This is a genomic window from Shinella sp. R2-11, assembly GCF_055330205.1.
This window is the reverse complement of the sequence record NZ_JBVAPC010000003.1, coordinates 677,588-732,919: the sequence shown is the minus strand read 5'-3', so window position 1 is coordinate 732,919 and position 55,332 is coordinate 677,588. Positions and strand designations below refer to the sequence as shown.

At 64.7% G+C, this 55,332-nt stretch carries 53 protein-coding genes (2 of these 53 only partly in view); 31 read left to right on the top strand and 22 right to left on the bottom strand.

The genetic code is table 11. The features are described 5' to 3' along the window. The 6 genes from ACZ1A1_RS11755 to ACZ1A1_RS11730 form a co-directional block, all read right to left on the bottom strand. Window positions 1-19, bottom strand: partial view of a branched-chain amino acid ABC transporter permease gene (locus ACZ1A1_RS11755; protein WP_463620080.1) — the beginning only. 872 nt of this gene lie to the left of the window's left edge; the window shows 19 of its 891 coding nt (coding positions 1-19); it begins with the start codon at window positions 17-19; the stop codon falls past the left edge of the window. Between the two features lie 3 nt (window positions 20-22). Continuing rightward, window positions 23-730, bottom strand: a complete 708-nt coding sequence (locus ACZ1A1_RS11750) for an ABC transporter ATP-binding protein (protein WP_463620079.1) — start codon at window positions 728-730, stop codon at window positions 23-25. Continuing rightward, the gene (locus ACZ1A1_RS11745; protein WP_234188112.1) at window positions 723-1,457 is read right to left on the bottom strand and encodes an ABC transporter ATP-binding protein; all 735 of its coding nucleotides are present in this window, start codon (window positions 1,455-1,457) and stop codon (window positions 723-725) included. The genes ACZ1A1_RS11750 and ACZ1A1_RS11745 overlap by 8 nt, the downstream gene beginning before the upstream one ends. A gap of 52 nt (window positions 1,458-1,509) precedes the next feature. Beyond that, window positions 1,510-2,679, bottom strand: coding sequence for an ABC transporter substrate-binding protein (locus ACZ1A1_RS11740; RefSeq protein ID WP_234188111.1), 1,170 nt, complete (start codon window positions 2,677-2,679; stop codon window positions 1,510-1,512). A 121-nt stretch (window positions 2,680-2,800) separates the two neighbouring features. Next, entirely contained in the window at window positions 2,801-3,451 is a 651-nt protein-coding gene (locus ACZ1A1_RS11735; RefSeq protein WP_463620078.1) for a cysteine hydrolase family protein, read from the bottom strand. Continuing rightward, on the bottom strand, window positions 3,441-4,256 hold the full coding sequence (locus ACZ1A1_RS11730) for an N-formylglutamate amidohydrolase (protein WP_463620077.1): 816 nt from the start codon (window positions 4,254-4,256) through the stop codon (window positions 3,441-3,443). The genes ACZ1A1_RS11735 and ACZ1A1_RS11730 overlap by 11 nt, the downstream gene beginning before the upstream one ends. A gap of 159 nt (window positions 4,257-4,415) precedes the next feature. On the opposite strand from ACZ1A1_RS11730, the gene ACZ1A1_RS11725 reads away from it, so the two are divergent. After that, window positions 4,416-5,318, top strand: coding sequence for a MurR/RpiR family transcriptional regulator (locus ACZ1A1_RS11725; protein WP_234188108.1), 903 nt, complete (start codon window positions 4,416-4,418; stop codon window positions 5,316-5,318). Further along, complete coding sequence (locus ACZ1A1_RS11720; protein ID WP_313192376.1) at window positions 5,308-6,621, top strand: glutamine synthetase family protein; 1,314 nt, start codon at window positions 5,308-5,310, stop codon at window positions 6,619-6,621. The genes ACZ1A1_RS11725 and ACZ1A1_RS11720 overlap by 11 nt, the downstream gene beginning before the upstream one ends. A gap of 158 nt (window positions 6,622-6,779) precedes the next feature. On the opposite strand, the gene ACZ1A1_RS11715 is transcribed toward ACZ1A1_RS11720, so the two are convergent. Beyond that, the gene (locus ACZ1A1_RS11715; RefSeq protein WP_463620076.1) at window positions 6,780-8,243 is read right to left on the bottom strand and encodes an MATE family efflux transporter; all 1,464 of its coding nucleotides are present in this window, start codon (window positions 8,241-8,243) and stop codon (window positions 6,780-6,782) included. A gap of 1,194 nt (window positions 8,244-9,437) precedes the next feature. Here ACZ1A1_RS11715 and ACZ1A1_RS11710 point away from each other — a divergent pair. Both ACZ1A1_RS11710 and ACZ1A1_RS11705 read left to right on the top strand, forming a co-directional pair. Beyond that, window positions 9,438-9,962 (top strand): NUDIX hydrolase, encoded by a 525-nt coding sequence (locus ACZ1A1_RS11710; protein ID WP_463620075.1) that lies wholly within the window; start codon window positions 9,438-9,440, stop codon window positions 9,960-9,962. Between the two features lie 213 nt (window positions 9,963-10,175). Continuing rightward, complete coding sequence (locus tag ACZ1A1_RS11705) at window positions 10,176-10,382, top strand: hypothetical protein (protein WP_313192379.1); 207 nt, start codon at window positions 10,176-10,178, stop codon at window positions 10,380-10,382. A gap of 138 nt (window positions 10,383-10,520) precedes the next feature. On the opposite strand, the gene ACZ1A1_RS11700 is transcribed toward ACZ1A1_RS11705, so the two are convergent. From ACZ1A1_RS11700 to ACZ1A1_RS11690, 3 genes are all read right to left on the bottom strand, one after another. Then, window positions 10,521-13,718 (bottom strand): efflux RND transporter permease subunit, encoded by a 3,198-nt coding sequence (locus tag ACZ1A1_RS11700; RefSeq protein WP_463620074.1) that lies wholly within the window; start codon window positions 13,716-13,718, stop codon window positions 10,521-10,523. A 115-nt stretch (window positions 13,719-13,833) separates the two neighbouring features. Continuing rightward, window positions 13,834-15,024 carry an efflux RND transporter periplasmic adaptor subunit gene (locus ACZ1A1_RS11695; RefSeq protein ID WP_463620073.1) on the bottom strand — a complete coding sequence of 397 codons (1,191 nt, stop codon included), beginning with the start codon at window positions 15,022-15,024 and terminating at the stop codon, window positions 13,834-13,836. A gap of 51 nt (window positions 15,025-15,075) precedes the next feature. Next, window positions 15,076-15,870, bottom strand: coding sequence for an alpha/beta hydrolase (locus ACZ1A1_RS11690; RefSeq protein WP_463620072.1), 795 nt, complete (start codon window positions 15,868-15,870; stop codon window positions 15,076-15,078). 144 nt (window positions 15,871-16,014) lie between these two features. Between ACZ1A1_RS11690 and ACZ1A1_RS11685 the strand changes: the two genes are divergently transcribed. The 3 genes from ACZ1A1_RS11685 (at window position 16,015) to ACZ1A1_RS11675 (ending at window position 18,853) form a co-directional block, all read left to right on the top strand. Next, window positions 16,015-16,938, top strand: a complete 924-nt coding sequence (locus tag ACZ1A1_RS11685; RefSeq protein WP_463620071.1) for a LysR family transcriptional regulator — start codon at window positions 16,015-16,017, stop codon at window positions 16,936-16,938. A gap of 276 nt (window positions 16,939-17,214) precedes the next feature. Then, window positions 17,215-18,183 carry an agmatinase gene (gene speB, locus ACZ1A1_RS11680; protein WP_313192384.1) on the top strand — a complete coding sequence of 323 codons (969 nt, stop codon included), beginning with the start codon at window positions 17,215-17,217 and terminating at the stop codon, window positions 18,181-18,183. 25 nt (window positions 18,184-18,208) lie between these two features. Next, a complete protein-coding gene (locus ACZ1A1_RS11675) occupies window positions 18,209-18,853 on the top strand; it encodes a DUF1989 domain-containing protein (protein ID WP_463620070.1) in 645 nt (214 codons plus the stop codon). A 52-nt stretch (window positions 18,854-18,905) separates the two neighbouring features. Here the strand turns inward: ACZ1A1_RS11675 and ACZ1A1_RS11670 are convergent, their stop codons facing one another. After that, the gene (locus tag ACZ1A1_RS11670) at window positions 18,906-19,847 is read right to left on the bottom strand and encodes a LysR family transcriptional regulator (RefSeq protein ID WP_463620069.1); all 942 of its coding nucleotides are present in this window, start codon (window positions 19,845-19,847) and stop codon (window positions 18,906-18,908) included. A 282-nt stretch (window positions 19,848-20,129) separates the two neighbouring features. Between ACZ1A1_RS11670 and ACZ1A1_RS11665 the strand changes: the two genes are divergently transcribed. The 6 genes from ACZ1A1_RS11665 (at window position 20,130) to speB (ACZ1A1_RS11640) (ending at window position 25,402) form a co-directional block, all read left to right on the top strand. After that, the gene (locus ACZ1A1_RS11665; RefSeq protein WP_463620068.1) at window positions 20,130-20,960 is read left to right on the top strand and encodes a transporter substrate-binding domain-containing protein; all 831 of its coding nucleotides are present in this window, start codon (window positions 20,130-20,132) and stop codon (window positions 20,958-20,960) included. 146 nt (window positions 20,961-21,106) lie between these two features. Further along, window positions 21,107-21,760 carry an amino acid ABC transporter permease gene (locus ACZ1A1_RS11660; protein WP_313192388.1) on the top strand — a complete coding sequence of 218 codons (654 nt, stop codon included), beginning with the start codon at window positions 21,107-21,109 and terminating at the stop codon, window positions 21,758-21,760. Between the two features lie 4 nt (window positions 21,761-21,764). After that, window positions 21,765-22,415, top strand: a complete 651-nt coding sequence (locus ACZ1A1_RS11655) for an amino acid ABC transporter permease (protein ID WP_463620067.1) — start codon at window positions 21,765-21,767, stop codon at window positions 22,413-22,415. Window positions 22,416-22,564: 149 nt separating this feature from the next. Beyond that, complete coding sequence (locus ACZ1A1_RS11650; protein WP_463620066.1) at window positions 22,565-23,404, top strand: amino acid ABC transporter ATP-binding protein; 840 nt, start codon at window positions 22,565-22,567, stop codon at window positions 23,402-23,404. Beyond that, window positions 23,401-24,411: an agmatinase gene (gene speB, locus ACZ1A1_RS11645; protein WP_463620065.1), complete on the top strand. Its 1,011-nt coding sequence runs from the start codon at window positions 23,401-23,403 to the stop codon at window positions 24,409-24,411. Before ACZ1A1_RS11650 ends, speB (ACZ1A1_RS11645) begins: the two co-directional genes overlap by 4 nt. Window positions 24,412-24,472: 61 nt before the next feature. After that, window positions 24,473-25,402 (top strand): agmatinase, encoded by a 930-nt coding sequence (gene speB / locus ACZ1A1_RS11640; protein WP_463620064.1) that lies wholly within the window; start codon window positions 24,473-24,475, stop codon window positions 25,400-25,402. Between the two features lie 142 nt (window positions 25,403-25,544). On the opposite strand, the gene ACZ1A1_RS11635 is transcribed toward speB (ACZ1A1_RS11640), so the two are convergent. The 4 genes from ACZ1A1_RS11635 to ACZ1A1_RS11620 form a co-directional block, all read right to left on the bottom strand. Then, entirely contained in the window at window positions 25,545-26,390 is an 846-nt protein-coding gene (locus ACZ1A1_RS11635; RefSeq protein WP_313192393.1) for a transporter substrate-binding domain-containing protein, read from the bottom strand. 239 nt (window positions 26,391-26,629) lie between these two features. Beyond that, a complete protein-coding gene (locus ACZ1A1_RS11630; RefSeq protein WP_463620114.1) occupies window positions 26,630-27,469 on the bottom strand; it encodes a polysaccharide deacetylase family protein in 840 nt (279 codons plus the stop codon). Between the two features lie 59 nt (window positions 27,470-27,528). Beyond that, on the bottom strand, window positions 27,529-28,296 hold the full coding sequence (locus ACZ1A1_RS11625) for an SDR family NAD(P)-dependent oxidoreductase (RefSeq protein ID WP_463620063.1): 768 nt from the start codon (window positions 28,294-28,296) through the stop codon (window positions 27,529-27,531). Between the two features lies 1 nt (window position 28,297). Beyond that, on the bottom strand, window positions 28,298-29,089 hold the full coding sequence (locus ACZ1A1_RS11620) for an IclR family transcriptional regulator (protein ID WP_313192395.1): 792 nt from the start codon (window positions 29,087-29,089) through the stop codon (window positions 28,298-28,300). Between the two features lie 82 nt (window positions 29,090-29,171). Between ACZ1A1_RS11620 and ACZ1A1_RS11615 the strand changes: the two genes are divergently transcribed. Genes ACZ1A1_RS11615 through ACZ1A1_RS11595 form a run of 5 tightly spaced genes read left to right on the top strand, consistent with a single transcriptional unit; the run spans window position 29,172 to window position 33,350 of the window. Beyond that, window positions 29,172-29,921 (top strand): SDR family NAD(P)-dependent oxidoreductase, encoded by a 750-nt coding sequence (locus ACZ1A1_RS11615; RefSeq protein WP_463620062.1) that lies wholly within the window; start codon window positions 29,172-29,174, stop codon window positions 29,919-29,921. A gap of 37 nt (window positions 29,922-29,958) precedes the next feature. Then, window positions 29,959-30,678, top strand: a complete 720-nt coding sequence (locus tag ACZ1A1_RS11610; RefSeq protein WP_463620061.1) for an ABC transporter permease — start codon at window positions 29,959-29,961, stop codon at window positions 30,676-30,678. Further along, window positions 30,678-31,397 (top strand): ABC transporter permease, encoded by a 720-nt coding sequence (locus tag ACZ1A1_RS11605; protein ID WP_313192398.1) that lies wholly within the window; start codon window positions 30,678-30,680, stop codon window positions 31,395-31,397. Before ACZ1A1_RS11610 ends, ACZ1A1_RS11605 begins: the two co-directional genes overlap by 1 nt. Beyond that, window positions 31,394-32,179, top strand: coding sequence for an ABC transporter ATP-binding protein (locus tag ACZ1A1_RS11600; protein ID WP_463620060.1), 786 nt, complete (start codon window positions 31,394-31,396; stop codon window positions 32,177-32,179). The genes ACZ1A1_RS11605 and ACZ1A1_RS11600 overlap by 4 nt, the downstream gene beginning before the upstream one ends. A gap of 10 nt (window positions 32,180-32,189) precedes the next feature. Beyond that, a complete protein-coding gene (locus ACZ1A1_RS11595; protein ID WP_463620059.1) occupies window positions 32,190-33,350 on the top strand; it encodes a M20 family metallopeptidase in 1,161 nt (386 codons plus the stop codon). 31 nt (window positions 33,351-33,381) lie between these two features. Here ACZ1A1_RS11595 and ACZ1A1_RS11590 read toward each other — a convergent pair whose 3' ends face one another. Next, on the bottom strand, window positions 33,382-34,494 hold the full coding sequence (locus ACZ1A1_RS11590) for an oxidoreductase (RefSeq protein ID WP_463620058.1): 1,113 nt from the start codon (window positions 34,492-34,494) through the stop codon (window positions 33,382-33,384). A gap of 324 nt (window positions 34,495-34,818) precedes the next feature. On the opposite strand from ACZ1A1_RS11590, the gene ACZ1A1_RS11585 reads away from it, so the two are divergent. The 9 genes from ACZ1A1_RS11585 (at window position 34,819) to ACZ1A1_RS11545 (ending at window position 45,547) form a co-directional block, all read left to right on the top strand. Next, a complete protein-coding gene (locus ACZ1A1_RS11585) occupies window positions 34,819-36,132 on the top strand; it encodes a sensor domain-containing diguanylate cyclase (protein ID WP_463620057.1) in 1,314 nt (437 codons plus the stop codon). Between the two features lie 299 nt (window positions 36,133-36,431). Continuing rightward, complete coding sequence (locus tag ACZ1A1_RS11580; RefSeq protein WP_463620056.1) at window positions 36,432-37,838, top strand: LLM class flavin-dependent oxidoreductase; 1,407 nt, start codon at window positions 36,432-36,434, stop codon at window positions 37,836-37,838. Window positions 37,839-37,969: 131 nt separating this feature from the next. Then, entirely contained in the window at window positions 37,970-38,764 is a 795-nt protein-coding gene (locus tag ACZ1A1_RS11575; protein WP_415214907.1) for an ABC transporter ATP-binding protein, read from the top strand. Continuing rightward, on the top strand, window positions 38,761-39,642 hold the full coding sequence (locus tag ACZ1A1_RS11570) for a branched-chain amino acid ABC transporter permease (RefSeq protein WP_313192405.1): 882 nt from the start codon (window positions 38,761-38,763) through the stop codon (window positions 39,640-39,642). Before ACZ1A1_RS11575 ends, ACZ1A1_RS11570 begins: the two co-directional genes overlap by 4 nt. A 2-nt stretch (window positions 39,643-39,644) precedes the next feature. Next, the gene (locus ACZ1A1_RS11565; RefSeq protein ID WP_313192406.1) at window positions 39,645-40,697 is read left to right on the top strand and encodes a branched-chain amino acid ABC transporter permease; all 1,053 of its coding nucleotides are present in this window, start codon (window positions 39,645-39,647) and stop codon (window positions 40,695-40,697) included. A gap of 18 nt (window positions 40,698-40,715) precedes the next feature. Further along, window positions 40,716-42,044: an ABC transporter substrate-binding protein gene (locus tag ACZ1A1_RS11560; protein WP_463620055.1), complete on the top strand. Its 1,329-nt coding sequence runs from the start codon at window positions 40,716-40,718 to the stop codon at window positions 42,042-42,044. Between the two features lie 53 nt (window positions 42,045-42,097). Beyond that, window positions 42,098-43,447, top strand: coding sequence for an ABC transporter substrate-binding protein (locus ACZ1A1_RS11555; protein WP_463620054.1), 1,350 nt, complete (start codon window positions 42,098-42,100; stop codon window positions 43,445-43,447). 49 nt (window positions 43,448-43,496) lie between these two features. Further along, on the top strand, window positions 43,497-44,279 hold the full coding sequence (locus ACZ1A1_RS11550; protein ID WP_415214903.1) for an ABC transporter ATP-binding protein: 783 nt from the start codon (window positions 43,497-43,499) through the stop codon (window positions 44,277-44,279). Between the two features lie 41 nt (window positions 44,280-44,320). Next, a complete protein-coding gene (locus ACZ1A1_RS11545; RefSeq protein ID WP_463620053.1) occupies window positions 44,321-45,547 on the top strand; it encodes an acyl-CoA dehydrogenase family protein in 1,227 nt (408 codons plus the stop codon). 28 nt (window positions 45,548-45,575) lie between these two features. Here the strand turns inward: ACZ1A1_RS11545 and msrA are convergent, their stop codons facing one another. The 6 genes from msrA to ACZ1A1_RS11515 form a co-directional block, all read right to left on the bottom strand. Beyond that, a complete protein-coding gene (gene msrA, locus ACZ1A1_RS11540; RefSeq protein ID WP_463620052.1) occupies window positions 45,576-46,289 on the bottom strand; it encodes a peptide-methionine (S)-S-oxide reductase MsrA in 714 nt (237 codons plus the stop codon). A 10-nt stretch (window positions 46,290-46,299) separates the two neighbouring features. Then, window positions 46,300-48,171 (bottom strand): cytochrome c biogenesis protein DipZ, encoded by a 1,872-nt coding sequence (locus tag ACZ1A1_RS11535; protein WP_463620051.1) that lies wholly within the window; start codon window positions 48,169-48,171, stop codon window positions 46,300-46,302. Between the two features lie 18 nt (window positions 48,172-48,189). Further along, window positions 48,190-48,684, bottom strand: a complete 495-nt coding sequence (gene msrB, locus ACZ1A1_RS11530) for a peptide-methionine (R)-S-oxide reductase MsrB (RefSeq protein ID WP_463620050.1) — start codon at window positions 48,682-48,684, stop codon at window positions 48,190-48,192. Window positions 48,685-48,978: 294 nt separating this feature from the next. After that, entirely contained in the window at window positions 48,979-50,208 is a 1,230-nt protein-coding gene (locus tag ACZ1A1_RS11525; protein WP_463620049.1) for a DUF2325 domain-containing protein, read from the bottom strand. A gap of 36 nt (window positions 50,209-50,244) precedes the next feature. Continuing rightward, window positions 50,245-50,697 carry an NUDIX hydrolase gene (locus ACZ1A1_RS11520; RefSeq protein WP_463620048.1) on the bottom strand — a complete coding sequence of 151 codons (453 nt, stop codon included), beginning with the start codon at window positions 50,695-50,697 and terminating at the stop codon, window positions 50,245-50,247. 289 nt (window positions 50,698-50,986) lie between these two features. Beyond that, the gene (locus ACZ1A1_RS11515) at window positions 50,987-51,400 is read right to left on the bottom strand and encodes a protamine-2 (modular protein) (RefSeq protein WP_463620047.1); all 414 of its coding nucleotides are present in this window, start codon (window positions 51,398-51,400) and stop codon (window positions 50,987-50,989) included. A 392-nt stretch (window positions 51,401-51,792) separates the two neighbouring features. Between ACZ1A1_RS11515 and ACZ1A1_RS11510 the strand changes: the two genes are divergently transcribed. The 4 genes in view from ACZ1A1_RS11510 to ACZ1A1_RS11495 are tightly spaced (at most 39 nt apart) and all read left to right on the top strand, a layout consistent with a single transcriptional unit that may run on beyond the window. Further along, on the top strand, window positions 51,793-52,563 hold the full coding sequence (locus tag ACZ1A1_RS11510) for an aspartate/glutamate racemase family protein (RefSeq protein ID WP_313192416.1): 771 nt from the start codon (window positions 51,793-51,795) through the stop codon (window positions 52,561-52,563). A 26-nt stretch (window positions 52,564-52,589) separates the two neighbouring features. Further along, the gene (locus ACZ1A1_RS11505) at window positions 52,590-53,507 is read left to right on the top strand and encodes an ABC transporter permease (RefSeq protein ID WP_463620046.1); all 918 of its coding nucleotides are present in this window, start codon (window positions 52,590-52,592) and stop codon (window positions 53,505-53,507) included. Beyond that, complete coding sequence (locus tag ACZ1A1_RS11500; protein ID WP_313192418.1) at window positions 53,507-54,313, top strand: ABC transporter permease; 807 nt, start codon at window positions 53,507-53,509, stop codon at window positions 54,311-54,313. The genes ACZ1A1_RS11505 and ACZ1A1_RS11500 overlap by 1 nt, the downstream gene beginning before the upstream one ends. Window positions 54,314-54,352: 39 nt before the next feature. Further along, window positions 54,353-55,332, top strand: partial view of an ABC transporter substrate-binding protein gene (locus ACZ1A1_RS11495; RefSeq protein ID WP_313192419.1) — the 5' portion only. Its footprint extends 124 nt past the window's final position; only the first 980 of its 1,104 coding nucleotides appear in the window; the start codon lies at window positions 54,353-54,355; its stop codon lies off the right edge, out of view.

Sequence of the window (55,332 nt, the reverse complement as noted above, 5' to 3'; positions counted from 1 at the left end):
ACTGGATCGCGAAAGCCATGGATCAGCCTCCCAGGTAATGTGAGCTGAGATCGCTCGTGGAGCGGATCTCCTCGGCCGTGCCGGACGCCACGATGGCGCCGAGCCGCATGACATAGGCGCGGTCGGCGACGGCGAGCGCCTGGTTCACGTTCTGCTCGACGAGCAGGATGGTGAGGCCGGATCTCTTCAGCGTCTCGATCATTTCGAAGATGCGCTCGACGATGGCGGGCGCAAGGCCGAGCGACGGCTCGTCGAGCAGGAGCACGCTGGGGCGGGCCATCAGCGCGCGCGCGATGACCAGCATCTGCTGCTCGCCGCCCGAAAGCGTGCCGGCCGCCTGGGCCGAGCGTTCGGCAAGGCGCGGGAAGAGCGTGTGCAGCCGTTCGAGGTTCTCGCGGTTGCCGGCCTGGTCGCGGCGGTGGATATAGGCCCCGAGCATCAGGTTCTCGGCGACCGTCAGGTCGGGGAAGACGTCGCGGGTTTCCGGCACCGTCGCCAGTCCCGCGCGGATGACCTGCTCGGGGCTGGCGGCGGTGATGTCCTTGCCCTCGAGGGTGATCGAGCCGCCGGAGGCCTTCAGCGCGCCGGCGATGCACTTGATGGTCGAGGATTTCCCGGCACCGTTCGCGCCGAGCAGGCTGACGAGTTCGCCCTTGCCGACGGAAAAACTGATCCCGCGAACCGCGCGGATCGTGCCGTAGCTGACGGAGAGATCGCGCACGTCAAGCATGGGTCGCTCCCTTGCCGAGATAGGCTTCTATGACGGCCGGATGGGTTCGAACATGCGCGGCGTCGCCCTCCGCGATGGTGCGGCCGGACGCCAGCACATGCAGGCGGTGGCAGAGGCGCATGATGAGGCCCATGTCGTGGTCGATGATGAGGAGGCCGAGGCCGCGTTTGGCCGGCAGCTCGGAGAGCGTGTGCAGCAGCGTCTCGGTCTCGGCGTCGTTCATGCCGGCCGCCGGCTCGTCGAGCAGCAGGAAGCGCGGCTCGGCGGCGAGCGCCCGGGCGATCTCGACGCGGCGCTTGTCGCCGTAGCTGAGGCTCTCGCCAAGCTCGTCCGCCTTGTCGGTCAGGCCGAGTTCGTCGAGCAGCTTTTTCGCCCGTTCCGCGCTGGCGGCGCGGGACACGCCCTTGGCGAGCGCCGCCGCCTCGACGTTCTCCAGCACCGTCATGGTGTTGAACAGGCGCACGATCTGGAACGAGCGGCTGACGCCGGCAAGCGCGATGTCGCGCGGCGACAGGCCCGAAAGCGTGACCGGACCGGCGGTGATCGTGCCGGTCGCCAGCTTCACCTGGCCGGTGATGGCGTTGATGAGCGTCGTCTTGCCGGAGCCGTTCGGCCCGATGAGGCCGACGACCTCGCCGGTGGCGACGGAGAGCGACACATGGTCGAGAGCGCGGAGGCCGGTGAATTCCACCGACACGTCGTTTACCGCAAGACGTGTTTCAGACATGGCTTTTCCGAAGGTCATGGGCCGGCCTTGCGGCCGGCCCGAACGGGGGAGATCAGGGCTTCGGCAGGGATTCCGGCTTGCGCCAGCCGACGAAGGTCGGCTTGCCGCCCTTGAGCTCGATCACCGCCGCGGCCTTGTTCGGGACGTGGCCTTCCTCGGCCGTGCCGTAGTCGAGTTCGCCGGTCAGGAGCTTGAACTGGCCGTCCTCAAGCGCCTTGGCGAGCGCGCCGCCCTCGGTGGTGCCGGCCGCCGTGATCGCCTGGGCGATCATCATGATCGTATCCCAGCCGGTCGAGACGAAGGAGGTATCCGGGTCCTTGCCGAACATCTCCTTGTAGAGGCCGATGAACTTCTCCATTTCCGGATCGGCTCCCGCGCCCATCCAGGTATGGGTGACGAAGTAGACATTGTTGCCGAACTTCTCGCCGAGCGCCTCGTGCATGGCCGGGTCGTCATAGGCATCGCCCCCGAGGACCGGCGCATCGTAGCCGACTTCCCGCAGCGCGCGGATGATCACGCCGATATCCGTGCCGTAGGAGGAGACGAAGATCACGTCCGGCTTCTTGCCGAGCGCCTGGAGACGCGCGAGCTGGGCCGAGAAGTTGTTGTCGCCGTTCGTATAGGTGTCTTCCAGCAGGATCTCGCCGCCGTCCGCCTTGAACTGCTCGACGAAATACTTGGAGAGCGACTTGGTGTAGGCGATGAACTGGTCGGTGACGACATAGGCCGTCTTCCAGCCCTTTTCCTTGGCCGCGAAATCGGCCGCCGTCGCGCCCATCGTGGTGTTCCACATGGAGAGCGTGAACTGCTTGTCGCCGAGCGACCACGACGAATAGAGCGGGTCGGAGGCGCAGGTCGAGATGCCGACGATGTCGGCCGACTGCGCTTCGCGGCTTGCCGGCGAACCGAAGTCGAAGTCGCAGGGTGCGACGATGACCTGGGCGCCCTTGTCGATCAGCTCGACCGCCACGTTGCCGACCGTGACCGGATCGGACTTGCCGTCGATGTTGATGAACTCGACCTTCTTGCCGAGCACGCCGCCATTGTCGTTGAGGTATTTCACGGCGACCTGCGCGCCGTTGAAGCCGGGCGTGTCGAGCGGGGCCTGGATGCCCGTCATCGAGAGCGCGCCGCCGATGACGATCTTGTCGTCGTCGGCAAAGGCAGCGGAAGAGGCGAGCACGAGGCCCGCCGCCAGAAGCAGTTTGGAAGTTTTCATCATGGTCGTTCCCCTTGATATTGCCTTGCGGCAGTGAGTTGATGCGGCCCGGTCTTTTGTTTTTCTGTGCGGCCCGCCTGGAAAGCTCCTTGTTGATCCCGTCGCTATGCTGTCTCGGGCGATCTTACTGCCCGATTTCCTTCAGGAGTTCGTCTGTCGAAATCTGCCGGCAGTAGCCCTTGATCGCATTGAGCGAGGTGTCGTGCCGTTCCTGCGAATAGGTGCCGCATGCGTCCGGCACCAGCGTCACGAGGTAGTTGAGGTCGCAGGCGTCCCGCACGGCCGATTCCACGCACTGGTCGGTGAGAAGCCCGCACAGCACGATCTGCCTCACGCCGAGATTGCGCAGGATATAGTCGATATGGGTGGAGACGAAGACGCTCGACGAGCTTTTCGGGAAAACGATCTCGTCCTCCAGCGGCTCCAGCTCGTCGATGACCTTGCCGTCCCAGGACCCCTTCGGCACGTTGAAGCCGGTGATCTTGTAGTCGAGGCTGCGGTCGCGCCCGTCCTTCGTCAGGCTTTCGATCGTGGTATGCAGCACCTCGATGCCCGCCTTGCGGAAGCCCGCCAGCAGGCGCTGCATGTTGGGGATCGCGACCTCGTGGATGCGCTTGAAATAATAGCCGTACTTACCTTCGATTTCAGCGTCGGAGACGTCCTTGAACTCGCCCCCCTCACGGCGCACGGAAAAATTCTGCACGTCGATGAAGAGGATGGCCGAGGCGGCCGGATCGAGCGGCAGGTTGCGGGTGGAGGGATGGTCAGCGGCCATCGGAAGGTCCTTCAAGGCTCTGGGCGGCGAGGCGGAGGGGGCCGGCGAGGCGCTCGGCCCATTCCTCCTGCCCGCGCACGTCGTTGATGAGGTCGTTGCGCACTTCGATCAGCACATGCGGAATGCCGCGCCGTTCGCCATGCACGGGGATCGTGTAGTCCGAGAGGTCGTCGACGTGGTACGGTGCATTGAGCTTCACCGTGACGTCGCCATTCGCCGCCCGGAAGGTCTCCGCAAGCCGCTTGGCGAAACGCGCGTCGCGATTGTAGAGAAGGCCGAGTTCGAAATCCCGCACGGCGCCCGTGGCCCGCATGACCGGCGTGAAGCTGTGCACGGAGACGAGGAAGAGCGGCCTGCCGGCGGCCTGCCGGCGCGCGAGCCCGACGCTGATGGCTTCGTGCAGCGGCTGATGGATTTCCACGTAGCGGCCACGGCGCTCCTCGTCTGACACGTCCGCATTGGCCGGCACGAGCGTGCCGTCGCTCTGCCTGAGGACGCAGTCCTCCGCCTCGAACGGCCGGTTGCAGTCGATGACGAGGCGGCTGTAGCGCTGGAGAACGAGCGGGGCGTCGAGCCGTTCGGCAAGGCCGCGGGCGACGCCCTCGGCGCCGACGTCGTAGGCGATGTGCCGATCCATCTCCTCGGGCGCGACGCCGAGATCGCCGAGCGCGGCGGGAATGGCCCGGCCGGCATGCTCGCAGGTCAGGAAGATGGTCGACGCGCCTTCGGCATTGATCCACTCCACAGGGGCGGGGTCGCCAGCGTTCAGCAATCTGGACATGTCGCGATCTGCGGGGCTGAGCATGGAATGGCATCCGTCGAGCGCCACGGCAACGGCCGGTGCGCAGGGCTTCGATGAGGATCAGTCAAAGAAATTTTTCGATCATAGTCAATATGATTTTTCCGTTTGACTAATTTTTTTCACGGAGCAAATATCCCGCCCCAACAAAGGGAACAAACGGCAATGAGCGATGGGAAATCATCGACCACGGTTCGCACGAGGATACGGGACGCCGCGGCGCAACTGACCGCCAGCGAGCGCAAGATCGCCAATGCGATCCTTGCCGACTATCCCTTCACCGGGCTCGAAAGCATCCAGGAGCTTGCGGCGAAAACCGGCGTCAGCGCCCCTTCGGTCACGCGTTTCGTCAGCAAGATCGGCTGCTCCGGCTTCCAGGACCTGCAGCGCCAGTTGATCGCCGAGCTGAAGGAGGGGCAGCGCTCGCCGCTCGACCTCAAGACGAGCCAGAAGCCGGTAGGCCATTCGGAATTCCTGTCGGAATACGTGACGCGGATCTCGTCCGTCATCCAGGAAATGGCGGCGACGGTCTCCCAGGCCCAGTTCGACATCCTCGCCGATCTGGTCGCCGACCCGTCCCGCAACATCTTCCTGCTCGGCGGTCGCGTCAGCGACAACGTCGCGTCCTTCCTGTCGATCCATCTGCGGCAGATCCGCAGCGGCATCTACCACATGGCGGACAACCCGGAATTCTGGCCCGAGCATGTGCTGCGCATGCGCAGGAAGGACGTCGTGGTGCTGTTCGATTTCCGGCGCTACCAGCTCAGCCTCGCGCGCCTTGCCGAAACGATTGCCGAAGCGCGGGGCGCGACGATCGTCGTCGTCACGGACAAGTGGATGTCGCCGGCCGCCCGCAGCGCCGACCACATCGTCGCGCTGCCGATCGATGCCGGCACGGCATGGGACACGGTGGCCGCCGCGATCGTTCTCGTCGAGGCGCTCATCGTGCGCGTCTCCGAGACCGATTGGGAGGCGACGCAGAAACGCATCAGGGATTGGGACGGCGTCCGGTTTTCCATGCCGGGCTACGATCAGGACACCATCAACGGGGACGACGATGAAACGTGAAGAGATGATGGTCGCCTGTTGCGGCGACCTTTCGGGCAAGGTGCGCGGCAAGGCCTTTCCGCTGGCGCAGATGGAAAAGCGCCTGAAGCGCGGCGTGGGCTGGACGCCGACCAATGTGCAGATCACCTGCTTCGACGCGATCGCCGAAAGCCCCTTCGGCTCGCTCGGCGACCTCGTGCTCATTCCCGATCCCTCGACCAGCGTCAGCATCGAGAGCGAGGAAGGGGCGCCGAACGAGAACTTCGTGCTCGGCAATATCCGCTACACCGACGGCCGTCCGTGGGAATTCTGCACGCGCTCCATTCTCGAAGCGGCTCTCGAACGCCTGCAAAGGGTTGCCGGCGTCACGCTCTACGGCGCCTTCGAGCACGAATTCCAGATCAAGCATCTGGTCTCGGAGATCGGCGGCGCCTTCACGCTGGGTGGCTTCCAGAAGGAACGGCATTTCTGCGAGGCGATCATCGCCGGAATGCGCACCGCCGGCGTCACGCCCGACACGATCCTCAAGGAGTTCGGCGCCGGCCAGTTCGAGGTGACGATGGGCCCGCAGAAGGGCGTCACCATCGCCGACCATTCCGTCATCACGCGCGAGATCGTCGGCCTCGTCGCGCGCGAGCTCGGTTACGATCCGACCTTCACGCCGATCCGCGATCCGGCCGGCGTCGGCAACGGCGTGCATGTCCACATGAGCATGCTGGATGCCTCGGGCAATCCGGTCACCTACGATCCCGCCGGCAAGCACGAACTTTCCGATGTTGCCGGAAAGTTCGTCGCCGGCATCCTGAAATACCTCGATTCGATCATCGCGATCACCGCGCCGAGCGTCGTCTCCTACCTGCGCCTGACCCCGCACCGCTGGAGCGCCGCCTTCAACAATCTCGGTTTCCGCGACCGCGAGGCATCGGTGCGCATTTGCCCCGTCTCCGACATCAGTGACATCGCCCGCGCGGCGCAGTTCAACTTCGAATTCCGCGCCGCCGACGGCGCGGCGAACCCGCATCTGGCGCTCGCCGCGATCGTCCATGCCGGCGTGCAGGGGATCGAGGAGGGGCTGGCGGTGCCGGAGGCGACGCAGGAGGATCTGTCGCTCCTCGGTGCGGAAGCGCTTGCCGCCCGTGGCTATGTCCGCCTGCCGCAGACGCTGGAAGCAGCGCTGCAGCGCTTCCGCGGCAATGCAACGGTCTGCGGCTGGTTCCCGGAGGGCTTCGCCGACGTCTATGTCAAGCATAAGGAGGGCGAGATTGCCTATCTGGCCGGCAAGACTGGGCAGGAAATCTGCGCGGCATATGAGGATGCCTATTGAAATAGGGGGAATTTCAAAGGCGGTCTTCCAAGCGGCCCGCGCTGCACGGAAGGCCGTGGCTGGCCGTCGCGCGCGCCAAACGGCTCGTCCGGCAGGACTGGTTCGTCACGTCCTTGCCGGTGTGTGATGCCACGCAAGTCGGAAATGGCTTGCCCCGGTCATCTTTCGGCAGGCAGTACCTCCCCGGCGAGATTGGCGCGCTCGCGCGGCATGCCGAAACCGGTGTCGGGCGCCAGGCCGGCGGCAGGCCTGTCGATCATGTGCAGGCTGCGCCAGCGGCCGAACCGATAGTAAGCCGCGGCCAGCAACAGCGACGTGATCGAGCCGGCGGGAAAGCTCCACCAGAGCGCGTCCTGGCCGAGCACGCCCTGGAAGGCATAGGCGAAGGTGGTGCGTACCAGGAGCACCGAGATCACAAGGATGATCAGCGGCGGCATAACGGCGCCGGTGGCGCGCACGGTGGCGAAAAGCACGATGGTGATCCCGAACAGGATGAAGGACCACGAGGCGACGTTGTTGATATGGGCGGCGATGTCGATGGCGGCGCTGTCGCCCGTCAGGAACAGGCCGAGCACCGGCCGGTCGAAGACATAGAGCGCTGACACCAGCATGCCCGTCAGCACGAGGTTGAAGCCGACGCCGGACGCGGTGATCCGCCCGATCCGGTCCCATCGGCCCGCCCCGATATTCTGCGCGGCCATGGAGGAAACCGCGGCCCCCACCGCCAGGGCCGGCATCTGGACATAGGTCCAGAGCTGCGCGGCGATGCCGTAGGCGGCCGCGACCCGCGAGCCGTAACTATTGACGAGACCCATCACCGTCAGCGCCGCTGCCGAGATCACGATCATCTGCAGGCCCATGGGAATGCCCTTGACGATGACGAGGCGCAGGAGCGCCGGGTTGGGCCGAAGCAGCGCGAGGTCGGCGCCGGCAAGCCGCAGCGGATGGGCGCGGGCATAGAGAACGATGAGGATCGTGACGGCGCTGATCGTCTGCCCGATAAGCGTGGCGGTGGCCGAACCGGCAATGCCCAGCTCGGGAAACGGGCCGATGCCGGCGATCAGCACCGGATTGAGGACGACGTCGAGGAGCACGGCAAGCGCCATGAAGACGAAGGGCGTGCGCGAATCGCCGGCCCCGCGCAATACGGTCATGACGAAGGCGAGCAGGTTCATCATCGGCACGGCGAGGAAGATGATGCGCAGATAGGATCGGGCGAGCGGCAGGGCATCGGCCGGCGTGCCGAGCAGGTTGAGGATGGCGTCCACCCAGATCCAGCCGCAGACCGCGAAGAGGATCGAGACGCCGAGGAAGAATGTCGCGCTGGTGCCGACGATCCGCCGGGCCTTTTGAAGGTCGTGCGCCCCGACCGACTGTGCCACCAGGATCGTGGCGGCCATGCCGATGCCGAATACGGTGCCGAGGATGAGGAACAGCACGAGGTTGGCGTTCGACGTGGCCGTCAGGGCCGATTCGCCGAGAAAGCGTCCCACCCAGATGGCATTGATCGATCCGTTGAGCGATTGCAGCACATTCGCGCCGAGCACGGGCAGGGCGAAGGCAAGAAGGGTGCGCGCGATCGGGCCGGTCGTGAGATCGCGGGTTCGACTGGGCTTTGACAAGAGGTTCTCCGTGGCAGGCGGGAATTCTGCAAACACCCTATTTATCGCGCGCGCAATCCATTTCCACCGGCCGCCGCGCATCGGCGGGGCTAATCCAGGACGTGGCTCTCGCGCCAATAGGCGGCGGCGAAGTGCTGCTGCTTGCTGAGGCGGGCCAAGACCGCTGGTGATCCGCCGTCCGAATGCATCATGAAATCGATGTCGATCTTTCCGGCCGGAGCACCAATCCGGTGTATTTGCGGATCAGCGCGCGCTCTTCCGCCGCGCCTCGGTCGGCGATGCCGTGCGGGGGTAAGCTGCGGCAGGACGAACGGACATGCTTCTGAAGACATCCTGGATCGCCGCCGCGATCTGCAAGGTGGCTATGAGGTAAGCCGGCCCGGCAACGCTGCTGATCGCCGTCTTCCGGGACTCCGGCCATGGGATGCACAAGCGCCGAGCTCTTCCGAATTGAAGCGATCGCCTCCGGTCCGGGTATAGGTGAAGGCCGCGTTGACATGGGTATCGCGGTAGATTCGCAGGTCGTAGTGGCTACGTCTGCGTCAGGCCAGTCGCTGGGATCGAGACGGGAGCGCTCGTCAGCCCCTCGATCTCGGCCAGAATCTAGATCCCGATCACGGCGCTGAGCCGCAGCAACTGGTCCTTCGTGAGTTCACCGGTGAAGCCTGGCTTGCGCGCCCGCTTCCAGTTCCTTTCCGACATATCGGCAAGACCTGCAGCGTGTGAACTAGTGGTCTCGCAAACAAGGTTGCGCGGAACTTGGCTCGGGTCAGAGGATGCCGGTGTGTGGCATGCCGCGGCGCCCGTTCCCGCGGCAGGGGCGACAATTTGGCCCTTGAAATCGCCGCAATGAAAGGTCATGTCCGGGTCATGCATATGGATACGTTTGTCAGGATATCGCGGCTTACCGATCAGGCACGCTCCGTTCCCCGGAGCCGGCAGCCCTGATCCTGTAACGTCGCCGCAGACCCCGCCGCTCCGGGAACCACACGACCAAACAGTGCGGTTCATTCGCGCCCATGGCCGGCGCAGCGATGGAGCGTATCCATGTCCTTGTCCCAGCTTTCCCGCATCTGCCTTTCCTGCGATCGGCCCCAGCCGCGGGCCGCGGTTCGTTGCCCCTGGTGCCGGACGCCCATCGCCATCGTCCCGCGCCGTGCGTCCAGCCTGTTGTGGACGGCGATGATCCCGGCAATGAAAGTGACGGAGCGCGTCCGCGGCACGGATGTGCCGGGCGAAAGGCAGCAGGTCGGCGTCCTTCCCTGGCGCCTCCAGCGTGACGGCGAGATGAGGATATTGCTCATCACCTCGCGCGGGCGTGGGCGATGGATCGTGCCCAAGGGATGGCCGATGAGGGACTATCCGCTCTTCGCCGCGGCCTCGCGCGAGGCTTTCGAGGAGGCCGGTGTCATCGGCGACATTTCGCCTGCGCCGGTGACGGCCTACCGATACACCAAGATCTTGGACGACGGCTCGCAGGCGCCCTGCCGCGTCGCGGTGTTCGGCATGAATGTGCGCGGCACGCTCAGCCACTGGCGGGAGAAGGGGCAAAGGCAGCGGCGGTGGTTCTCGCTCGAGGAGACGGCGGAAAGGCTCGACAATGCCGAGCTTGCCGCCTTCGTGCGGACGCTCGACGACGCGCCGGAGCGCCTCGAACCGTTCCGCCGTGCGGGCGGACGGGATCTGCCGTCCGGCGAGCGGCAGACGATCGGGCGCTGAGGCGATGCCGGTGTTTCCGACAGTCACCGCCCGCCGCGGGAGACGGCTTCCCGTCCGTCCCATCCACAGGGTCAGCGCCGGACGCTGATTGCCTGGCGTCACTACCTGCGAGGGCAAGAGCGACGCCAGGAATTGCCGATCCGAGATTGAAACCTGCGGAGCAACGCCGGCCAGCCTTGCCGCGCTCGTTGCCCTGTCCAGAAAGGCCAGGAAATGACCTTCAGATACAGCCATACCTTCCCCATCAGCGGCCCGAACAAGCTGCCTCGCTTCCGGCAATGGGCGGCGGAGAACGTTCCGGGCATCGCCCTGTCCCTGCCGCCCCAGGTTCCCGTCAGGAGCACGGCCCTGACGGTGCGCCTGAAATCCGCCGAGGACCGTAACGCGTTGATCGCAAAACTCGAAGGCGTGGAGTTCTAGCCAGCCGCCGGCAGCGGCGGACGACCGGCCTCCAATCACCTCATAAGCATTCCGTTACATGTGGATGCTTATGGGAGCGGGCCTGTCGTTCGCCGCTGTTCCCTCTTGGGGCATGTCGGCCCCCGTCGTCTTCTTTCGTCAATGCCGCGGTGCCGGCAAGGCGTCCGGTTCGCCCGCCATCGTCGAGCGGCCGTGCTGGACGAGCGGACGGTTGCCGGCCAGCCAGCGCAGCAGGACGTAGAACACCGGCGTCATGAAGATGCCGAAGAAGGTGACACCGAGCATGCCGGAGAAGACGGCAAGGCCCATGGCGGCGCGCATTTCGGCACCTGCCCCGGTCGACAGCACCAGCGGCACGACACCCATGATGAAGGCCATGGAGGTCATGAGGATCGGGCGCAGGCGAAGGCGGCTTGCCTCGATCGCGGCCTTCACGGGCGTCCTTCCCTCGAATTCCAGCTCGCGCGCGAACTCGACGATGAGGATCGCGTTCTTCGCCGACAGGCCCACCAGCACCACGAGGCCGATCTGGGTGAAGATGTTGTTGTCTCCGCCCGTGTACCAGACCCCGGCCAGCGCCGCGAGCACGCCCATCGGCACGATCATGACGATCGCGATGGGCAGCGTCAGGCTCTCATATTGCGCGGCGAGCACGAGATAGACGAGCAGCAGCGCGAGCGGGAAGACGACGATGCTCGAATTGCCGGCAAGGATCTGCTGGTAGGTGAGGTCCGTCCACTCGAAGTCGATGCCTGCCGGCAGGGTCTCCGCGGCGATCTTCTCGATGGCCTCCTGCGCCTGTCCCGAGGAGAAGCCCGGCGCCGGCCCGCCGTTGATGTCGGCGGCAAGGAAGCCGTTGTAGCGCGTGGTGCGCTCCGGCCCGGTCGTGGCATCCACCTTGAGGAGGGCGGCGAGCGGGATCATCTCGCCGGACTGCGAGCGTACCTTCAGGTGGCCGATATCCTCCGGCTCCGCGCGGAAGGCGGAATCGGCCTGCACGCGCACGCTGTAGGTCCGCCCGAAAGCGTTGAAGTCGTTGACATAGAGCGAGCCGAGATAGATCTGCAACGTCTCGAACACGTCCGTCACCCGAACGCCGAGCTGCTGGGCCTTGGCCCGGTCGAGGTCGGCGTAGAGCTGCGGCACGTTGATCTGGAAGCTGGAGAACAGGCCCGCCAGTTCCGGCGTCTGGTAGGCCTTCGCAAGGAAGGCTTTCGTCGCCTCGTCGAGCGCCTGGTAGCCGAGGCCCGCGCGGTCCTCGATCTGCAGCTTGAAGCCGCCCGTCGAGCCGAGGCCGTTGACCGGCGGCGGCGGGAAGATGGCGATGAAGGCGTCCTGGATGCTCGCGAATTTCTGGTTGAGCTGCATGGCGATCGCCCCGCCGGAAAGCTCCGGCGTCGTGCGCTTGTCGAAATCGTCCAGCGTGGCGAAGACGATGCCCGAATTGGAGCCGATGGTGAAACCGTTGATCGACAGGCCCGGGAAGGCGATGGCGTGGGAGACGCCCGGCTGTTCCAGCGCGATCTTGCTCATCTTCTTGATCACCTCCTCCGTGCGGTCGAGCGTCGCGCCGTCCGGAAGCTGGGCAAAGCCGATGAGGTACTGCTTGTCCTGCGCCGGCACGAAGCCGCCGGGCACGGCGTTGAACACCGCATAGGTCGCCCCGACCAGCACCAGATAGAGCGCCATGACCGCCGACTTGCGCGAGACGAGCCCGCCGACGCTGCGCCCGTAGCCGTTCGAGGCCGCGCCGAAGACCCGGTTGAAGCCGCGGAAGAACCAGCCTAACAGGCGGTCCATGGCGCGGGTCAGCCAGTCCTTCGGGGCGTGGTGGTCCTTCAGGAGAAGGGCGGCCAGCGCCGGTGAGAGGGTCAGCGAGTTGATCGCGGAAATCACCGTCGAGATGGCGATGGTCAGCGCGAACTGCCGGTAGAACTGGCCGGACAGGCCGCTGATGAAGGCGAGCGGCACGAAGACGGCGACGAGCACGAGCGCGATGGCGACGATCGGCCCAGAGACCTCGCGCATCGCCCGGTAGGTCGCCTCGCGCGGGGAAAGACCGTTCTCGATGTTGCGCTCGACATTCTCGACGACGACGATCGCGTCGTCCACAACGATGCCGATGGCGAGCACGAGGCCGAAGAGCGTCAGCGCGTTCACCGAGAAGCCGAAGGCATACATCACCGCGAAGGTGCCGATGATGGAGACCGGGACGGCGAGCAGCGGGATGATCGAGGCGCGCCAGGTCTGCAGGAACAGGATGACGACGAGCACGACGAGCGCCACCGCCTCCAGCAGCGTATCGACGACCTTGTCGATGGAGGCGCGGACGAACTCCGTCGTGTCGTAGACGATCTCGTATTTCACGCCGTCCGGCATGGCGAGCTGGAGCTGGTCCATGGTCGCGCGCACATTGTCGGCGATCTCGATGGCGTTGGAACCGGGGGCCTGGAGCACGGCGATGGCGACGGCCGGCTGGCCGTCGAGGAGGGAGCGCAGCGTATAGTCGGCCGCGCCCATCTCGATGCGGGCGACGTCCCGGAGGCGGGTGATCTGCCCTTCCGCGCCGGCCTTGACGATGATGTTGCCGAATTCCTCCGGCGTGTGCAGGCGGCCCTGCGCGTTGACGTTGAGCTGGAGGTTCACGTCGGAAGGCGTCGGCGAGGCGCCGATGATGCCGGCGGCGGCCTGCACGTTCTGCTCACGGATCGCGTTGGTGATGTCGCTTGCGGCAAGCGCATGCTCGGCCGCCTTCTGCGGGTCGATCCACACGCGCATCGCATAGTCGCCCGCGCCGAAGACCTGCACCTGCCCGACACCTTCGATGCGGGCGAGGCGGTCCTTGACGTTCAGCGTCGCGTAGTTGCGCAGATACGTGACGTCGTAGCGGTCCGTCGTCGAGACGAGGTTGACCACCATGATGAAGTCGGGCGAGCTCTTGACGGTGGTGACGCCGAGCGCGCGCACCTCCGCCGGCAGGCGGGGCTCGGCCTGCGCCACGCGGTTCTGCACGAGCTGCTGCGCCTTGTCCGGATCCGTGCCGAGCTTGAAGGTGACGGTCAGCGTCAGGACGCCGTCGGACGTCGCCTGGCTGTTCATGTAGAGCATGTCCTCCACGCCGTTGATCTGCTCTTCCAGCGGCGTGGCGACGGTTTCGGAAATGACGACGGGGTTTGCGCCGGGATAGACGGCGCGCACCACGATGGATGGCGGAACGACCTCCGGATATTCGGAAATCGGCAGGGCGCGCATGCCGATGAGGCCTGCCACCACGATGAGGACCGACAGCACACCGGCAAAGACCGGGCGATCCACGAAGAAACGGGAAATATTCATGTCATGAACCCCTCTCCAGGGACGAACGGGCCCGTCCGGCGGGCAAGGCTCCGCCGGCAGGCATGGGATTTCTGTGGTTGGAGGCAGGGCGCGGCGTGCGCCCTGCCGGCCCCCGTTACTTCACGGAGGCAACGTTTTCCTGCACCTGCGGGTCGACGACCGCGCCGGGGCGGATGCGCTGCAGGCCGTTGACGACGACCTTGTCGCCGGCCGCAAGGCCGCTTTCGACCACGCGCTCGCCGCCGGAAAGGCTGCCGAGAACGATGGGCCGGTAGGCCACCTTGTTGTCCTTGTCGACGACGAAGACGAACTTCTTGTCCTGGTCGGTGCCGACCGCCTTCTCGCTGACGAGGATCTTGCTCTCGGCCCGCGGCTCGCCCATGCGGATGCGCACGAACTGGCCGGGAATCAGCCTGCCGCCCGGATTGTCGAAGACGGCGCGCACGGCGATGGTGCCGCTTGCCGCATCCACCTCGTTGCCGATGAGCTGGAGCTTGCCGCGGATCGGCGTGCCCTCGTCGGCAAGCGTGCCGACCTCGACCGGGATCTGCTCGATCGGCCGGAGCGCGCCATCGGAAGCGGGTAGGGCGGCGAGCGCCTTCGCGACCGTCTCCTCGCTGACGTTGAAGCTGGCATAGATCGGGTCGATGGAAACGAGCGTCGTCAGGGCCGGCGAGGCCGAACCCGCCGCAACGAGGTTGCCCACGGTGATCTCCACCCTGCCGGCGCGGCCGGAGACGGGGGCGCGGACATTGGTGTAGTCGAGTTCGATCTGGGCGGCGTGCAGGGCCGCCTGCCCGGTCTTCAAGGCGGCGTTGGCCTCGGCCAGCGCGTTCTGGCGCTGGTCGACCTCGCTCTGCGAGATGCTGTTGCTTTGGGCAAGGCGCTCGCTGCGCTCGAGCTGGATCTTCGCCAGCTTCACCCGCGCCTCGGCCGAGGCGAGCTGGCCTTCGGCCTGTGTCACCGCCGTCCTGTAGGGCTCGGGATCGATGGTGAAGAGAAGATCGCCCGCCTTCACGAGCGCGCCTTCGCGGAAGTCGACCGACTGGATGGCGCCGGCAACGCGCGAGCGGACCTGCACGCGGTCGATCGCCTCCAGCCGGCCGGAAAATTCCTGCCATGTCACGACGTCGCGGTTCTCGACCACGGCGATTGTCACCGGCACGGCGGGCACTTCGGCTGCCGCGACGGCTTCGGCCTGGGCGGTCGTGCCCGGCATTTGAAACATCAGGGCCGCGGCAGAAACGGACACGGCCAGACCCAGGCCGGTGCCCGTGAGGGCCCAGCGCTTGCGCTTCGACATCATTGTTTTCTCCTTGTGGCCTCAGGCCACGCTATGCGTTGTTTTCATATAAAATCAGTGAACGCTAATATTTTGAATGAAGCCGCAGAACTGGTCGGAGAGGATATCCGCCCAGGGCCCGGCCCCGTTGAGTGTCCCGCCGTAAATTCCCGGCCAGCCTGTTCCCGCGGGAAGGACATGCTGGCGAACCGCAACGCCCGCTTCCGTGAGGCGGGCGGCATAGCCGAGCGTCTCGTCGAGCAGCGGGTCGTCTGCCGACGAAAGGAGCAGCGCCGGGGCAAGACCGGCGAGGCGTGAGCACAGCGAAGGCGCGGCATAGGGATGGCAGACGCCGGCGCTCAGATAATGGCTCCAGCCGTCCGACCAGCGCTCGCGCATGCCGATGCCGTCGGCCTTGCCGAAGGATTGCGTCGCCATGAACGGGTCGAGCAGCGGCGAGAGCAGCACCTGGCCGTCCAGTTCGTGGGCGAAGTGATCGCGCGCCTTGAGCGCGACGCCGGCCGCGATATTGCCGCCGGCTTCCTCGCCGCCGACGAGCAGCGGCGACTTGCGGTCGCCGAGGCCTGCGCGCTTCTTGGCGAGATAGGAGAAGATCGAGAAGCCGGCTTCGAGCGGCTCGGGGAAGACGCTGCCCGATGCGTTGTAGTCCGGCACGGCGACGATGGCGCCGGTGCCGGCGATGCATTCGGCAAGCGGGCAATGCCGGAGCCCGGTCTCCCGGAAGGCGCCGCCGTGGAAGTAGAGCAGGACGGGCGCGCCCTTGGCATATTCCGCGCCCTGATAGACGCGCACCGACACGGGGCCGGGGGCCACCTTGTCGAATGTCATGTCCTTGATCTCTACGGGCATCGATTTTGTCCTGCGGGCCGTCTGGAAATAGGCGGGGCCCTCACCATTTATATCGTTCGTCATTTTGCCCCCGATAAGTGTGGTAAAACCGATTTCACTATCCAATATTTCGAACAATCATATCTTTCAGGGCGGGAATGTTCCATGGATCAGCTTTCTGCGATGCGCGCCTTCCTCCGCGTGGTGGAGATGGGCAATTTCACGCGGGCTTCCGCCGCGCTCGGCATGCCCAAGGCGACCGTCAGCAACCTCATCCAGAATCTCGAGACCCATCTCCAGACCAAGCTCCTCAACCGCACCACGCGCCGCGTCATGGTGACGACCGACGGGGCACTCTACTACGAAAGGGCAAACCAGATCGTCAGCGAGATCGACGAGCTGGACGGCAGCCTCACCCATTCGCGTACCAGCCCGAGCGGGCGCCTGCGCGTGGAGATGTCGGGCGCCTTCGCCGATCTTCTCGTCATCCCCGAGCTCAACGATTTCCATGCAAGATATCCCGATATCCATATCGACCTCGGCGTGGGCGACCGGACGGTGGACTATCTTGCCGAGAACGTGGACTGCGCGCTGCGCGCCGGCTCGCCGGGCAATGTGTCGCTGATCGCCCGCCGCGTCGGGGAGATGGACATGATCGCCTGCGCCGCGCCGCGCTATCTCGAAACCTTCGGCGCGCCGGACCACCCGTCGGAGCTGGAAGCGGCGCATCATTGCGTGAACTATTTTCTCGCGCAGACCAACCGGGTCATTCCCTTCGAATTCGAGCGGGACGGCGAGAAGGTCGAGATCAACGGCCGCTACATCGTCTCGGTCAACGATGCGCGCAGCTACCTCGCCGCCGCGCTTGCCGGCCTCGGCGTTGCGCCGATGCCGTGCTTCATGGCGCACGATGCCCTCTCCAGGGGCCAGCTCGTTCCCGTCCTGCCGAGCTGGCGCACCGGGCCCGTTCCGCTTTATGTCGTCTATCCGCCGAATCGTCACCTCAGTAACAAGGTGCGCGTCTTCGTCGACTGGCTCGTGCCCCTGCTCGCACGCACGCAACTGGCAGCCCGCACGACGAAAGCCTGAGACTTCAGGCCGGCCGGAGATGGTGGCGGCGACGTCTACCGAATGGAACCGGTGCGCGCGTGTTTCCGCTGCGTCCTTTAATCGAAAAACACGATATGAACGTCAGATACTCGTTATGGAACGATGTTCGATACCGATGCTAGGAATTGTGCCTATCGGCTCAACGCTCGACGAGGTTTCCGTAAAACCTTGGCGAAAACGGTCAGGCACAGTGCCTGCCGGCGCCATGGCGTTCGCCGCATGAATTGCGAGCACATATTCAAAGGGAGGTATTTGATGTCAGGGCACGGATATGAAAGCGGGCGGCTCGATCTTCCCTTCGTCGGGCTCTGCACGTTCGGCAAGCGCCCGATATGTCTCGACTGGGACAAGATCGATGCCGACGTGGCTGTGCTCGGCGTGCCGTTCGACATGGGAACCCAGTATCGCTCCGGCGCCCGTTTCGGGCCTAGGGCGATCCGTGAGGCGTCGACGCTGTTTTCCTTCGGACACAGCGGTGCCTACGACCATGAGGACGACCAGGTTTACCTGCCCCTCGACAAAGTGCGCATCGTCGACATAGGCGATGCCGACATCGTGCATACAGACACCGCGGCCAGCCACGCCAATACCGAGAAGGCGGTTCGCAAGATATTGGAACGGGGAGCCCTTCCCGTCGTGCTTGGCGGCGACCATGCCATCAACATCCCCTGCATCAGGGCCTTCAGCGATCACGGGCCGATCCACATCGTCCAGATCGACGCGCATCTCGATTTCGTCGATGTGCGTCACGGCGTGACGGAGGGCCACGGCAATCCCATGCGCCGTGCCGCCGAGCAATCGCATGTCACGGGCCTCAGCCAGATCGGCATCCGCAACGTTTCCTCCACCGCGCGGGACGGCTACGACGATGCCCGGCAGCGGGGTTCGACCATCCTTTCCGTCCGCCAGGCGCGCAAACTGGGTGCCGAAGGCGTTCTTGCCGCCATTCCAGCCGGCGCCCGCTACTATGTCACGATCGACATCGATGGCTTCGATCCGTCCATCGCCCCCGGTACCGGCACGCCCAGTCATGGCGGCTTCCTCTATTACGAGATCATGGAAATCCTTCAGGGCCTCGTGAAACGTGGCGATATCGTCGGTATCGACCTGGTCGAGGTCGCCCCCGCCTACGATCCTTCCGGCATCACCGGATTCCTGGCCGCCCAGGTGCTGCTGAACTTCCTGGGCTACATCTTTGTCGAGCGGGGAGCGCGCAAGGGCTGACCCCGGTGTGAAGAGGAGATATGCGATGAGCGTGAGCGGCCGACCGGACCGGATCCATCTCATCCCCGCGCGCAAGGGGGTTGCCGCATATGTGGGCAAGGGGCAGGTCGTCACGGTCATCAATACCCACGGCAGCCAGGTGGTGGACACCTGGGCATTCCGTGCCGACGACCTATCCGAGTTCATGTCGATGGAACATAGCCGCGGCGCCATGCAGAAAGTGAACCCCGGCAAGGGTGACACGCTGCGCAGCAACAGGCGGCGCCCCATGCTGACCATGGTGGACGACACGTCGGGCGGCATTCACGACACCCTGATCGCGGCTTGCGACCGCTACCGCTACGAGCAGCTCGGGCATGTCGGGCACCATGACAACTGCACGGACAACCTGGGCGCGGCGCTTGCCGCGCTCGGGCTCGCGCCGCCGGAAACGCCTTCGCCGCTCAATCTCTTCATGAACATTCCGATCGACGGCGAGGGCTCGATCTCCTTCGACGCGCCGGTCTCCACGCCTGGCTCTCATGTCAGCCTGCGCGCGGAAATGGACCTTGTCATCGCCTTTTCGGCCTGCCCCCAGGACCTCGTTCCGGTGAACGGGGCGGATTGCGTGCCGACCGATGCGCATTTCCGGATCGACGATCAGGCGCCCGGCGACCAGGGCGCCGCCTGAATCCCGAATATCTTGCCTGTATTCAGGCGATTCCGCGTGAATGCGGGAAGCTCTAGGCTCTGCTTTTCTTCGTGGAAGCCGCCGGCCTTGCTTTCGGTGCCGTCCCGGCCGCCGCCCTCTTGCGCAGTTCCTGAAGGAAGATGCGTTGAGACAGCGACGCCTTCTTGTGTTTCGGCGAGATGATGACGAACGGTGACCGGATCTGCGCCTCCGGGACCAGCAGGGCCTTCATTCGCTTCTGCTCCCTGAAGATGGCCGCCATGTGATCCGGCAGGTAACCGAGATAGTGGCCGCTCAGGATGTACATCGCCTGCGCTTCGATGTTCGAGGCGTAGGCGCCCACCTTGGCGTTCGGAATGTGCTGCAATTCCAGTTTGTTCGCGTAGGGCCGCACCACGACGACGGCAGCCTCGACATCGGCTTTCGTCACGTCCGCCTTGCCGAACAGCGGGTGGCGCTCGCTGCAATACAGCGAGTTCATCTCGTGATGGAATTCGGCCTGCGAATAGCCGGGCAGCAATTTGATGCGCGGGGAGATCGCGCAATCGATTCCGTCCTTGGCGATGTCGGCGATGAGCTGCTCCGGAGAGCCTATCGTGATGCGCAGATCGACCTCGCTGGCCTTCCTGACGAACTGGTCTATCACGTCGTCGAGGCCGAGCGCGGGATCGGTGATGGTCGCGTCGACGATGCCAATGCGCAGCGTACCCGTCGCGCGCAGTCGAAGCTCACCCAGTTGCTGTTCGAATGCAGAGAGCGCCGACGTCAGCGAGTGGGAATGGTCATAGACCGCGCGGCCGCGGTCGGTGAGCTCGAAGCCGCGCCTTCCCCTTTGGCATAGGGAAAAGCCGAGGCGCTGTTCGAGAGCGTTGATCTGGAAGCTGATCGTCGACTGGCTCATGGCCAGCGCAAGCTGCGCTCCGCTGAAGCCGCCGTGCTCTACGACCGAGCGGAAAACCCGCAGTGAACGGATATCGGAAGCGGACAGGCGCATGCAGAACCTCCCTTGCCGGGCATGATGCCGCGACCTTAACATCGTAAATCTCGATGTATAATCTATTCCTTCCATATTTATTAGAGAGTCAATCCTGACATGCTGCGATCAGACGCAGCGCCATCGATCGGCTCGACGCCGTCGGAGCGATCCTTTCCCTGCCAATCCAGATGGTCCGCGGGGTAGGGAAGACTCCAAGGCCAGGGCGGGCAAGGCTGCAGTTTACCGGGAACCGGGACGCACGAAGAGGAGGAATTCATGCGGTCTGTTTTGAAATCATGCGTGCCTGCATTGCTTGTCGCTTCCCTGTCGCTTGTGGCGACGGGTGTGGCCTCGGCGGCCGATCTCCTTGACCGGATCAAGGAGAAGGGAGAGATCGTCATCGCTTCCGAAGCCCGATATCCGCCGTTCGAATATGTCGAGAACGGCAAGATCGTCGGCTACGGCGTCGACCTGTTCGAAGAGGTCATGAAAGCCCTTCCCGGAGTCAAGGTGAACAGGCTCGACCTGCCGTTCCAGGGATTGCTTCCCGGCCTGCAGACGAACAAGTTCGATGCCATCATCACGTCGGTGACGGTCAACAAGCAGCGCTACGACACCTATCGCCTGTCCCTGCCGATCGCCGATGCGTCGTTCGCCTACGTCAAGCGCAAGGGCGACGCCTCGCTCAATACGCCGGACGATCTCAGCGGGAAAACCGTGGGAACCCAGGCGGGCTCCGCCCAGCTGAAGGGCACGGAGGCCTTCTCCGAGCATCTCAAGGCGAGCGGGAAGGATCCGATCGCCAGCATCCAGACCTATGTCGACTTCAACGAGGCCTATGCGGACCTTGCCGCCGGCCGCACCGAGGCCGTGGTCAATTCGCTGCCCAATCTGCTCTATCTGGAAAAGCAGCGCGGCGACGTGTTCGAAACCGTCAAGACGACGTTCGGGGCGCCGACCTATTTCAGCTGGGCCTACCGCAAGGACGACGACAGCAAGTCGCTTGCCGATCTCATCGACGATCAGTTCCGCAAGCTGGCGGCCGACGGCACGATGGCCAAGCTGCAGGAGAAGTGGTTCGGCTTCACCATGGATCTGCCGACCGACGCCCTGCCCGTACCGCAGGAGTGACGGGCTCGGGGGCCGGCTCGCCCGGCCGCGCCGCAGGGACGTTCGCGACGGTAGCTGCCTTCGTCCCTGCGCATTCATCCGGCGCGACAGCCTTTCCGATCCTGTCGCGCCCGGTTTGCCGATGAACCTGCCTGAAGGTGAAGCAGATGACGACGTTCGCCCTTATCCAGGACAGCCTGCCGATAATGTTGTGGGGCGCCGGCATGACCGTCCTCGTCTCCGGGGTCGCCATCATCCTCGGCATGCCCCTGGGACTGGTCCTGTGCTTCGGTGTGGCTTCGCCGAATCGCTGGATAAGCCGCATCTCGCGCATCTACCAAAGCGTCTGGCGCGGAACGCCGATCCTCGTGCAGCTGCTGATCATCTATTATCTGCTGCCGCTGCTGGGCATCAATGTGCCGCCCATTCTCGCCGCGATCCTCGCCCTGACGCTCAACACCGTCGCCTTCCAGGCCGAAATCTTCCGCGGCGGACTGCAGGCCATTCCGCCCGGGCAACTGGAGGCGGCGCGCATGGTCGGGATCCGTAAATGGGCCGCGCGGTACCATATCCTCGTGCCGCAGATTCTCAGGCTCGTCATTCCCTCGCTGGTCAACGAGACCATCAGCATTCTGAAGAATTCGTCGCTGGTTTCGGTCATCGCGGTGACGGAGCTGATGCGGGTAAGCCAGCAGATCGTGGCGACGACCTATCGGCCGTTTGAAATCTATATCGCTGCCGCGATCATCTACATCGTCATCAATTTCCTTCTTTCGCTGGCCGGCCGGTCGGCGGAGTGGCGACTGGCACGGGGGACCTGAGCCCATGACGCAGTTCCTCGATCTATGGATCCAGTATGCGCCCCTGATGCTCGCCGGACTGGCCACCACGGCATGGATCTGTGCGCTGGCGACGGCACTCGGCCTGGCGGTCAGTCTCTTCCTGGCCTGTCTCGACGGCATTGCCTTCGCGCCGTTGCGCTGGGCGGTTCGCGCTTACATCGAGATCACGCGCGGCCTGCCGATCCTGATCCTTCTGTTCGTCCTCTATTATGGCGGGCCGAGCATAGGGCTGAGATTGAGCGCGGAGATGGTCGGCGTATTCGGCCTCGGCTTCTACGGCGCGGCCTATTTCGCGGAAATCTTCCGCTCCGGGTTCCAGTCGATCCCGAAGGGCCAGATCGAGGCCGCGCGCATGGCCGGCCTCACCGGCGCGCAGATCATCCGCCACGTCAAGCTGCCGCAGATGCTGGTGCTGATCACGCCGCCGATGGTCAACCAGATCATCATCCTCATCAAGGAATCCGCGGTGCTGTCGATCATCACGGTGGCGGAGCTGACGAAGAACACGACGCAGTTCGTGAACGAGACCTATGCCGTCATCCAGCCCTATGTCGCGGCCGCTGTGCTGTACTGGCTGCTGGTGGAGGCAGTCGCCCAGCTTGGCAAGTTCGTCGAGCGGCGGGTGAGATTCTAGGGTGTTTCAGCTTCTCATGGAAAAACGGAAGCGCTCTATCTGTTTGTGTTTCAATCATTTCCGGACGCAGATTGCGTTCCGCATTTTTGCTGGACATGCTCTGGCCGCTCCGGCCCGGCAACCATCCAATGAACGATAGGACAGACGCGATGGCCACCCAATCCCTCCAGCCTACGATCAGGATCCATGACCTGACGAAGACGTTCGGCGCATTCACCGCTCTCTCGGGCATCTCGCTGGACATCAACCCTTCGGAGGTCGTCTGCATCATCGGGCCGTCCGGATCGGGAAAAAGCACGCTGCTACGCTGCACCGCCTTCCTGGAGGAATACACCGGCGGCGAGGTGGAGATCGAGGGACGGCTGCTGGGCTACCGGAGGACGGCATCCGGAATGGTGCGCGAAAGCGAGCAGAATATCGACACGGTGCGCCGCAACGTCGGCATGGTGTTCCAGCACTTCAACCTGTGGCCGCACATGACCGTGCTGGACAATGTCACGCTTGGACCACGTCTGACCAAGCGCATCCCCGCGGCCGAGGCGCAGGAGCAGGGGCGGAGCGCGCTTGCCAAGGTCGGGCTGGGCAACTTCGCCGACCGGTATCCCTCGCAGCTCTCCGGCGGCCAGCAACAGCGCGTCGGCATTGCCCGGGCGCTCGCAATGGAGCCGCACGTGATCCTGTTCGACGAGCCTACCTCGGCACTCGATCCGCAGCTCGTCGGGGAAGTCCTCGACACCATGAAGGAGCTGGCGAAAGAAGGCATCACCATGGTCATCGTCACGCATGAAATGGGTTTCGCGGCCCAGGTGGCTGATCGTGTCGTGTTCATGGACGGCGGCAAGATCATCGAGCAGGGACCGCCCGCAAGGCTCTTCAACGCCCCGCAAAGCCCCCGCCTCCGTGAGTTCCTCGACACCTGGAGGTCACGAAACATGCTCTTCCAGGCCGACGAGCCGAACCTCGGCGTCGGGGAAGGGGGGCGGTCGTGAGCGAAGCCCTCAGCCCGCTTGGCATTCCCCGCATTTACGGCGACGTGCCACCCTTCATGGCCTTCCCCTACATCCGCGACCTGTCGGCGCTTGCGGCCGACGCCGTGGTGGTCGGAATGCCTTATGACGGGATTGCCACGTTTCGCGGCGGCGCGACGCGCCGGGCTCCCCAGGAAATCCGCAAGTATTCACTTCTTTACGGCAGCTATTCCTTCGACTGGGACATGGACCTTTTGAACCATATCGCCGTCGCCGATGCCGGCGATATCGACGTGGTGCCGGGTGACAATGCCGAGAGCTACGCGCGCCTCAAGACCCGGCTCGAAGCCGTGTTGGCGAAGGGAGCGGTTCCGCTGACGATCGGCGGCGATCACGGCATCAGCTATCCGGCCGTTCGAGCAGTGGCGGAGGCCGGTGATACACCTGTCGGCCTGATCGTCTTCGATACCCATCTCGATCTCAGCGAATCCTTCGGCGGCGACCGCCTGACCCGTGCCTCGCCCCTGTTGCGCATCGCCGAACTCGACAAGGTGGATCCGCGCCGTATCGTGGTGATCGGCGCGCGGGGGCCGCGCAACCTGCCGGAATGGACACCCCTTTACCGCAAACTGGGAATTACGGTCTTCTCGATGGCGGAGGTCGAGCGCCTCGGCATGGACGCGGTGTGCGAAAGGGCGCGGGAAATCGCCACCGCCGGCGGCGCGCGCCTCTATGTCAGTCTCGACATCGACGGTGTCGATCCGGCTTTCGCCCCGGCGACGAACAGCCCGGAATCGGGCGGGCTGACCGCACGCGAGATCATTCGCGGTGTGCGCATCGTCGCCCGCGACGGGTTTTCCGGCTTCGATCTCGTCGAGGTGTCGCCGGATTTCGATTCCGCCAGCGGGACCACGAGCATTCTGGCGGCGCGTCTGCTGGCAGAGGCGCTGTTCTGCCTTGCCGCAAGCAAAGGCGGGGCGCAGGACAGGTGGCGGCATGCGCATGCGACCGGACCGATAGACGAATGACGGCGGCATGCGCGAGGCGCGGGGAACCCGCTGGCCGCAGGCGTGGAAAGGACTGTAGACCATGAGCAATTATTTTCAGCCGCTCGATTCCGGTATCGTGCCGCGCTTCGCGGGGCCCTCGACCTTCATGCGGCTGCCGACCGCAAGCCCCGACCAGGTCGATATCGCGGTGGTCGGCGTTCCGTTCGACGGCGGAACGACCAACCGTCCCGGCGCGCGCCACGGGCCTCGCGAAGTCCGCAACCAATCCAGCCTGGTGCGCCGGGTCCACCATGTCACGGGGAAATCCCCCTTCGATCTGGCGCGGATCGCGGATTGCGGCGACGTCTCGGTGAGCCCGTTCGACCTGAACGGCGCGCTCGATACCATCGCCGCGTTTTTCGCCGATATTCGCCGGGCCGGCGCCCGGCCGCTCGCGATCGGCGGAGATCATCTGGTGACGCTGCCCATCTTGCGCGGATTGACCGACAGGCCGCTCGGCCTGATCCACTTCGACGCGCATTCAGACACCTACGACGAATTCTTCGGCAATCGCTACAATCACGGCACCCCGTTCCGCCGTGCGATCGAGGAAGGCCTGCTCGATCCGAAACGGATGATCCAGATCGGCATCCGGGGATCGATATCGAGCGCCGACAACTACGACTTCGCCCGTGCGGCCGGCATTCGCATCGTCTTCATAGAAGAGCTCATGGACCGCGGCGTGGACTCGGTCATGGCCGAGGCCCGGTCCATCGTCGGGAATTCCGCGACATATGTCTCGTTCGATATCGACGCCCTCGATCCCTCGTTCGCCCCGGGGACCGGGACGCCGGAGATCGGCGGCATCACCACCTATCAGGCGCAGAAGATGATCCGCGCGCTTGCCGGGCTCGACATCGCCGGCGCCGATCTGGTCGAGGTGTCACCGCCGCTCGACCCTTCGAGCATGACGGCTCTCACGGGGGCAACCCTCCTGTTCGAACTGTTGTGCGCAATGGCTGGAGCTTAAACCGCCGACCGATCGCCCGTCTCCCTTGCGAAGGCTATCTCCGGCATCCGTCGGCTTATCGAAAAACCTCCACGAGGCCAAACGAAACAACCCCGCTTTCGGGCGGGGTTGATGCAATGCGCAGAGCTTGGAAGGGACTGGATCAGCCCTTGGGGCTCAGGTCCACCTTGAACCATTTCGTCGACAGTTCGGCGAGCGTGCCGTCGGCGGCCATCTCGCCGAGCGCCTTGTTCAGGATGGCCTGAAGCTCCGGCTCTTCCTTGCGGATGCCGAGGCAGACATTGGTTGCCTGAACACCGCCGACGAGGAGGGGACCGCTGGTCGTCAGCGTGCCCTTGCTGGCTTCGGCCCGGTCGCGGGCAAACACGACATTGTCGAACTGGCCATCGAGACGACCGCCTTCGATGTCCAGCTGAACCTGTTCGGAGGACTTGTAGGTCTTGATTTCGACGACATCGCCGAAGTTCTGCTCGACGAACTTCAGCTGGCTGGTGGAGAGCGAGGCGCCGAGCGTCATGCCCTTCAGCACGTCCTTGATTTCCGCGATGGCCTTCTGGCCTTCCTCGGTATCGGTGTTCAGGTGCTCGCCGGTGTGCGGCAACTTCGTCAGCGGGCCGTCGGCGGCAACCAGGAACGTGTTGGGCGTGATGACATAGGGGTCGGAGAAGTCGATGACCTTGCGGCGCTCTTCGTTCGGGCCCATCGTCAAGACGACGTCGAACTTGCCGGAAAGCAGCGACGGGATCTGGCTGTCCCAGTCCTGCGCGATGATGTTGCATTCGAGTTCCGCGCGCTTGCAGACTTCCTTGATCACGTCCAGATCGAGGCCCTGAAGCTCGCCGTTGGCGGTGGTGGAGTTGAACGGCGGAAACGCGCCTTCGACGCCGACATTGACTTTCTTCCAGTCCTTGGCGAGCGCGTTGCCGCCGAAAAGCATCGAGAAGGCGCAGAGCGCCGTGGCTGCCGCGAGAGCGGATTTCTTGAACATGGTTCCCTCAATTCTTATTGGGTCGCGTCGTGGATGTCGGCAGTCCGAACCCTGGAACAATCCCGTCCGGCGCCTGACTGAAAATGAGTTTGAACCCGCGAACCGCCGCTGAAAAGAGAAATGGCGTTCATGTATGTGAATTTAGTTCAGGAAATCAATAGGCTCTCCGATCCGGAACGAAAGCGCCCGGCGCATCGGAACGCGCCGGGTCTGAGCGTTTGGAAAGGAACCCGCTTCCCTCAGGGGCAGGCGGATTTTGCGTGGTTCACGACATCCGCATGCGTTGCGAACCAGATGCCCTGCCTCGTGCGGATGTGTCCGATCAGCTCCTTCAGGATCCACAGCCGGCTGCGGTGGCCGATGATGTCGGGATGCATCGTGAGCTGGAAAAGACCGCCTTCTTCGTAGGCTTCGTCGAATTCCTGCGTGAAGATCCTGAGGATGTCGTGCGGTGCGATCTGCGGGCGAAGACCGCCCCAGCGGTCCATGATCAGATAGGCGGCGTCGTCGCGGATCCACTCGACCGGCAGTTCGATGATGCCTGACGGCGCGCCGTCCAGCAGAAGCTCGTAGCAATCCACGTCGGCCATCAGGGAGGAATCGTAGAGCAGGCCCATCTCGGCGGTGATCTTCAGCGTGTTCTCGCTGAAGTCCCACGAAGGCGTTCGGATGCCGACCGGACGGACGCCGGTGATCTGCTCCAGCGTATCGGCGGCGCGATACTGCAGGTCCCGCTCCGTCTTCTCGTCCAGCAGCGTGTTGCGCTCGTGGATCCAGCCATGCAGGCCGATTTCGTGGCCTTCGGCGATGAGCGCGCGCTGCTCGTCCGGATAGTGCAGGGCGGTGATCGCCGGCACGAAGAAGGTTGCCGGAATGGCATTTTCGGCCAGCAGCCTGCGAATGCGGGGAATGCCCTGCCGGGGGCCGAAATGGCCTTGCGAAAGCGCGGATATGGACTTGCCGCCATCCCGCAGCTCGAACGTGTCGTGGTCGGAATCGAAGGAAAGCGCGACGGCGCATTTCGCACCGCCCGGCCAGGCGGCCGGCTTGAGGCTGCGCCCCGCGCGGGCGCGGTTCATCAGGCCCTGCAGGCGCTCTTCGGGCCAGGTCCAGGTCGGAAGGACGGTGTTTGCGGCGCTCACGACACCGGCCCTCCGCTGACCGAAAGGGTCTGGCCGGTGATCCAGCTCGCAAAGGGCGAGGCGAGGAAGAGCACGGCGTTCGAGATGTCGTCCGGCTGGCCGATGCGGCGCAGCGGGATCTGCTCGAGCATGGCCTGCTGGCCTTCAGCGCCATAGGAGGCCCACTGGCGCTCGTAGTCCGGGCTGGTGCGCAGGAAGCCGGGCGCCACCGCATTGACGTTGATGCCGAAGGGGCCGAGCTCATGGGCGAGCTGGCGGGCAAGGCTGATGAGAGCGGCCTTCGCGCTGGCATAGGCCTGGATGCCCGTCAGGCTGACGCCGAGGCCGGCGCCGCTGGAAATGAACACCATCTTGCCGGCGCCGCGCGCTTTCATGGCTGGCACGACCGCGCGTGCGACCAGGAAGGCGCCGCGCACGTTGACGTCGTAGATGCTGTCCCAGTCGGCTGCCGGAACGGTCTCGACCGGCTGGCGCTTCTGCCCCAGCACGCCGCCTGCAACATGAACGAAGATGTCGAATTCGCCGCCCTGTTCGGCGACGAGCGCCGCGATATTGTCTTCATCGGTGACGTCCAGCCGGGCGGTGACGATGGAGCCGCCGCGCCCGCCGCTCGTGTTGCTGCGGAGCGGTTCGAGCTCGGCCAGATTGACGTCCGTCGCCACGACGGCGGCGCCATCGGCGGCAAAGGCCTCGCAGATGGCGCGTCCGATGCCGCGGGCCGCGCCCGTGACGAGCACGCGCTTTCCTTCGAATTGAATATCCATGTCACTGGCTTTCCGTGTTTGGGCCCTTGTAGCCGAGCCGGGAGCTGAGTTCGTCCGCATTGCGGATGACGGCCGCGATCATCCGGTCGCGGCTTGCGTCGAAGCGGGCCGTGACGGTCGCGATGTTGAGGGCGGCGATGACCTCGCCCGTGGCGTCGCGCACCGGTGCGGCGACGCCGGACCCGCCGGCAACAGCCTCCTGGTCGCTGATCGCATAGCCGTTCTGGCGCGCCGTCTCGATGATCCGGCGAATCTGCACCCGGTCGATCACCGTATGGTCGGTGATCTGGACGATGCGCTCGCGGGCGAGATAGGCCGCCGTCTTTTCCGGCTTCCAGTAGCCGAGCAGCACGCGCCCCATGGCGGTGCAGAAGGAGGCGTCCGATCCGGTCAGATCGGAATCGAAGCGCACCAGCTGGTGGCTGACGCTCTTGGCAAGAAGCTTGATGCGGCCATCGCGGCGGCGAGCGCCGAGAAAGACGGTCTCGCCCTCCGCATCGCGCAGCGCATCCATGATCGGCTGCGCCGTCGCGATCAGCTGCGCGTCGCGCCCGCTCGACCAGCCCGGCCCGTTCCGGAAGGCCTCGTGGATGCGATAGGCCTCGGATTCGTCCCGCGTGACATAGGCGCGGGACACGAGGGTCGCGAGCAGGTTGAATGTGCTGCTCTTGGGGTATCCCAGTTCCGAGACGATCATTTTCAGGGTGAGCGGTTTCTGCGCGCGGGCAAGAAGTTCGAGCACCTCCAGGACGCGAACGGCGGACTTGACTTCGGAGTCATTGCTTGTGTTCATATATGTGAACCAAATTCTCATTGAAGAATATGAGCGCAGCCATACCATGTTCCTGAAATTTTGAAAAGGAGCAGTTTGAGACATGAGTGCACAAGAGAAGGTCGCGATCGTCACCGGCGGTGCGCGCGGAATCGGCAAGGCGTGTGCCATGGATCTGGCGCGGGCGGGCTATGAGCTCGTTCTGGTGGACCTCCTTGAAGGGGAGCTTGCCGAAACGGCGGCGCTGATTTCCGCCGAAGGCCGCAAGGTGCTGACATTCGTTGCCGACGTTTCGAGCCACAAGCGTGCCGGCGAGGTTGTCGCGCAGACCGTCGAGACCTTCGGCCGGATCGACTTTCTCCTCAACAATGCCGGCCGCTCGGCACCCGTCGGCATTCTGGAGATCTCCGAGGACGAGTTCGACAGGGCGATTGCGATCAACCTGAAGAGCTGCTTCAACTACATCCAGCACACCGCGCCCCACATGCTGAAGCAGGGCGGCGGACGCATCGTCTCCATGTCGTCGCTGAACGCATTGTCGGGCGGCGTGACGGCCGCCGTCAGCCGCTTCGCCTATGCCGCGGCCAAGGCCGGCATCCTCGGCATGACGCGGGCGCTCGCCAAGGAACTCGGCCCCGTGATCGCGATCAACGCTATCTGCCCGGGTGTGATCCGCACCGAGATCGACACGGACGTTACCGACCGTGCCGAAGAGGTGATCAAGGGCATCGCGCTCGGCCGGCTTGGTTGCGCCGATGACGTGGCGCGGCTCGTGACGTTCCTTGCGACTTCCGAACCGTGCTTCATGACCGGCCAGACGCTGACGGTCGACGGTTTCCAGTTCAACGTCTGAGCCGCCGTCGAAACGGCTTCAGGAGGGTAGGGCAAAGATGACGGAGCTATTGCAACTGGTGAGTTTCGGTCCCGAGGGATGGGGCCTTGCCCTTCTCACCGCCGCTCTCATGACGGTCGCCGTGGCGGCGTGCGGCTTTCTGATCGGCGGCGTCATCGGTGCCTTCATCGCCTGGGGCAAGCTGGCCGGCAATCTGCCGGTCCGCTTCTCAGCGGATGCCTACACGACCGTCCTGCGCGGCATTCCGGATCTGCTGGTGATCTACCTCTTCTACTTCGGCGGCAGCATGGCCGTGACCGGGCTCTTCAATCTCTGGGGCGAGGCCGGCTTCGTCGGCGTGCCGCCCTTTGCCGCCGGTGCGATCGCCATCGGCGTCGTGTCCGGCGCCTATCAGGCGGAAGTCTTCCGCGGGGCGTTCCGCGTGCTGGCCAAGGGCGAGATCGAGGCCGGCAAGGCGGCGGGCATGAGCCGGTTCCTGCTGTTTCGCCGCATCATCGCGCCGCAGGTTTTCCGCCATGCGCTGCCGGGCATCGGCAATGTCTGGCAGATGGCCCTGAAGGAATCGGCGCTCATCTCCGTCACCGGCCTGGTCGAGCTGCTCCGCCAGTCGCAGATCGCCGCGGGATCGACCCGCAAGCCGTTCGAGTTCTATCTCATCGCCGGGGCGATTTTCCTCGTCATCACCTGGCTTTCGCAGCGGGTGTTCTCCTGGCTTGAGAAACGCGGGCGCCGCAGCATGGCCGGAGGGCTTGCCTGATGGATCCGCGTTTCGTCTATGACAGCTTTGTCCAGCTCCTCGCCGGCGTGCCGCTGACGCTCGAGCTGACCGCCTTTGCCTTCGCCCTCGGCCTGCTTCTGGCGGTGCTGATCGCGCTGATGCAGGTTTCGGGGCTCGGTATCCTGCGCATTCCGGCGGGCGCCTATGTCTTCGCCATCCGCGGCACGCCGCTGCTCGTCCAGATCTTCCTCATCTACTACGGTCTCGGCCAGTTCCGGCCGACCCTGCAGAGCCTCGGGCTCTGGCAGTTCTTCCGGGAAGCCTACTGGTGCGGCATTCTCGCGCTGTCGCTGAACAGCGCCGCCTATGGCAGCGAGGTGCTGCGCGGCGCCCTCCAGTCGGTCTCCAGGCGCGAGATCGAGGCGGGCCGCGCCTGCGGCATGTCCGGCCTGCTGCTCTACCGGCGGATCATTCTGCCGTTGGCGCTGCGTCAGGCGCTGCCGGCCTATGGCAACGAACTGATCCTCATGGTCAAGGCCACCTCGCTCGTCTCGATCATCACCATGATGGAGGTCACCGGCATCGCGGCACGGCTGATTTCCGAGACGTACCGGCCGGTCGAGGTGTTCATCGCCGCGGGCACGATCTATCTCATCATCAATTTCCTCCTGACGCGCGCCGTCTCGATGCTGGACTGGTGGCTGACGCCCCATCTGCGCGGCATGCCGACGATTGCCAAAGTGGAGCAAGCCAAATGACTGAAGGGGCGGCCATGCAACCCGTCATCTCCCTGCGCAACCTGCGCAAAAGCTTCGGTGCGCTCGAAGTGCTCAAGGGCATCTCGCTCGATGCGCACAAGGGCGATGTCATCGCGATCCTCGGCTCCTCCGGCTCCGGCAAGAGCACGATGCTGCGCTGTATCAACATGCTGGAAATCCCGACGGCCGGCGAGGTCGTGGTGACCGGGGAGACCGTGAAGCTCAAGAAGCAGGGCGATGGTCTCGCCATTGCCGACCGCCGGCAGATCGACGGAATCCGGGCCCGCGCCGCCATGGTCTTCCAGAGCTTCAATCTCTGGTCCCACATGACGATCCTCGAAAATCTCATCGAGGCGCCGATCTACGTGCAGGGCCGTCCCCGGGCGGAGTGCATTGCCGAGGCGAAGGCGCTCCTCGAAAAGGTCGGCATTGCGGACAAGCGCGATGCCTATCCCGCCCACCTTTCCGGCGGCCAGCAGCAGCGCGCGGCGATCGCCAGGGCGCTCGCCATGCATCCGCAGGTCATGCTGTTCGACGAGCCGACGTCGGCGCTCGATCCCGAACGTGTCGGCGAGGTTCTGGCCGTGATGCGGGCCCTTGCCAACGAGGGGCGGACGATGTTGCTGGTGACGCACGAAATCGCCTTCGCGCGAGACGTGGCGACCCGCGTCGTCTTCCTGCATGAGGGCGTCATCGAAGAGGACGGTCCCGCGGACGAGGTGTTCCGCAATCCGAAATCGGAGCGGTTCCGCAAGTTCATTTCCAACACGCAGCATGGTTGAGGGCAGGTCGATGAGCGCACGCGATGCCGAGATCCTGCAATGGATATTCTCGCAGCAGGACAACATGGTCTCCCTGCTGGCGACCCTCGTGAATGTCGATTCCGGATCCTACGACAAGGAGGGCGTCGATGCGGTGGGCGCGCTTCTGTCGCGCTTCTTCGCCGGGCATGGCCTCCAGACGACGGTGTGTCCTGTCGCGGATTTCGGCGATACCCTCCTCGTCGGCACGACGGCGGTCCGGCGCGACGCCGGCCGGCACAACATCCTGCTGATGGGGCATCGCGATACCGTTTTCGGCAAGGGCGAGGCTGCCCGCCGGCCTTTCCGTATCGCAGGCGACCGCGCCTATGGTCCAGGCGTCGCCGACATGAAGGCGGGTCTGGTCATGAATGCCTTCGTCCTTGCCGCGTTCCAGACGTTTGCCCCCGAAGTGCCGCTGGTCGTGATGCTGACGGGAGACGAGGAGATCGGCTCCCAGGCGTCGCTCGCGCATATCGACGAGGAGGCCCGTTTCGCCGGTGCCGTCTTCAATGCCGAGCCGGCCCGCCCGACGGGCAATTTCGTCACCGGCCGCAAAGGCGGTTTCACCTATCGTTTCGAGATCAGCGGCAAGGCCGCGCATGCCGGCGTCAACTTCACGGAAGGGGCGAGCGCGATCGGCGAGCTGGCGCACAAGATCACGGCGCTGCATGCGCTGACCGACGTGCCGCAGGGTATTACGCTGAATGTGGGGCTGGCGAGCGGCGGCTCCTCCACCAATACCGTGGCGGCCAGGGCCTCCGGCGAGGTGGATGTCCGCTTCGTGAATGGCCAGCAGCGTGACCGGCTGATCGCCGATATCGAGGCGATCCTCAGCCGCCCGGCGGTTCCGGGGACGACGACGACGTTCGAGCGAAAGAGCGAATCCCTGCCGCTTGCCCCGACACCGGAGAATGCCGCGCTCTCCGCGATTTATCGTGAGGCGGCTGCCTCCCTCGGCTTCGAAATCTCCGGCGAGTTTACCGGCGGCTGTGCCGATTCCGGCATCGCTTCCAGCGCGGGTGCGCCGACGGTCTGTGCGACGGGGCCGGTCGGCGGCAAGGCGCACACCGAAGATGAGTACATCCTCGTCGAGACGCTTTCACAGCGCACGGCCATCGTGGCGGCGTCGATCCTCCGATTGCATGCCTGACGGTGGCGCCCGTTACCGGGCGCCTCGCGTCTCAGACCTTGCGGCGCTTCAAACCGTTCCATTCGCCCGGGGCTGCCCAGGCATAGGGCGAGGGGTAGGGCAGCGTGACGCCGAGATCGAAAGCGGCGTGCCAGCCCCAGCGTGGGTCGTCGAGAAACGCGCGGCCGATCGCGACCTGATCCGCCTGACCGCTCCCGATAATGTCGTTCGCCTGCTGCGCATCGGTGATCATGCCGACGGCACGCGTCGTGATGCCGCTTTCGCGGCGAACGGCCTCGGCGAGCGACGGGTGATGGTCCTCGGCATTGGCAACCGTCGGATTGCTGACGGGGATGCCGCTCGAGGTTACGCAGACATAGTCGATGCCGATGGTCTTCAACTGCGTCGCGAGCGTGGTCGCGTCGGCGATCGTCAGGCCATCCTCCGCCCAGTCGCTGCCGGTGATCCGCGCACCGACCGCAATGCCGCCGGCCGCCGCGCGGACGGTTCGCGCGATGCGCAAAGGGAAGGCCATGCGCCGTTCCGCATCGCCGCCCCAGGCATCCTGGCGCCTGTTGGAGAGCGGCGAGTGGAACTGGTGCAGCAGATAGCCATGGGCGACATGGATTTCGACCACCTTGATGCCCAGCCGTGCGGCGCGCATGGCGGCATTGCGGAAGTCGTCGGCGATCCGATCGAGATCTTCCTCGCTCGCCGCCTGCGGAAGCGCCCAGTTGTCGCGATGCGTGATTTCCGACGGCGCCAGCGTTGTCCAGGCGTCGCCGCCGGAAAGGCTTCCGCCCGGCGCTTCCCACGGACGATGGGCCGAGCCCTTGCGGCCGGCATGCGATAGCTGGATGCCGAATTCGGTGCCCGGAAGCGCCACGCGGCGCGCCTGTTCGAGAACCGTGCCCAGGGCATCTTCGCCGGCATCGGAATAGAGGCCGAGGCAGCCATGCGTGATCCGCCCGCGGCGCGACACCGCCGTCGCCTCGATCATGACGAGGCCGGCGCCCGACATGGCGAGCGTCATGAGGTGTTGCATATGCCACGCCGAAGCACAGCCGTCATTCGCCATGTACTGGCACATCGGCGCGACGGCGATCCGGTTCGGCAGGGTTACGGGCCCAAGCTGGAGAGGCGTGAAAAGCGGAGCTGCGGACATGAGGTTCACTTGCAGTGGGCGGCGGCCTTGCAGCACGCCGGACGGATCGGAAGCCGCGACCAAAGACGAACCGCGCCGGCCTTGGCAATCGAAATCCCGTTCACATGCTAAAACGATAGGATATGCGGCAGGTCAGCATCCGCATGCGGTTTCGGATCGCCTTCGAAAGCTGGAAACGGGGCGCCAATTCGGGCGCCTTTCCTGACCTGGGCCGATCCGGAAAGATTAGCTCTTTCCGCAATCTTTAAACTAAATCCTCATACCAGCGCTTTAGGCTCCTTCGCGGCGGAATGCGAAGATGCCCGACGAGATGAGTAGGAACGCATGAGCATGCATAAGACTTCAGCTCATATTTCTGCAGCGCCGGACGTGGCGGTCCCCGACGCGCCCGCCGGGCGTTCTCGCCAGGAGGTGGACTTCTGGATCGACTGCGTCGGTGCTCCGCTTGTCCTCATGGAAGGCCAGGTGCTGAATGTGCGCTATGCCAACCGGAGCGCGGCGGTGCTGTTCGGCCGCGGCCTCGAAGGTTTCGGCGGCTGCTCGGTGGAAGAGCTCGTCGGGCCGGAAGCGACCCTCATTCTGGGCCAGATCTGGAGTGTCGCGCCCGTTGGCGTCCCGGGCGAGCCTTTCCTCATCCGCGCGCAGGTGCAGGACCAGGAGCGGGTGCTCATGGTGCAGGTTACCAAGGTCGCGGTGGAGGACGAGATCCTGCGCCTCTTCTCCTTCATGGATGCGCCGCCGCAAGGGTCCGTGACGCTCGCCGGCTGGCAGGAGAACGTCACCTCGCTGCTCAACTGGCTGCCGTTCGGCTTCGAGATCGCCAGCAGCGACGACCAGATCCAGTTCGCCAATTCCACCTTCAAGGAGATGTTCGGCTATACTCAGGACGAGATCTCCAACATTGAGGACTGGTGGCGGCTTGCCTATCCGGACCCGGACTATCGCGAATTCGCGCGCGCGCAATGGTACGATTCCATCGCCATCGCCCGCGCCGAGAACCGCGAGATGACGCCCTTCGACCTTGATGTCGCGACCGCGAACGGCGGCAAGCGTACGATCCAGTTCCGCCATCGCACCATCGGCAACTTCAACGTCAACCTCTATATCGACGTGACGCGCGAGCGCAGCTACGCGAAGGAGTTGAAGGTCCTCGCCGATACCGATCCCCTGACCGGGGCGATGAACCGGCGCCGCTTCTTCGAGGAAGCCGACCGCATCCATGCCAAATGCCAGCGGAGCGACGCGCCCGTCGCCTTCCTGATGCTCGACATCGATCACTTCAAGACGATCAACGACTGCTACGGCCATGGCGTGGGCGATCGGGTGCTCATCGAGTTCACGCGGCGCTGCCGCGATGTGCTCGATCCCGGCGATTGCTTCGGGCGCATGGGCGGGGAGGAGTTCGCGGTCGTGCTGAGCCGGCCGGATCCCGTCGCGGTACACGACGCCGCCGAGCGCCTGCGCCGGGCTGTCGGCGCGTGCCCCTTCGGCATCGATGCGGACCTATTGAAAGTGACGGTCAGCGTGGGCGGGGCGATCTGCGTGACCGACGAAAGCGTCGGCTCCGCCATCTCCCGTGCCGACAACGCGCTTTACAATGCCAAGAAAGCCGGACGCGACCGCTCCATCGTCAGGTAGAAAGACCGGATATTGTACAAAGCATGCCACGCAGCTTCCTGCGGGCGGGCCTTGCCGCGCCTTCGCCGGCCTCATGCGGCCAAAGCCTGCCGGCACATAGGCTCGCGATCGCCTGAGAGGAGGGGCGGTAGCCGGGATGGCCCGCCGGTTTGCCGGCCTGCGCCGATAGCGTTTACCTGCGTGGGGGACGATAGAGGCGGAAAACTGTTCTCCTATAAAATCTATAAAAAAGATAGATTTTCTGTTCTGCCCGATCGGGAGCCACTAGTTTGGTTCCAATCAATCCGGCGGAACCTTCCATGACCAAAACCATACGCTTCAATGCTTTCGAGATGAATTGCGTGGGCCATCAGTCCCCGGGGCTCTGGCGCCATCCGCGGGACCGGTCCTGGCAATACAAGGATCTCGAATATTGGACGGATCTCGCGAAGCTTCTGGAAACCGGGTTCTTCGAGTCGATCTTCATCGCCGACGTGGTCGGCTACTACGACGTCTACAAGGGCAATCTCGACAATGCGCTGCTGCAGGGCGTGCAGATCCCGGTGAACGACCCGCTGCAGCTTGCCAATCCGATCGCCCAGGCGACGCGGCATCTCGGTATCGGCATCACCGCCTCCACCAGTTTCGAGCATCCCTACACGTTCGCACGCCGCCTTTCGACGGCCGATCATCACACCAAGGGGCGCGTCGGCTGGAACATCGTGACGTCCTATCTCGAAAGCGGCGCGAAGAATGTCGGGCAGGGCGGCCTGCGCTCGCACGACAACCGCTATGACGTCGCGACGGAATATGTGGAAGTCCTCTACAAGCTGTTCGAGGGAAGCTGGGAGGAGGGTGCCGTCATCCGCGACAAGGAGCGCGGCATCTTCGCCGATCCTTCGAAGATCCACGAGATCGGCCACAAGGGCAAATATTTCGACGTGCCGGGCTACCACCTCAGCGAACCGTCGCCGCAGCGCACGCCGGTCCTCTTCCAGGCCGGCGCTTCCGGCGCGGGCAAGCAGTTCGCCGCGGGACATGCGGAATGCGTCTTCATCTCGACGCCGCTCAAGGACGCGACGCGCACCTATGTGTCGGATATCCGCCAGCGCGCGGCGGCGCAGGGGCGCGACCCGAAGAAGGTGCTGATCTATGCCATGGCGACGATCATCGTCGACGAGACCGACGAGAAGGCGCGGGCGAAATACGAGGAGTATGTCAAATACGCCTCCTATGACGGTGCGCTGGTGCTGATGTCCGGCTGGACCGGCATCGACTTCGGCCACTACAGGCCGGCCGACACGGTCAGGAAAGTCGAGACCAACGCCATCATCTCCGCCGTCGAGCATCTTTCCGAAGGCGGCAAGGTCTGGACGATCGAGGAACTGGCGAAATGGGGCGGCATCGGCGGGCTCGGGCCGCTCTTCGTCGGCTCGCCGTCGACGATCGCCGATCTCCTGCAGGAATGGGTCGAGGAGACCGATATCGACGGCTTCAACCTCGCCTATGCGCTCGCCCACGACACGTTCGCCGACGTGATCGGCTACGTGGTGCCGGAGCTGCAGAAGCGCGGCGTCTATGTGACGGGATACCGGGAAGGCACGCTGCGCGAGAAGCTGTTCGGCGAGGGGCCGTACCTTCCCGAAAGCCATCCGGCCCATCGCTTCAGGGATATCGAAAGGGTCAAGCGCGAGGAAGCCGCGAAGGCGGCCGGCCACGCCGCCTGACAAGAGAACGCGCCGGTCGGGAACGGCCGGCGGCCATCCACCAACAGGGTAGTTCCGGCGCCGCGGCCGACCGTTCCGGCGATGGGCGGAGCCATGCCCCCGGTTCACCGAAATGACGGAGCGACAGGACGATGAGTGACGACCCGGTTCCCGCCCTCGAAGTGAGGAACGTCTCGCTGTCCTTCAAGGGCGTCAAGGCGATCTCGGACCTGTCGTTCCAGGTCAGGCGGCAGGAAATCTGCGCCCTGATCGGCCCGAACGGGGCCGGCAAGAGCTCTCTCTTGAACATCCTCAATGGGGTCTATGTGCCGGATTCCGGCGAGATCGTCTTCGAGGGCGAGCATTTCCGGCGCATGCATCCGCTGGAGGCGGCGCGGCGCGGCATCGGCCGCGGTTTTCAGAACAATGCGCTCTTCTCCGGCATGAGCGTGCTCGACAACGTGATCGCCGGCCTTTCCCGGCATTCGCGCGTGACCTTGGTCGAGGAGGCGTTCCGGCTGCCCCGTGCACTGGGGCAGGAGCGGGCGTTCCGTACCCGCGCGCTCGAAGTGCTCGAGCTCTTCGACCTGGAGGACTATGCCGGAACCACCGTCGGCACCTTGCCCTACGGGGTGCAGAAAAAGGTCGAAATCGCGCGGGCCATTGTCGCCAGACCCCGTCTGCTTCTGCTCGACGAGCCGCTGGCCGGCATGAATGCCGCCGAAAAGCAGGAAATCGCCACCATCATCGCGCGGCTCAACAGGGAACTCGACCTCACTGTCGTCCTCATCGAGCATGACATCGGTATCGTCCTGAAACTCGCCCATCACGTGGTAGTGCTCGACTACGGGCGCAAGCTGGCTGACGGCCCGCCGGAGACCATCCGCGAAAACCCTGACGTCATCGCCGCCTATCTCGGTTCCGAGCACGCGGAGGCTGCCGCATGAACATGTTCCTGGAAACCCTGATCGGCGGCCTGCTCGCCGGGACCATGTATTCACTCGTCGCGATCGGCTTCGTGCTGATCTACAAGGCCTCCGGTGTCTTCAACTATGCCCAGGGCTCCCTGCTGCTCTTCGCGGCTCTGACCTTCGTGACGCTCACCGACCAGGGCGTTCCGGCGCTCGGTGCGATTGCCGTGACGATCGCGCTCCTCGTCCTCACCGCGATCGCGATTGAAAAGCTGCTGTTGCGCCCGCTGACCAATCGCAGCCCCATGACGCTCTTCATGGCGACCCTCGGCCTTTCCTATGTCGTGGAGGGCGTTGCTCAGGGGATCATGGGGTCGCAGGTGCGGGCGCTCGATCTCGGGATCGAAGACCTGCCGATCTTCCTCGGCGATATCATGATCAGCCAGTTCGACCTCATCGCCGCCGGCGTGGCGCTCGCGATCGTCGTCGTCCTGTCGCTGCTGTTCAACCGCACGCGCATCGGCATCCAGCTGCGCGGCGTGGCGGATGACACGCGCGCGGCGCTGTCGCTCGGCATCGACATCAACCGCATCTGGCAGATCGTCTGGGCGGTCGCCGGGCTGGTCGGCCTTGTCGCCGGGCTTTTGTGGGGCGCGCGCCAAGGCGTGCAGTTCTCGCTGTCGCTCGTGGTGCTGAAGGCTCTGCCGGTCCTCATCATCGGCGGTTTCACCTCGATCCCCGGCGCCATCGTCGGCGGGCTGATCGTTGGCGCAGGCGAGAGCCTGGCCGAAACCTATATCGGCCCGTATCTCGGCGGCGGCATCACGCCCTGGTTCGCCTACGCGCTTGCGCTCGTCTTCCTTTTCATCCGCCCGGCCGGCCTGTTCGGCGAACGACAGATCGAGAGGGTCTGAACATGTCCGAGATCAATCTGCCCGCCGCCGCCGAACCCGTCGATCCCGTCGGCCTGAAGGCGATCGCCGTCGCGGCTGCCCTCGCGCTGCTCCTGACCGCACCTTTCCTCACGTCGGAATACTGGATCAACGCGATCATCGTGCCGTTCCTGATCCTGTCGCTTGCCGGGCTCGGCCTCAATCTCCTGACCGGCTATGCGGGCCAGCTCTCGCTCGGGGCGGGCGCCTTCATGATGGTCGGCGCCTATGCCACCTTCTCGCTCCAGCTGCGCGTGCCGGAGCTGCCCTTGCCGCTGGCGCTGGTCGTTGCCGGTCTTGTCGCCGGGGCCGTCGGCCTTGCCTTCGGCATTCCCTCGACGCGCATCAAGGGGTTCTACCTGATCGTCAGCACGCTGGCGGCCCAGTTCTTCTTCGAGTGGCTGTTCCTGAAATTTCCGTGGTTCTACAACGGCAATTCCTCCGCGACGATTTCGCTGTCGCGCGGCCTGTCCTTCTTCGGGCTCGATGCGAACGGTCCGCACGGGCGCTACTACCTGACGCTCGGCATCGTCGCGCTCCTGACGCTCCTGTCCTTCAACCTGATCCGCGGGCAGACGGGGCGGAACTGGATGGCGATCCGCGACATGGATACGGCGGCGGCGGTCATCGGCGTGCCGGTCTTCCGTGCCAAGCTGCAGGCCTTTGCCGTGTCGAGCTTCATTCTCGGCATCGCCGGCGCGCTCTGGGCCTTTGCCTATCTCGGATCGGCCAGCGTGCAGAGCTTCGGCCTCACCCGCTCCTACCAGATCCTCTTCATCATCATCATCGGCGGTCTCGGCACCATTCGCGGCGCCTATCTCGGCGCGGCCTTCGTCAGCCTCCTGCCTCTGGCGCTCGACTGGCTGTTCCAGCGCCTGTTCGGCGGTCATGTCGATGCGGGCCTGCTTCAGAACATCCAGAAAGCCATCTTCGGCCTTCTCATCATGTGGTTCCTGATCAAGGAGCCCGAAGGGCTGGCCCGTCTGCTCGGTTTGCGGCGAACGCAGGGGGCACGCCGCCGTCTCTTCCCATCGTGATCCCCAGGAGTTGAAACCATGAAACGTCTGCTTGTCGCCGCGCTGCTTGCCGGCACCCTTTTCTCCGGCGTCACACCGGCTTCGGCCGATGAGGTGAGCCAGTATATTCCGCTGCCGACCTACCGCGTCGGCGCCTATGCCTCGTCGGGCGAGCTCTGGTGGGCGGGCGAGCGGGACTATTTCCGCTACATCAACGAGGTCGAAGGCGGCGTCGAGGGCGTCAAGCTCAACTACGAGGAATTCGAGACCGAGTGGAGCCCGGACCGCACGGTCGAGGTCTATGAGCGCGTGAAGGCCGGCAAGGATGGTTCGCCGCTCGCCTTCTTCTTCACCCACGGCACGCCGGCGACCTACGCGCTGCTTGAAAAGGCTGCGGCCGACAGGATTCCGCTGATCGACCCGGCCGGCGGCAAGACGGAGACAGTCGACGGCACGGTCTTCCCCTACGCCTTCCCACTGCTCTTCAGCTACTACAGCCAGGCTTCCACCGGCATCAACTACATTGCCGGGAAGGTCGGCGGCTTCGACAAGCTCAAGGGCCTGAAGATCGCCACCGTCTATCATGACAGTGCCTATGGCCGCGCCAGCCAGCCGGCCGTCGAGGTTCTCGCCGAGAAGTACGGCTTCGAGAACATCCAGATCCCCGTGGCCGACCCCGGCAATGAACAGTCGCCGCAATGGCGCCAGATACGCGAGCAGAAGCCGGACTGGGTCTTCCTGCGCACCTGGGGCGTCTCGACGGTCGTGGCGCTGAAGACCGCGCAGCGCTTCGGCTTCCCGGCCGATCACATCATCGGTGACGTCTGGGCGGGCTCCGAATCCGATGCCATTCCGGCCGGCGCGGCCGCCATCGGCTATTCGGCGCTGGCACCCTATCCGGGCGGCACGGATTTCGAGATCCACAAGCGGCTGAAGGCCGAAATCCTCGACAAGGGCAAATCCGATCTGCGTGACCGGAAGCTGTTCGGCGCGGTCAACTACAATATCGGCCTCGTCAATGCGGCGCTCGCCGTCGAAGCGCTGCGCACCGGCTACAAGCACTTCGGCGCCCGTCCGCTGAACGGCGAGGAGGGCCGCTGGGCCTTCGAGCACCTGACGATCGACGACAAGCGCCTTGAGGAGATCGGCTTCAAGGGACTGCTGCAGCAGATCAGGATCACGCCGACCGACCACGAAGGCGGCGGTGCCGCGCGCATTCAGAGCTGGGATGGCGAGAAATGGGTGCTGCAGACCGACTGGATCAAGGCCGACCACGAACTTCTCAATCCGCTTATCAGGGAAGGGGCCGCGGCCTATGCCCGGGAAAACGGCATCACGCCGCGCACGCCGGAAACGGAAACCAATTGATCCATGGCGGGGCGCGGCCTGCGTCGCGCCCCGGCTTTCAACAGGAGAGGACTATGTTCAAGACATTCTTGCGCGGCGCCATCGCGACAGCCGCATCCATTCTGGTTCTGGCAGGCTCGGCACAGGCAATCGACACGGCGCCGGGACCCGACAGCGACAAGCAGTTTTTCCCGATCGCCAGCTATCGCGTCGGTCCCTACGCGGCATCCGGCGCATCGATCTGGGCCGGCCGCATCGACTACTACCGCTATATCAACGAGGTCGAGGGCGGCATCAACGGCGTGCCGATCGTCTGGCAGGAATGCGAGACCGAATGGACCGCGGAAAAGGGCATCGAGTGCTACGAGCGCTTCAAGCGCGGCCTGAATGGCGCCCCGGTTTCGGCCTACTTCCCGAATGGTGCTCCGGCGGCCTATGCGCTTTCCGACCGCGCGGCCGAAGACAGGATCCCGCTGGTGACGCTGGCCTATGGCCGGACCGAAGCCACTGACGGCCGCGTCTTCCCCTATATCTTCCCGGTCATGGTGACGTTCTACAGCGAAGCCTCCGCTATCGTGAACTACATCGCGGAAAAGGAAGGCGGCTTCGACAAGCTCAAGGGCAAGAAGATCGCGACTGTCTACCATGACAGCGCCTATGGCCGGGAAACGCTCGATCCGCTGGCATTGCTTGCCGAGAAATACGGATTCGAGAACATCCAGATCCCGGTGCCCGATCCGGGAAGCGAGCAGTCTTCGCAGTGGCGCCAGGTTCGCGAGCACAAGCCGGATTGGGTCTTCCTGCGCACCTGGGGCGTCTCGACGCCGGTCGCCATCAAGACGGCGCAGCGTTTCGGCTTCCCGGCGGACCACATCATCGGCGATGTCTGGGCGTCGTCCGAAGAGGATGTCATACCCGCCGGCGATGCCGCCAAGGGCTATCTCGCCCTGACGCCCTATCCGGCCGGCGCCGACTTCGAGATCCACAAGCGCCTCAAGCAGCACATCATCGACACCGGCAAGTCGGACCTGCGCGACACCAAGGCTTTCGGCAGCGTCTACTACAATTCCGGTCTCGTCGATGCGCTCATCTCGGTCGAGATCGTCCGGCAGGCGCAGGCGAAGTTCGGCAACAAGCCGATCACCGGCGAGGAAGGCCAATGGTCGCTCGAGCAGCTCAAGCTGGACGATGCGGCGCTGGAAAAGGCGGGCTTCCTCGGCCTTGTCCAGAACCTGCAGCTGACGCCCGCCGACCATGAGGGCGGCGGCGCGGTGCGCGTCCAGCAGTGGACCGGCGAGAACTGGCACCTCGTCAGCGACTGGGTCCAGGCCGACCGCGAGGCGCTGCGCCCGCTGATCGACGCCAAGTCCGCCGCCTACGCCGAGGAGCACGGCATCACGCCGCGCGATGTCGGCACCAACTGATCCATCAGGGCCGGGGCGGTTGCCGCCCCGGTCTTACAAGGAGAGAACGATGACCTTTCAGCATGAACCGATCGCTTCCGTTCCCGCCGCCCGCAGTCTTCTCGACGTCTCGGGCATCGAGGTCGTCTATGGCGGAGCGATCCTGGCGGTCGCGGATGTCTCGCTGACCGTCGGGGCAGGCGAGATCGTCGCCCTGCTCGGCGCCAACGGCGCGGGCAAGAGCACGGTGCTCAAGGCGATCTCGGGGCTTGCCGCGGCCGACCGGGCGACAGTTCGGCGCGGGCATGTGCGCTTCGAAGGCGAGGACATCCTCGGGACGGCTGCAAACCGCATGACGGAGCGCGGCATCGTGCATGTGCTCGAGGGCCGGCACGTCTTCCCGCATCTGACGGTCGAGGAGAACCTGCTGTCCGGCGCCTTTCTCCGCAAGCCGGGGCGGCGCGAGCTCCTGCGCCAGATCGATGACATCTATGCGTGGTTTCCGCGCCTGAAAGACAAGAGGCGCACCCTGGCGGGGCTGACCTCCGGCGGCGAGCAGCAGATGCTGGCGATCGGCCGCGCGCTGCTCACGCAGCCGCGCCTCGTCCTGCTGGACGAACCGTCGATGGGCCTTGCCCCCAGGATCGTCCAGGAGATTTTCCAGATCATCGTCCGGCTCAACCGCGAGAACGGCGTCGCCTTCCTCCTTGCCGAGCAGAATGCCGCCCTTTCTCTCGCCCATGCCGATCGGGCCTACATTCTGGAGAGCGGGCGGGTGGCGCTTTCCGGGGACGCCGCCGCAATGGCCGCGCGCGATGACCTGCACCGTATCTATCTGGGAGACGCGCTCTGAGCGTGGTCTCCTGCAAAATCATCAACAGGAAACACATATCCGTGTCACAGATCGATCTTGGCTGGGGCGAAGGCCCGTCGGAGCGCTATGAGAGCCTCGCCGCAAAATTCCGTCCTATCTTCGCCGGGATTTCCGCCGGCGCGCTCGACCGCGAGCTCGGCCGCAAGCTGCCGGGCGCGGAAATCGCCAGGTTGAAGGACGCCCGGTTCGGCGCGCTCCGCGTGCCGGAGGCCGAGGGCGGTTTCGGTGCGACATTGCCTGAACTCCTCAATCTGCTGATCGAGCTGTCGGCCGCGGATTCGAACATTACGCAGGCGCTTCGCGGCCATTTCGGCTTTGCCGAGGATATCGTCAACAAGGCGGAAGGTACTGATCGCCGGCGCTGGACCGATCGCCTGGCGCGTGGCGAGATCGCCGGCAATGCCTGGACCGAAATCGGCAATGCCAGACAGGATACGTTCGCGACGGCGGTTTCCGAGAAGGACGGCAGGCTCGTCATCAACGGCCGGAAATATTACACGACCGGCTCGCTGTTCGCCGACTGGATCAATGTGGGCGTGACCGGCCTCGATGGGGCAAGCGGCACCGTGCAGGTGCGCCGTGACGATCCGGGCGTCGAGGTGGTCGACGACTGGGACGGTTTCGGCCAGATCCTGACCGCCAGCGGCACGACGACCTTCAGGGATGCTGTCGTCGATCCGGCCGACGTCGTCGCAGACGAAAACCAGTTCCGCTACGGCGCCGCCTTCTACCAGGCGATCCATCTCGCCACGCTCGCCGGCATCGGCCGGGCGCTCGCCGACGAGACGGCATCGGCCGTCGCAAAGCGGGTGCGCCACTACTCCAATGCCGCAGGCCCGCGCTCCAGCCAGGATCCGCAGGTCCTGCAGGTCGTCGGCCGCATCCGCGGCAATGCCTATACGGCCGGCGCGATCGTGCTGCAGGTGGCGCGCGCCATCGAACGGGCGTACCATGCCCATTTCGGCGGTGACGCCGAGGCGGAGGAACGCGCCAACGCGATTGCCGAGCTCGAAACCTCCCAGGCGCTGACCGTCGTCACCGACCTCATCCTCGAAGCCTCGACCATCGTCTTCGATGCGCTCGGTGCATCCTCGACGCGCAAGCCGAACGGCCTCGACCGGCACTGGCGCAATGCCCGCACGCTCGCCTCGCACAATCCGCGCATCTACAAGGATCGCATCGTCGGCGACTTCGCCGTCAACGGCACCCCGCCGCCCTATCAATGGCGCATCGGCCTTGCCGGCTGATTTGCAACGTGCCTTGCCGCGGCAAGGCCTATCCGCCGATGCCGACTTTCGCGACGAGGACCGGCTCGGCGCGATAGTTCGCCGGGAACAAGCGCTTCAGGTTGTCGATCTTCGGCATGTCGTTATAGACGATATAGGGATAGGTCGGATTGTTGGTCAGGAAATCCTGATGATAGTCCTCGGCCGGATAGAAGGCCTTGTCCGGCTCGATTGTCGTGACGATGGCGGCCTCGTAGATGCGGGCCTTGTTCAACTGCTCGATATAGGCTTTCGCAACGCGAGCCTGTTCCTCGCTGGTCGGGAAGAGCGTCGAGCGGTATTGCGGGCCCATGTCGGGACCTTGCCTGTTGAGCTGGGTCGGGTCGTGAGCAACGGAAAAATAGACCTGTAACAGCTTGCCATAGGTGATCTTGGCGGGGTCGAAGGTGACACGGACCGCTTCCGCATGGCCCGTGTTGCCATTGCCGACCATTTCGTAATGCGCGGTCTCCTTTGCCCCGCCGGCATAGCCGGAAACGGCGTTACTCACGCCCTCGACCCGTTGGAAGACGCCCTGGACGCCCCAGAAGCAGCCGCCGGCGAAGACGGCGGTTTCCCTGCGTGCGGCGTTCTCCTCGTCGAGGGCGGGCGCGGGAATGGCAAGACCCTCCTGCGCACCGGCGCCTGTCGTCGCGGACATCAGCCCCGCAAGGGCGATGCCCATTCCGGCGAAAAGGGTGGAAATCCTGGCAATGCGTTTCATGGCAGTCTCCTCAACCGAAGGTGAATGCGTAGGCTTCGAGGCCCGGATCGAGAAAGCGGATCTCGAATGTGTGATCGGCGATCGGCCCGCCCTGGCGCACGAGCTGGTAGAGCCGCTGTTCCGTCACCGTTCCATTGCCCCCGGCGTCCGTGTCGACACCGTGGTCGTCGCCCGGCGCCTTGCCGTCGATGGTCACCCGGAAGCGGACCGGCTTGCCAAGGCTGCCGGGGCCGAGCACGAGATGCAGGTCGCGGGCGCGGAAACGATAATAGATGCTGCCGCCTTCCTTCGTCAGTTCGGCGCGCTCGGGGCCGACATTCCAGCTTCCGGTGAGGCCCCATTCGTTGCGGCGCGGGTCTGCTGCGGCATAGACATGAGCGGTATCGTTGACGATCCCGTCGGCGCCGAGGAAGTTCTGCGCCCGAAGATAGCCGATATAGGTCTCCGGCGACTGGACGTCTGCCTGGTTCGAGGCGGCTTCCGCTCCGCTCGCCGTGACCGAGACGATTCCGCCGGCGACGTTGCTTTCACCGGCCTCGGCGAGAAGCTGCTGGATCACGCGCTCGGACTGCTGATAGTCGCCTTCGCCGAAATGGTGGTGACGAACCCGGCCTTCCCCGTCGATGAAGTAATGCGCCGGCCAATACTGGTTGTTGAAGGCGCGCCAGATGGCATAATCGTTGTCGATGGCCACCGGATAACCGATGGACAGATCCGCCGTCGCCCGGCGCACGTTGTCGATCTTCTTCTCGAAGGCGAATTCCGGTGCATGCACGCCGATGATGACGAGGCCCTGGTCCTTGTACTTTTCCGCCCATGCGCGGACATAGGGAATGGCGCGCAGGCAGTTGATGCAGGAATAGGTCCAGAAATCGACCAGCACGACCTTCCCCTTCAACGCGGCCATGGTCAGCGGCGGGGAGTTCAGCCACTCGACGGCGCCGTCGAGGGACGGCTTAATGGATTCGACCGGCAGGTCCGCAGCGCCGGCGGGCGATTGCCCAGCCTGCATCATCATCGTGTCGGAGCCGCTCATCATCATCGAGGGGTCGGCGGACATCATCATGCGATCATCGCTGCGCATCGTGGCATTGCCGTCGCCGCCCTGCATGGCCATGGACGGGGCGGCGTCACCGCCGTTTGCCACAGTCTGCGTTCCGGGCTGGAGCCGGTCGATCAGCGTCTGCTCCAGCGCAGCGGTGCTCTGTGCGGAGACGCGGGTGAGGAAGCCGGTATCGAGGCCGAGCGCGATGGCGGCGACCGCGACGAGCACGGCGGCTCCGACGCCGCGCCGCAGGTAATCGCTGACACCGAGGGAGCGTTTCATGGCCTGGTAAACGCGCCCGCCAACAAGCAGCGCAAGCGCCAGCGACGTCGCGGTGCCGAGCGCATAGGCGGCAAGCAGCACGCTCGTGCCAAGGCTTGCACCGTTCAGCGCGGCGCCGGTGAGGATGAGACCGAGCACGGGGCCGGCGCAGGGCGCCCAGAGCAAGCCCGTCGCAATGCCGATCAGCATGGAGGCGCCGATCCCGCCGGCCGCACCTCGGCGATCGGCCTGTTCGGAAAGCCGTGCGCCGAGGGAGACGATCGGGCGCGTCAACCGCTCGGCGAGCGAGGGAAACAGGAGGATGACGCCGAAGCCTGCGAGGATGATCATCGCGGCCAGCCGGCCATATTCGTTGGCCTCCACCGCCCAGCCGCCGCCGAGCGCTGCAAGCGACGCGACGAGCGCGAAGGTCAGCGCCATGCCCGCGAGCATCGGCAACGTGCTGCGCAGGAACGGCTGTCCCGCCCGCGCGAAGACGAAGGGCAGGACCGGCAGGATGCAGGGGCTGAGGATGGTGAGCACGCCTGCGAGATAGGCCAGGATGGCAAGGGTCATAAGGTCAGCCTCTCCGGATCACGCCGCCGCCGGCGTGAAGGTCATGGCAAAGCCGTTCATGCAGTAGCGCAGTCCTGTCGGCCGCGGCCCGTCGTTGAAGACATGGCCGAGATGGCCGCCGCAGCGGCTGCAATGCACTTCCACCCGGACCATGCCATGGGATGTGTCGCGCGTCGTGCCGACGGCATTGTCGAGCGGCGCCCAGAAGCTCGGCCAGCCCGTGCCGCTCTCGAACTTGGTGTCCGAGGAAAAGAGTGCCTGTTGGCAGCCGGCGCAGGAGAAGGTGCCTTTGCGATGCTCGGCCAAGAGCGCGCTCGAACCCGGCTGCTCCGTGCCTTCCTCGCGAAGAATGCTGAACTGCTCGGGCGTCAGCAGGCTTCGCCATTCGTCCTCGCTGTGGCTGACGGCGAAATTCCCCTTTGTCGCCGCGAGCAATGGGCCTGCCCCTCGAGCCAGGAACCCGGCCGTGAAGGCTGCCACGCTCGCTGCCAGAAGCCCGCGCCTGTTCATCATGATGCATTCCTCCAATGGCGTTCTGCCGATGAATACGCAGGCCGCCGGCCGTTTGTTACATGCCCTTCCACGGATAGAGCCATCCGGACGGCTGCTTCTATCGATATGGCTCCAGGAATATATCGGCCGTCGCCTGCGTGCTGGCAATCCACGTTCCGATCCCGCGCGTTCAGAGCTTCGTGAACGGTCGCGTTACCTGCGAGGCGCTTTGGCGGATGGACGGCAGCGCGCCATCAGGTCGAACGCGTTCGTCGCCGGCGATCTCTCCACAATGAGGCGTGAACTCTTTGTCGCCTACAGCTTGTCCTGTGCGGTGCCGGTGATGGCGGCAAGGAAGCTCGCAAGGCCGGCAGAGCGCAGCGGCAGGTAAGGCTTGCCCTGTTCGCGGCAGAGACGTTTTACGATCCCGGCGGCACCGTGGCTGATATGGTCGACAGGAAACAACACTGTCGCCGCCTGCCCGATGAGAGCGGGAAGCAGGGTGGTGCTGTCTTCCAATCCCCCGTCATGGAGGAGAAGGTCGACATTCCTGCTTTCCGCGCAGGCCCGCAGATGGTCGAACAGATTGCGGCGCCCGCCGACATAGAGGATCGGGCCGCCCGCGCCGGCGGTGACGTCTGTGACATTCTTCCGCGGATGGATGGCGATGGCCGTTTCCAGCACCTCGTTCTCCCGCAGGATGGCGCGGTTGAGATCCTGCATCCGGTCGAAGGCGCGTTGGAGAGCAGCGTGCCTTTCCTCCAGCTCCGCCAGCCGTTGCGACAGGGCGGCAGTGCGCGTGTCCTCGGATTGGGAGCGTTCGAAAAGATGCTCGCTGCCTCCCGCTGGCCGGGTGACGGACGCGGCGATCGCCTCGGCCTGGATCAGCCGCTCCTCGAGCTGATGGATACGCTGCTGCTGCTCCGCTCGTTCGTCGGCGGCCGTCTTCAGGCGCAACTCCTGCCGAACGGCCTTCTCCCGGGATTGTCCGAGCTCCTTTTCGAGCTGTGTCAGGCGGGCGATGTCGAGGCGGCTTGCGCTGCCGACCAGATGCGAGAGCATATGCACCTCGCCAAAGATGTCGCGGACCAGGGCTGGCGGGCTTCCCGGATGGCTCATCAGCGCCCAATAGGGGCCCGCAATGTCGCCGCGGTCGAAGCAATCGCGCCAGATCGCGCGCAGTTCCTCCTCGTCCGCATGGCGGGGAATGCGCTTGATGCTCGCCTCATGGCGCTTGTCGAGCGTCTTGTTGAGGAGCTTGGCCGCCTGGTCCCGCTGGCCGGCAAGACGCACGCCGCGGCCATGCAGCGCATGATCCGTCGCCGCGCGGGCATCGTCCTGTCCGGCCCTGACGAGAACCTGCCGCAATTCGCCCGTCGTCAGGCAGGTGCCGATGAGCGAGCAGTGGAAGGTGGCCGGGATTTCCCAGATGCGCAGCCGCTGCGAACCCGTTCTGGGCTCGCCGCCATTCGGCAGGACCGCGTGCGGCAGGCCTATGCCCGGCAGGGGCGCGCCGTGGGACTTGAGGCGGGGCAGCGTGGGCATGGGTGTTCCAATCCGAGGATACTGGCAAGCCCGCTTCTACGCGGCCGTTGTCCTTGCCTCTCGCCGGTCATGCGGGTCTTCGCCGAACTGCATTTGCCAGTAGAGGGTAAGGATGTGATCGCGCGTCAGAGGAGCGAGCGGCAATGCGGGCGCCTCGTTGATCGGCACCCAGACGGTCTCCTCGATTTCGGCCGCGGGGGTGATGAGCTCATCGTGCAGGTGGACGCGGAACACATGGGCCACGACGATATGATCGGGCACGTTCGCCGCCTGCGCCTCGAAGCAGCCGAAGGGCGTCATGCGCGAGGGCGGGATCTTGAGGCCGAGTTCCTCGTGCATCTCCCGGGCAAGCGTTGCCTTCGGCGTTTCCGTGCCCTCGATCCTGCCGCCGCTCTGCAGATAGACCGGTATGCCGCGCTTGCGCACGAGAAGCGTATCGCCATTGTCCCGGACGATCAGCGCGACGGCGATCCGGATTTCTCCCTGCATCTTTCTCTCCGACAGGACGGCGCGCACGGAAATCGCTACGCGCCGTCATTCCGCGAAGGCGCTTTCCCTTCGCGGTCAAATCCACTCAACGTTATATTTCCTTAAATATAACGTGTTGGGAAGAGCGCATGCTGATCAGGCACCTCGGATTTTTCGTCGTCCGCAAGATCGAAGGCAGCTTGTTTGACGTCCAGAGCCGGAACCCGTCGGCTCTCCGTGACAAAAAAGGCTCCGGTGAAACCGGAGCCTTTCGGAATGATATGGAATGCTTCGAGCCGAACCCTCAGGTTCAGATCCAGACGCGCTCGCGCCAGCAACGACGGCGCCAGCGGCCGTGAACGCGTGCACGACGGCATACGCGGCGCCATACCCTGCGTCGATGAGGGCGATGATGCCGAGGCCAATGCCCCCGGCGATGGCTGACCTCCATCACATCCGGCTCGGAGCTTTGCAGCTCGTCCAGGATGCCGCTTCCGGAGCCGATGTCGCCGGGATTGATGATGGCAGCCTGCACGCTTTCCGGTTTGATTACCGACGCCAGGGCCGCTGTGCCGGCCAATCCAAGCAATCCGGTGAGAAATGATCGTCGATCCATGCTTTCCTCCAAATTTGCGCCACGTTCGGGATTGAACAGGGAAAAGCCTGAATGGTTCCTGAATGGTTCATCCGGCGGTGGGTGCGGCTCGACCTCGACGTCGTCCATGGTGGCCACGGATCGAGTTTTGGTCGCACCCGCTTGCAGGAAATCGCCAAAGCCTATCTGACCTCAAGGAGCGCTTGAAATCGGGTAGGCGGGCAACTGGTCGCCAAGGCGTTCCCGGCCCCGACGGGTAAGCGAGTGGCGGAAGGGAAGGGCTCGCGACCGCGTCTACCGGCGCGTGTGCTGGATTCCAACTGGGGCGGCATTATGTCTAAGTGGCTATTTTCAAATGACTTTTTAATCTGAACCTATCCATTCGGATAGGTTCAGATGAGTGTCTTCCGGGAACTCTCCTATCCGTATCAAATCCGCGCCTATGCATCTGCGAGCTTTCCCGCGATGGGCATCTGCTGCACCGTTGGGGCACATCGCTCAAGGACCGGACGGAGGAAGTCGTGAAGGCCAATGTTGTCGAAGTTCGTGTTGTTTCTCCGATCGTGACGCGGGGCTTCCGCAAGGTTTCAGACCTGAAAGCCCTTGAATATCCCGGCGTCTCGGTCAGCCATGCGGAAATCAAGACCGGGCCGGGCTCGATCGAAAGCGAATTCGAGGCGGCGGTCTCGGTTCCGGGAACGGTGGCCGAGATCATTCGGGCCCAGAACGAAGGCGTCGATGCCGTGATCATCGACTGCATGGGCGATCCCGGCCTGCGTGCCGCCCGCGAGGTCGTGTCCATTCCCGTCCTCGGCCCCTGCGAGACCGGCATGCATGTCGCTGCCATGCTGGGCCACCGCTTCTCCGTCCTGACCGTGATGCGCCGGCTGCGCGCGGCGTTCGAGAACACCGCCGCCGTGGCCGGCCTCTCCACCAAGCTTGCCTCCGTCCGCAGCGTCGACATTCCCGTGCTCGAACTGGAGCAGGACCTGGATCGCACCAGAGCGATGCTCGTGCAGGAGGGTGTGCGGGCGGTGGAGGAAGACGGCGCCGAAGCGCTGATTTTCGGCTGCACGGGCCTCATGGGCTGCGCCGCGAGCCTGCGCGAGGGATTGCTCGCCCGCGGCATCGACGTTCCCGTCGTCGATCCGATCCCGACGGCGGTTTCCGTCGCCGCAGCCCTCGTTCGTTCCAACCTCTCCCAGAGCAAGTACACGTTCCCGCTGCCGCCGGAAAAGGAACTGCTCGGCTATGACGACATCCGTCTTCCAAGGCCGCTGGCGGCGGAATAGGCAGCATTCAAGCCGGGGAGAAACCGATGGCGATCGCGGGTGCAGAAGGCGACGTGAAGATTGGAAAGCGTGCGGCCCGGTCCGGCTTCCCCCCGTCGCCCCGAATGTGGTGGCTGGTGCTGCCGGCCGCCGCGGTCTTCGTGGTCTTTTTCGTCATCCCCGTCGCGTCGCTTTTCGGCCTTTCCTTCAACAAGTCGGTTGCGGGCGTCATCGCCTATTCCAGCGAGCTGACCTTCGACAATTTCGTGCGCATTTTCACGCGGGCGACCTATTACGAGGCCATCCTGCGTTCGATCTGGGTCTCCGCGATCGTTTCGGTGGTGAGCCTTCTGTTCGGCTACCCGCTGGCCTATGTCATCGCCAAGACGACAAATCCGGGCCGCAACACGCTTTTGATGATCCTGGTCCTGTCGGCCATGCAGCTCGACATGGTCATCCGCATGTTCGGGCTCATGGTCCTGTTCGGCGACAACGGGCTGATCAATGGCTTTCTTCTCTATACGGGCCTGATCTCGAGCCCCGTACCCCTGATGTACAACACGTTCGGCGTGATCGTCGGGCTGGTCCAGATAACGCTGCCCTTCATGGTCCTGTCCCTGATCGGCATCATCAAGGCGATCCATCCTTCTCTGGAGGAAGCCGCCCGCTCCCTCGGCGCGTCGCGCCGCCAGGCGTTCTTTTCCATCGTCCTGCCCCTGTCCATGCCGGGCATTCTTGCCGGAACGCTGCTGGTCTTCGCGCTCTCCATCAGTTCCTACGTCGTGCCGGCGCTGATGGGCGGCTGGAAGGTCATCGTCCTTCCCATCCATATCTACCAGCAGATCGCGGAGGTCGGGCGGTGGCAATTCGGGGCCGCGATCGCCGTGGTCCTCTTCATCACCAGCATCATCGCCGTCGCGATCTATCATCAGGCCGCGGCACGGACATCCGGAGGGCGCATCTGATGCGGGAGGAAGAAGCAGCCATCCCCTTCGTGTTCAAGGCCGTTGCCGCCCTGTCGCTGGCCATCCTGCTGGTGCCGGTGATCGTGGTCGTCCTGGCCGGGCTCAATGCGGGCGATTATCTGACCTTTCCGCCGCAAGGCCTGTCCCTGCGCTGGATCAAGGCTTTCCTGACCTCGCCGCTGTTCCTGTCGGCCTATGGCATAAGTTTCGTCGTGGCGCTGGCCGCCACGCTCATCTCGACCGTCATCGGCACCATGGCGGCGGTCTATCTGACGCGATCCACCGGTGCGCTGGTTTCCGTGCTGCGCGGGTTCTTCATGCTGCCCATCGTGCTGCCGGGCGTGGTGCTGGGCCTGGCGCTCTATGTCTTCTACGTCACGTCGGGCATCGGGCTGGCGCGCACGCTGCCCGGCCTGCTCGTGGGCCATGTCATCGTGACCTGCCCCTTCGTGATCGCCACCGTCACCGCCAGCCTCGTGGGTTTCGATCGCTCGCTGGAGGAGGCGGCGCGCTCGCTCGGCGCGGGCCCGTTCACGGCCTTCCGACTGGTGACGCTGAAGATCATCGCGCCCGCGATCTCCGCGGGCTCCATATTCGCCTTCATCGTATCCTTCGGGCAGTTCGAGCTGACCCTGTTCCTCACCGGCCCCGATCTCCAGACCCTGCCGGCCGCCATGTATGTGTCCATGCGCTACAAGTTCGAGCCGACCGCCGCTGCCGCCGGCATATTCGCCATCGCCCTCGTCGTCCTGTCGATGGTGGTCACATCCCGGCTGGTGAACCTCAAGAAAATCTTCGAGCGCTAGTGCCTTCGCCTTCAACCACAAGCAAAAAAGGGGAATTCCATGACAGACGCACCTCGCCGATTTAGCCGACGCTCCGTCCTGCAGATGGGGGCGGCTGCCGCCACCCTGCCATTGTTCAACGTCAATCACGCCTGGTCGCAGGACGTCGCCTTCGACGGCAAGGCCTTCGACGCCGGCGGCGCCGTGCTCCGGCTCGGCGAATGGGGCGGGTCCTGGGGGGAACTCGTCCAGAAACACCTGATCGGCGCCTTCGAAAAGGAGTTCAACTGCAAGGTCGAATACGATTCGAGCTGGCCCTGGTTTCCGAAGTTCGTCGCGGGCGGGCCGCAAAAGCCCCCGCTCGACATAACCAACTGGAACGTCCCGGAAATGACCAAGACGGCGATGGCGGGGGACTATTTCCTCCCGCTTGACGAAGTCGTGCCCAACATTCCGAACGGCAAGAACCTCTGGCCGTTCGCCACCGCCAACGGCGTCGGCGTGGTCTGGGCCTATAACCAGTACGGCTACGCCTACCGGACGGATCTGGTCGATCCGGCGCCGGCCTCGTTCAAGGACCTGTGGAAGCCGGAATTCGCCGGCAAGCGCGGCACCTACATCACGTCGAACGGGCTGCAGATGGACTTCTTCGTGACCGCATGCAGCCTCTTCGGCAAGGACCAGTACGATCTCGAAGCCGGTTATCAGGCGATGCGGGATCTGATGCCGGCCAAGATCTCCGACTTCACCGGCAACATGCAGACGCTGATGGAGCGGGGCGAGGTCATAACCTCGGTGGCGACCGATTCCGATCCGCTGCAGGCCCGCGACCGCGGTGCGCCGATCGGCTTCTGGTACTGGACGGAAAAGCAGCCGATCCTCTCGCAGGTCTATACGATCAGCCGCTATTCGGAGCCGCTGCAGAAGAAGCTGGCGCTGGCCTTGCTCGACCGTGCGCTGGAGCCGGAATTCATCGGCAACATGGGCCGGGAATTCTATCTGCGGCCGACGGTCAGCAATGCCGTGCTTCCGGACAACCT

What these genes read in the sequence shown, in the direction of transcription:
- ACZ1A1_RS11750 (WP_463620079.1), bottom strand. Translation starts at nt 730, where the DNA reads ATGCTTGACGTGCGCGATCTCTCCGTCAGCTACGGCACGATCCGCGCG.
- ACZ1A1_RS11745 (WP_234188112.1), bottom strand. Translation starts at nt 1,457, where the DNA reads ATGTCTGAAACACGTCTTGCGGTAAACGACGTGTCGGTGGAATTCACC.
- ACZ1A1_RS11740 (WP_234188111.1), bottom strand. Translation starts at nt 2,679, where the DNA reads ATGATGAAAACTTCCAAACTGCTTCTGGCGGCGGGCCTCGTGCTCGCC.
- ACZ1A1_RS11735 (WP_463620078.1), bottom strand. Translation starts at nt 3,451, where the DNA reads ATGGCCGCTGACCATCCCTCCACCCGCAACCTGCCGCTCGATCCGGCC.
- ACZ1A1_RS11730 (WP_463620077.1), bottom strand. Translation starts at nt 4,256, where the DNA reads ATGCTCAGCCCCGCAGATCGCGACATGTCCAGATTGCTGAACGCTGGC.
- ACZ1A1_RS11725 (WP_234188108.1), top strand. Translation starts at nt 4,416, where the DNA reads ATGAGCGATGGGAAATCATCGACCACGGTTCGCACGAGGATACGGGAC.
- ACZ1A1_RS11720 (WP_313192376.1), top strand. Translation starts at nt 5,308, where the DNA reads ATGAAACGTGAAGAGATGATGGTCGCCTGTTGCGGCGACCTTTCGGGC.
- ACZ1A1_RS11710 (WP_463620075.1), top strand. Translation starts at nt 9,438, where the DNA reads ATGAAAGTGACGGAGCGCGTCCGCGGCACGGATGTGCCGGGCGAAAGG.
- ACZ1A1_RS11705 (WP_313192379.1), top strand. Translation starts at nt 10,176, where the DNA reads ATGACCTTCAGATACAGCCATACCTTCCCCATCAGCGGCCCGAACAAG.
- ACZ1A1_RS11700 (WP_463620074.1), bottom strand. Translation starts at nt 13,718, where the DNA reads ATGAATATTTCCCGTTTCTTCGTGGATCGCCCGGTCTTTGCCGGTGTG.
- ACZ1A1_RS11695 (WP_463620073.1), bottom strand. Translation starts at nt 15,024, where the DNA reads ATGATGTCGAAGCGCAAGCGCTGGGCCCTCACGGGCACCGGCCTGGGT.
- ACZ1A1_RS11690 (WP_463620072.1), bottom strand. Translation starts at nt 15,870, where the DNA reads ATGCCCGTAGAGATCAAGGACATGACATTCGACAAGGTGGCCCCCGGC.
- ACZ1A1_RS11685 (WP_463620071.1), top strand. Translation starts at nt 16,015, where the DNA reads ATGGATCAGCTTTCTGCGATGCGCGCCTTCCTCCGCGTGGTGGAGATG.
- speB (WP_313192384.1), top strand. Translation starts at nt 17,215, where the DNA reads ATGTCAGGGCACGGATATGAAAGCGGGCGGCTCGATCTTCCCTTCGTC.
- ACZ1A1_RS11675 (WP_463620070.1), top strand. Translation starts at nt 18,209, where the DNA reads ATGAGCGTGAGCGGCCGACCGGACCGGATCCATCTCATCCCCGCGCGC.
- ACZ1A1_RS11670 (WP_463620069.1), bottom strand. Translation starts at nt 19,847, where the DNA reads ATGCGCCTGTCCGCTTCCGATATCCGTTCACTGCGGGTTTTCCGCTCG.
- ACZ1A1_RS11660 (WP_313192388.1), top strand. Translation starts at nt 21,107, where the DNA reads ATGACGACGTTCGCCCTTATCCAGGACAGCCTGCCGATAATGTTGTGG.
- ACZ1A1_RS11655 (WP_463620067.1), top strand. Translation starts at nt 21,765, where the DNA reads ATGACGCAGTTCCTCGATCTATGGATCCAGTATGCGCCCCTGATGCTC.
- ACZ1A1_RS11650 (WP_463620066.1), top strand. Translation starts at nt 22,565, where the DNA reads ATGGCCACCCAATCCCTCCAGCCTACGATCAGGATCCATGACCTGACG.
- speB (WP_463620064.1), top strand. Translation starts at nt 24,473, where the DNA reads ATGAGCAATTATTTTCAGCCGCTCGATTCCGGTATCGTGCCGCGCTTC.
- ACZ1A1_RS11635 (WP_313192393.1), bottom strand. Translation starts at nt 26,390, where the DNA reads ATGTTCAAGAAATCCGCTCTCGCGGCAGCCACGGCGCTCTGCGCCTTC.
- ACZ1A1_RS11630 (WP_463620114.1), bottom strand. Translation starts at nt 27,469, where the DNA reads ATGAACCGCGCCCGCGCGGGGCGCAGCCTCAAGCCGGCCGCCTGGCCG.
- ACZ1A1_RS11625 (WP_463620063.1), bottom strand. Translation starts at nt 28,296, where the DNA reads ATGGATATTCAATTCGAAGGAAAGCGCGTGCTCGTCACGGGCGCGGCC.
- ACZ1A1_RS11620 (WP_313192395.1), bottom strand. Translation starts at nt 29,089, where the DNA reads ATGAACACAAGCAATGACTCCGAAGTCAAGTCCGCCGTTCGCGTCCTG.
- ACZ1A1_RS11615 (WP_463620062.1), top strand. Translation starts at nt 29,172, where the DNA reads ATGAGTGCACAAGAGAAGGTCGCGATCGTCACCGGCGGTGCGCGCGGA.
- ACZ1A1_RS11610 (WP_463620061.1), top strand. Translation starts at nt 29,959, where the DNA reads ATGACGGAGCTATTGCAACTGGTGAGTTTCGGTCCCGAGGGATGGGGC.
- ACZ1A1_RS11605 (WP_313192398.1), top strand. Translation starts at nt 30,678, where the DNA reads ATGGATCCGCGTTTCGTCTATGACAGCTTTGTCCAGCTCCTCGCCGGC.
- ACZ1A1_RS11600 (WP_463620060.1), top strand. Translation starts at nt 31,394, where the DNA reads ATGACTGAAGGGGCGGCCATGCAACCCGTCATCTCCCTGCGCAACCTG.
- ACZ1A1_RS11595 (WP_463620059.1), top strand. Translation starts at nt 32,190, where the DNA reads ATGAGCGCACGCGATGCCGAGATCCTGCAATGGATATTCTCGCAGCAG.
- ACZ1A1_RS11590 (WP_463620058.1), bottom strand. Translation starts at nt 34,494, where the DNA reads ATGTCCGCAGCTCCGCTTTTCACGCCTCTCCAGCTTGGGCCCGTAACC.
- ACZ1A1_RS11585 (WP_463620057.1), top strand. Translation starts at nt 34,819, where the DNA reads ATGAGCATGCATAAGACTTCAGCTCATATTTCTGCAGCGCCGGACGTG.
- ACZ1A1_RS11580 (WP_463620056.1), top strand. Translation starts at nt 36,432, where the DNA reads ATGACCAAAACCATACGCTTCAATGCTTTCGAGATGAATTGCGTGGGC.
- ACZ1A1_RS11575 (WP_415214907.1), top strand. Translation starts at nt 37,970, where the DNA reads ATGAGTGACGACCCGGTTCCCGCCCTCGAAGTGAGGAACGTCTCGCTG.
- ACZ1A1_RS11570 (WP_313192405.1), top strand. Translation starts at nt 38,761, where the DNA reads ATGAACATGTTCCTGGAAACCCTGATCGGCGGCCTGCTCGCCGGGACC.
- ACZ1A1_RS11565 (WP_313192406.1), top strand. Translation starts at nt 39,645, where the DNA reads ATGTCCGAGATCAATCTGCCCGCCGCCGCCGAACCCGTCGATCCCGTC.
- ACZ1A1_RS11560 (WP_463620055.1), top strand. Translation starts at nt 40,716, where the DNA reads ATGAAACGTCTGCTTGTCGCCGCGCTGCTTGCCGGCACCCTTTTCTCC.
- ACZ1A1_RS11555 (WP_463620054.1), top strand. Translation starts at nt 42,098, where the DNA reads ATGTTCAAGACATTCTTGCGCGGCGCCATCGCGACAGCCGCATCCATT.
- ACZ1A1_RS11550 (WP_415214903.1), top strand. Translation starts at nt 43,497, where the DNA reads ATGACCTTTCAGCATGAACCGATCGCTTCCGTTCCCGCCGCCCGCAGT.
- msrA (WP_463620052.1), bottom strand. Translation starts at nt 46,289, where the DNA reads ATGAAACGCATTGCCAGGATTTCCACCCTTTTCGCCGGAATGGGCATC.
- ACZ1A1_RS11535 (WP_463620051.1), bottom strand. Translation starts at nt 48,171, where the DNA reads ATGACCCTTGCCATCCTGGCCTATCTCGCAGGCGTGCTCACCATCCTC.
- msrB (WP_463620050.1), bottom strand. Translation starts at nt 48,684, where the DNA reads ATGATGAACAGGCGCGGGCTTCTGGCAGCGAGCGTGGCAGCCTTCACG.
- ACZ1A1_RS11525 (WP_463620049.1), bottom strand. Translation starts at nt 50,208, where the DNA reads ATGCCCACGCTGCCCCGCCTCAAGTCCCACGGCGCGCCCCTGCCGGGC.
- ACZ1A1_RS11520 (WP_463620048.1), bottom strand. Translation starts at nt 50,697, where the DNA reads ATGCAGGGAGAAATCCGGATCGCCGTCGCGCTGATCGTCCGGGACAAT.
- ACZ1A1_RS11515 (WP_463620047.1), bottom strand. Translation starts at nt 51,400, where the DNA reads ATGGACGACGTCGAGGTCGAGCCGCACCCACCGCCGGATGAACCATTC.
- ACZ1A1_RS11505 (WP_463620046.1), top strand. Translation starts at nt 52,590, where the DNA reads ATGGCGATCGCGGGTGCAGAAGGCGACGTGAAGATTGGAAAGCGTGCG.
- ACZ1A1_RS11500 (WP_313192418.1), top strand. Translation starts at nt 53,507, where the DNA reads ATGCGGGAGGAAGAAGCAGCCATCCCCTTCGTGTTCAAGGCCGTTGCC.